Consider the following 55,079-nt stretch of genomic DNA (forward strand, 5'->3'; position numbering starts at 1 on the left):
GTGTATAAGAGACAGATGCTGGCCGACGACGACTGCACGGTGTTCATGTCGCTGGCCGGCGCGATGGTCCCGACCGGGATGCGCAAGGTCGTCTCCGACCTCATCCGCGACGGTTACGTGGACGCCCTCGTGACGACGGGCGCGAACCTCACCCACGACGCCATCGAGGCCATCGGCGGCAAGCACCATCACGGTGCTGAGCACCACGGCGAGAAGACCGAACGCGAGCACGACGAGACGCTCCGCGACGAGGAGGTCGACCGCATCTACAACGTCTACCTCCCGCAGGAACATTTCGCACTGTTCGAGTCGCACCTCCGAAGCGAGGTGTTCCCGGCGCTGGAGGAAGAGGGGACCGTCAGCATCGCGGACCTCTGCCGCGAACTCGGCCGCGCCAACAGCGAGGTCAACGACCGCGAGGGAATCGACGAGGACGCCGGCGTCGCCGCCGCGGCCTACGAGGCCGACGTGCCCATCTACTGCCCCGCGGTACAGGACTCCGTCCTCGGCCTGCAGGCGTGGATGTACTCGCAGACCTCGTCGTTCTCCCTGGACGCGCTGGCCGACATGACGCCGCTGACCGACCTCGCGTACGACGCCGACACGGCCGGCTGTCTCCTCGTCGGCGGCGGCGTCCCGAAGAACTTCACGCTCCAGACGATGCTCGTCACGCCCGGCGCGTACGACTACGGCGTCCAAATCACGATGGACCCGTCCGCGACCGGCGGTCTCTCGGGCGCGACGCTCGACGAGGCGCGCTCGTGGGGCAAACTGGAGAAGGACGCCCGCAACACGACGGTCCTCGGCGACGCGACCATCATGCTCCCGCTGCTCGTCGCCGCGGCGCGCGAGCGAATCGAGTAACGCGACGAGGCCCGCTGACGGCCGCGGCAGTCCGCACCACCGGCCGTCGCGTCACACCGCGTCAGGTGGGATACCTTTTTGCCCGGCGAGCACCCTTCCATGCCAACGAATGGCACGAGAGGGTGCACAGGGCGTTCGCGTCTGCCTCGACATCTGGCACCCGGACTGCTGGACGCTACAGGTGACGAGGGAGACGAGCGGCGGCTTGCTCGGCCACGGCGTCCACGAGATCGACGGCCTCGCCAACGGGCGTTTCACCGCCTACGCCGACACGGCCGAGGAGGTCGACGAACTGCTCGCGGCCATCCGCGCATCCCCGCTGACCGAGTCGGTGTGGGAGACCGACGAGCACGACGGCGACGTCGGGGTCCCGGGGAGCGCCGCCCGCGGCATCGTCGTTCGCTACGACCTCAAGAACTCAATCAACGACGCCCTCGTCTCCCGGGGGTTCATCCCCGACGAGCCGGTTCGGATGCAGGGCGGCCGCGAGCGCTGGACCGTGCTCGTCCACGAGACGCGACGGACCGTCCACGAGCGGTTAGCGGAGATTCGAGCGGAGCGAAACGCCGACATCGACGTGGAACTCGTCACCGCCCCCGAAGACGGCGGCGGCATATTCCGGACCGACGCGCTCTCCGAGCGTCAGCGCGAGGTGTACGAACTGGCCCGCCGCCGCGACTACTACACGTGGCCCCGCGAGGTGAGCGCCGCGTCGCTGGCGGCCGAATTGGACATCTCGAAGGCGACACTCCTCGAACACCTCCGGAAAGCCGAATCGAAACTGCTCGGCGACTACTGACTCCGTTCTTCGGGTTCTCGGGGTCGAAATCCGGCGGGTCGGCGCTCGGCCCACTCATGAGAGGGAGGGGTACTTTACCCGATACTCGAACCATGTGACAGTATGTCATCGGTAGACGTGAACGACGGGCGGAGCCTCTCGCGGGACATCGGACTGTTCGGCGCGGTGAGCACCGTGGTGGCAGGCACTCTCGGCGCGGGGCTGTTCGTCACCCTCGGCACGGCGAGTTCGACGACGGGGCCGAGCGTCATCCTCGTCGTCGTCCTCTCGGGGCTGCTCGCGATGAGTATCGCGCTCAACTACGGCTGGATGGCGACCATCTTCCCCGGCGCGGCGGGGTCGTACGCCTACGTCTCACGGACGTTCGACAGCCGTCTCCCCGGGTTCGTGGTGACGTGGTCGAAGTGGCTCGGCTACATGGCCGCCGACGCGGTCCTCGCCATCGGCTTCGGGAGCTACTTACAGGTGTTTTATCCCTCGGTCGACCCGACGCTGGCCGGATTCGGCCTGCTGACGGCTCTGTTTCTGGTCAACCTCGTCGGGTCAAAGAGTTACAGCGTCTCGCAGAACGCCATCTTCGGCTTCCTCATCCTGTCGATACTCGTGCTCGTCGGCCCCGGCCTGCTGAACGTCGACGCCGCGAACTACCAGCCGTTTTTCACCGGCGGCTTCGACGGCTTCGTCGCCGCCGCGGTCCCGCTGTTCTACGCCTACATCGGCATCGCCGTCGCCGGGCAGATGGGCGCGGAGGTGAAGAACCCCTCGCGGAACCTCCCGTTAGCGATGGCCGGCGGGACGGCCATCCTCATCTTCCTGTACGTGCTGACCGCCGCCGTCATCTACGGCGTCGTCGGCGACTACACGGTCCTCGCGAACTCGGCGCGTCCGCTGTCGACGGCCGCCGAAGTGTTCCTCGGCGACATCGGCACGGCCATCGTCGGCGTCGGCGGCCTGCTCGCGACGGCGTCGTCGGTCCACGCGGTCATGGCCGCGGGCATCAAGATGCCCTACTCGTGGGCGTGGGACGAGGTGTTCCCCAAGAAGTTCTCGGCGGTCTCCGACCGCTTCGGGACGCCCCACTGGTCGCTGTTGACGCTCTACGTCGTCGCCGCCGGGCTCACCTTCTGGAGCACCGGCCTCAGTCAGGCCATCGCTATCGCGACGTTCAGCTACCTCATCGCCTACGCCGCGGTGTCGATAACGGTGCTGTACGTGCTCTACAGCCGCACCGATCTCCGCGCGGAGGCGGGCTTTTCCCGCCCGTCGCTCCTCACGGTGACGGGACTCATCGGCTCGCTCGGCGCGGTCGGGCTCCTGACCGAGGCGTACAAGGGTTCGCTGTCGATTTACGTCCCGTGGGTCGCCGTCGGCCTCGTCGTCTTCGGCGTCTACTGGTACCGCGGCCAACAGAAGGACCACGACGTCGAGGCCATCCTCGGGACGCTCCCCGGCGTCCCCTCCGACGAGTACAACCCCTCGGTTCGCGGAGTGAGCGATGACTGACGACGCGACACCGCGCGGTGACCGCTCGGACGACTCCGACTTCGGCCTCGACTCAGCCCTCCGCGTCGACCCCGACGAGACCATCGACCTCTTGCAGGAACTCGTGCGGATTCCGAGTCCGTACTTCGAGGAGGCCGAGATAAGCGAGTTCGTCTACGGGTGGTTGGACGCCCGCGGGCACGACCCGGAGTACCACCACGTGAGCGAACCGGACATCACGGAGTACGAAGGCGACAACGTCGTCGCCCGACTGGCGGGGCCGGACCCGGACGCGCCGACGCTCCTGTTGAACGCCCACGTGGACACCGTGAAACTGGTCGAAGACTGGGACGAAGACCCGTGTTCGGGTCGCATCGAGGACGGCAAACTGTACGGGCAGGGCGCGTGCGACATGAAAGGCGGTCTCGCGGCCGTCATGACCGCCTTCGACACCCTCGCGGACTGCGACCTCGCCGGCGACGTGCTCCTCACGGCCGTCGTGGACGAGGAGGGGCCCTACGGACTCGGCACCGACCGGCTCATCCGAGACGGCGTCGTCGACGACTGCGACGCCGCAATCGTCACCGAACCCGGACCGATTCTCGCGCAGGAGGACGTCGAGAACCCGGCGCTCCTGCTCGGTGCGCGCGGCCGCTACTTCTACGACATCGAAGTGCGCGGGGAGGCGGCCCACGGGTCGAAGCCGGACACCGGCGTCAACGCGGTCGTCGAGGCCGGCAGGCTCGCGGCCGCGCTCGACGACCTCGACGTGGGCGACCACCCGAAACTCGGCTCGGGGTCGACCTGCCCGCTGAAAATCGAAGGCGGAAACCAGACGCTTTCTGTCCCCGAGCGCGCTCGCCTCATGGTCGACCGCCACGTCGTCGTCGGCGAGACCCTCGAAGACGCCCGCGCCGACGCCGAGCGCACCGTCGAGGAACTCGGGTTGGAGAGCGAGGTCGACGTCGGCTTCCGCGAAGCCCCCGACGAAGGCATCCGTTACGGCCCCTACGTGACTGACGAGGACCACCCGCTCGTGGGCGCGCTCGCGAACTCCACCCGCGCCGTCGCCGACACCGACCCCGCCTACGGCTACTTCTCCAGCGTCGGCGACTTCAACTACCTCGGCGACCGCGCCGCCCTCCCGACGGTCATCGTCGGTCCCGACGGCGAGAACATCCACGCCGCCGGTGAGTTCGTCTTCACCGACGACGTGGTCCAAGTGGCCGACATCGTCGCGGACGCCGCCGTTCGGTACCTCGGCTGACTCGGCGTTCGTGCCCGTTCCCGAGGCCGCGCGTTCTCAGCTCCGAGAATCGGGCGTAAACACCTAACAGCCCCGCCCGGTACCTCGGACGCAATGACAGCGCCCCCGCTCACGTCGGTCGTTTCGGACCGCACCGACGTCGAGCTCGCCGCCGTCTTCGAGCGCGTCTGGGAGGCGCGGGGCTACGAGACGCGCGTCCGGTTCCGCGGCCCGGACGTGCACGTCGAAGCCGCCGGGGAGACGCCCGAGGGCGCGACGCGCGAACTCCGAATCTGGATTACGACCACCGGAACCGTCACCGCGGACAAGACGAGTGCGTTCGTCCGACGGTGCGAGCGCGCCGGTATCGAACCCTACGTGGCGGCGGTCGGAGGCGGCCGCGTCGCCCCCGACGCCCACCGCCGCGGCCTCGTCGTTCTCGACGCGCCGGCGCTCGCCGTCGAAATCCGCGAGACCGGCGTCGAATCGTTCGTCCGCGACCTCGCTGCCCGAGAGGAACCGGCGGCGACGAACTGGCTGGGCGAGCGAATCGAAGGCCGCGGAGGCGATGGCGACGACGGCACAGAAGGCGAGCGTGACGAAGCCGAAGGCGACGAGGCCGACCGACTCACTCGACGCGAGGCGCTCAAAAAGGCCGGCACCTACGTCGCCGGCGGCCTCGTCACGTATCTCGCCGTCGAGCGCGTCTCGGATGTCGTCCAGCAGTCGCCGGAACTCCGCGCCGCGGTCGCCCGTCACGCGGTGTGGGTCGACGACCGCCTCCCCGACGTAGCGCTCCCGACCGTCGAGTGGTCACTCCCGACGCCGCAACCACTCTCCGAGGAATCGACGCTCCCGAATCGAACGACTGCGGTGGCGACGCCGACGAACGCGACGACGATTCCATACGGCGACCTCCGGACGAATCCCGAGTCGTACGCGGGAACGACCGTCACGTACACCGGTCGCGTCGAGGAGACGATGGAACGCGACGAGGTCCGACTGGCGCTCGTCGCCGTCGAGGACGACCGGGGGCGACTGAGCGGCGATGTGGTCGCCCGATGGCCGACCGGGCGCTTTTTCGGCGACGATATCGGCTTTCGACTGCTCGCCGACGAGCGCGTCCGACTCTGGGGCGTCGTCGCCGGCGAGGGCTCGATTTCGGGCGGCGTGCAGTACCCCCGCATCGACGTGTCCGTGTTGGAGAAGTCGTGAGCGAGTCGGTTGCGGGGCGAGCGAGACCGATGGTGATTACTCGGTCGCGAGGCGAGAGCGAGGTGGCCGATGACGACGGCACCGTTCCGAACCGAACTAGGCACTCGGTGATGCGGAGCCCTATGAGTGCCGAGGCCAGCTTTCTATCCATAGACTTTGGAAGAGAAGTAAACGAACGTCAGAGAATCACGTCTGCTACTCTCTGAGAGAGGAGGGTCGTATTCAAAAGGCGAATAGAGTGCGCTTTGAGGAGCCACATATGCCCCGTTACTTCTCGCGAGGTACCGACTCTATTAGTCGAAATGCAGGTTATACAGCGAGAATCGGTGACTTCCATTTCCTCGTTCTTGAATCGCCGGAGTAGAGGTTTATTTACCCACCTTGTCCAAGAAGGTCGTGAGTCCCGGATGGACGTGCTGGACAAACACTACGACAAGCGTTCCGGACAGGTGAACATGGAATAAGGCCGGACATACCTCGAAGATGACTAAGTCAAAAAACCGGCATCCAGGGAATCAACCGAATAACGAAGTCCGCAATCACGGTGAATAGTCCGAATGCCTCCAACACGAGAACTGCAGTTAGAACTGTTACTACAATTGTGAGCCAGTACACTCCGTTCTGAAGGTCAAGGCTTGACTGGGTGAGAGTCTTCATTTCCTCCTGAAGTTCGACGCTGGTTTCCGCAAGCTCATAGTTCATCTCGGATATTTGAAGGTCTAGTTGTTGATTTAACAAATCAATAGCAATACTATATCGGTCCTCGAACTGTCCATACTGTTTAATTACTGCTTCATTCATTTCGGCAGTGTCTTTCTTTATGTTTGGGAGGACACCCATTACCTCAGGATTGTATCCTGGATTTGGGAGACTCTGGTTCTGCTTGAGAGGGATGGGGAGTTCCTGTGAACTTCCAGTAAATTGGATGGTTCCGCCACCTGTTCCTGCATATGCCATTTGTGCTTCTTTTTGTCCCATTAGGAGAGATTCAGTAGCATCTGTTCTATCTAGAATATCGATATACTCATCATAGAACCCAGCCTGCGCCTCTTGTAAAATCTCGATATAGTCCTCTAAGTGATCTTCATCCACGCTTCTCGGCATTTTCCTAAGCCTTTGACTATATCCATGTATCTCATCAGGTTGTACCCTGAACCAATATAGGTAGTACAGATAGGGTAACAGTTGTATAATTTTTTCCGTTGAGGAGTAATTCAGAAGAGAGGGAAAAGGGTCTTCGAATTGTTCAGTTTCGGGGAAACGAAACGGAGCGGACTTATCCTCGTCATGGAACTCAACGATTGATAAACCAGAGTAACCAATCCAGTTTCCCATCCCGCTAGTTTTCGATTCTGCATTTAGCAAGGCAGACGACTCAGTGATATAGTCGAGAGACATGAGACCGTTTGGTGAAATCCGGAAACGAGAACAGAAGTCTTCGTCCCGAAATGTATTTGTGAGATCACTCAAGTCTTCTTTCGAAAGGTTCCCCTCGGGAATTGGAAAGGCCGATTGGAGATTCTCACAGAGAATCTGTGTAGAGGTGAATGTAAGGGGTGAATCCACTGAGAGAACACCTCTATTGTTTCTACCATACTCTGCAAGGATTCCAGGATAATCCGTCGAAAATGCTGACTCCCAAATTTCAGACACTTTGTTGTGTGCCTCGCTCAAATTTATTAGCGTATCAGAATCCTCATCCGGTAGTAAATCATCCCAAGATGTCTCTGGTATTTTCACCAGAAGTATACGCATTTCAGGAGCCTTTTCGGGGAATTCTAGCACAAAAACCTGGGAGTCACTGACGTTAGAATCGGAAATAGCACCCCAGTCCTGAAACCTGAGGGAACCCGTACCCATCGAGCTCATTAGCCCCCAACCAGGTTCGTGAGTAGCATTGGTTCGTTCCAGCAGAAACTCAGAGAGTTCTTGATAATCCGCTCTCTCAACAAAATCGACCCCCAATCCTTCTAGACCCTCTAAGTTCATTTGTTCTACCAAGTTCTATTCATCCATCTCTCATAAGATGTCTGGACTATGTTACTATTTTCTAATGAGTTGATTACAAGTCATAGATTAGTAGTTGGTCCAGTTCGCTCCTACTACAATCAAACGGGCTCGGAAGTCGTCAACGAAAGCCCGAACGAATCCTCTAGTTCCCGGTTCGACCATCACTTCGGCGTTGGCGTGAACCGTCTCGCCGTCCTCGTTCTCGTAGGTCGTAGCATGAGTACGGCCTCCTCAAGAAACTCCTGCGAGACGTTTCTGAGTGCCTCGCTCTCCGTATGGAGATTCCCGTTCGTATCTACTGTTCCGACAACCTCGCCCCGCTCGTGATTGATACTCTCGATCTTGAAGGTTGTCTAATCATCAGTTGCATCCACCAGCCCCTCCCCGACGGAAAATTGTCCTCTATCGTTTCATATAGGTCACACCCAGAGATTCCGTCGAGATGTGTGTTCGAGGGTGCTAATTGGGGAATATGTCGAACACAGAATCAACCTGCTTAGACGCTATTCTCTCTTGTTCTGGCCACTCAAAATATAGATGCAGTTGGCAGGTGTATGCTACAGCACGTCTGAAACCGAGTAGCTTTCAATATTATCTACCCCGTTTAGTGCTCGCGCTTCACCAATCATCGTTAGTCTATAACGACTCGATCAAATCCTATATACGCTGTTCAGAGGCCTTTGGAGAGCACATCGTTTACAGATTTATTTGCGAGAGAACGAGAGAACGAGTCTCTATCATGTTCTATCAAGTATTCCCAATTCTACAGCTTAGAGTGAATACGCTGATCCAAACGCTGATTCAACAAAATCTGTATTTATCGTCAGGAGTTTGCCTTGTACACAGTATTCACATTATTATATTATATATGGATGAAGTGGTCTGAAGGGTCTGACTTCGCCTCAGACTGTTTCAGTGACTCAAGAACTCTTTTCTCTGCTTACGGATCTCATCGTGGTTTCGAAATTTAGACAAAAACTCGTCGTCATCAATTAAATGCTCATCATGTTCATATATCCAGTAGTAATTATGTCCTTCTCGTTTCTGAGAGACATAACCCATCTTCTCAAGAGTCTTGAGGCTGTTATAGACCTGTGAAGCTCCGACCTGAACGTGACTCGAGTTGGTAACGTCTTTTCTTCGGGTTTTGCCGTCATGTTCAAACACAATTGACCGAACAATTGAGAACATAGTCTCTCGTGACACACCTCGCCGGTCGGACGTGTTCGGTTCAAATGGTGTTATGTCTTGCTCTACTTTTCCAAGCACTTTTTCAATGGTTAGTTGTCTGTAGTCCGGTCTACTTGCCCACTTTGGTGGGCTTAGATAATCCATCACATCTACTACATCCTGTTTGTCCCCAAATACCCAATAGAGAATGTATATCATCGAAGCCTCTGCCTGAGAGCGGTTATCGAAACGCCTGCATTCTCTTTCAGCAACTCCTGCCTCCCGAAGGAATGGTCTCGGGTCTAACTGTCCAGACTGGGCCCAAGCGGTAAATCCATCCATCTTTGCGTTAACGCTACGTGCCCATGCAAGGAGTCTCCGCTGCTCCCCAGTTATTTTGGAGCTACTTATCCTACCATTGTACGTGGTATTTTTCCGGGACGAGTAATTGTCAAAACCCTCTACGAGATTCACCAGTATGTCCGAATCTAGTTCAGCTATCGGGACATTGCTCGAAATTTTATACCTGCCTTCACCGACTTCAGAACAATCGTGTTCTGATTTGTCGCATGAGTTTAGAACTGAACCCGGACCAACAACATACTGGTTGTGGGCTCGGATCTCGATGATATCTGGAGCTGGGTTCCGTCTTCCAATTTCTTGTTTTAGATAATCCGGAGTTGACTCATCTACAAGATAATACAGATGTAAACCACCATGAGGGGTGGAGACAGTCAGTGTTCTAGGTAATTCTTTAACATAATCAGGGGTGGCGTTGTCCGCGTTATTGTAGGTATCTACGTCGATTACCAGGAGCCCCTTTCCACCTCGAACTGCGTACTGATTTTCAACTTCTTCGATTGGGAGCCAGTCATGGTCATCTTTGGGCTCTTTTTGTCCATTCAGTGGGAACGACCGGTTAGTCGTAAGTCCTGCACGAGTAAGTTTGCCTATCAGGTTTTCACGTTCTTGGTCTTGCTTGAACTTCATTTTCAGTCACGAATTCAGAATTCATTGCGTGACTGGCGAAAACCCTAGGCCTCTGGATATCGTGTTTTCACACGCTCATCCTCAACCAGTGAGCTTCTCGATGTGATGAATGCGGTGACGAGATCTACGAGTCTCGTTTTACACATTCATCATCGTCCAATCACGTTCTTCCGATGGTTCTCTCTGAATTCAAATCACATATGGTCCAGAGAGTGTTAAATTCTCCCCAAATTGTGTGTAATATACTCCAATATGTTACGAATGCACATCATGAACGGACCTATACGATATGATTTAAATCATATCTGATGTATTTTGGTGACGCCTCAGGGGCTTATACAACGACTATGAGTTCGTCACCCATGATGATATTGTCAATTTGAGATGCAAGAATACGGAAGTTAAGAAGTTCACCGACAAGTACCGTAGCTTCTTCTTTTGAACTGAGATCGTGAGTGGAGATAACGAATACAAGGTCATCAATCGGAATCGTTGTCCTATGCGGGATATCCTGAAAGCACCCGAAATTTGTGTTGTGACTTCGATTTGCTGCCTGTAAGAGTCTACGTTTGAATGGAATTTGCCCCCATACAGAATGAGTGATGGGCCGAGAATCAGTCATCTACTCCTCTGAATCCAATTGTATTTCGTCGTCTTCAACCTCACCAGTAAGATATCGTTCACCAAGTTGTGTGATCCGATAGTTCGTGGGGTCTACTCGCTGGAGAAGGCCAGCATCCATGAGCTTTCGACACCGTCGAGAAATATATTCAGAGGTATAGTCGATGTTGGCTGCAATCACCGACGCAGACGAGATTATGTCTTTCTCGTGTAGGAACTCCAAGATTCTCTCGTCTGCCTGTGTCATCCATTCGACTCGGGGTCGCATCAACGCCCGACAAGTCGTGTGATTGCCGTTTATGAAGTGGCGAATGCGTGGTTGTGGACCGTGACTATAGTGACTGAAACCACAATATTTTGTGGTTAGTCTGTGTCGAGTCGTCGTACAGCACAGAAATGACTCTGAACAAGAAAGAAATCGAGAAGCTAGCAAGGGAGTACCACAAGGTTGAGGGAGAGCACAATTACAAACTCGAAAACAGGTTACTCAGCTCTCTGCCATCGAAATTCGAGAACAGCAGTTGGGGAATGAACGACATGATGGACATTATGTCTTGGATGCGGCCAGCTTTGAAGAATCATTTCAGTCAGAATAGCCACTCTGATGTCCAGAACGCTGTTCGTCGTGCGACGAAGGCAACGGATGTCTCAGACAAAATTGAGGCACTCAACGAGATCTACGGTGTCAGAACGAAGGTTGCCTCGGCAATTCTGATGTACATGGATCCAGACGATTTCTCCGTCATGACGAATCCATCTCTGATCGGGCTTCGAGATAACGGCTACTCTGTTCCAGCACCTTCTGATAACCCTTCAGCTGACGAGTACGCGCAATATCTGGATGAGTGCCGTTCTATTGCGAGTCAAAACAATGTGAGTTTACGAACTCTCGATAGAGCGATGGTCGTGTCCAGTAGCGATTGAACTCTCGCACTAGATCGTCGGCTTAATGCAATGGAGATACTCTCTCCGCGCTTCGTCGCGGTCAACTCTTGTGTAGATATCCATCGTCTCTTGCTTCGAGTCTCCACGGATGTATTTCAGAATGTGTGGCTTCATTCCCTCATTGCGCATTAGAGTCGTGAAGACTGTCCGGTAGGTGTGTGGTGTGAACTTCTTATGGAATCGCGTCTCTCCTTCGTCCATGATGTCTACGGCGACAGCGGCCTTCTTAATCGACTCCTGTATTCGAGTTGGTCCAACGCGGTTGTGACGAACGCTCAGAAACAGATAATCCTCGTCAACAGGTGGACGGACGATTTCGTAACGTCGAATCGCCTTCGTCACCTCGTCATCAATCGGGACAACAGTCTGCTTGCCACCTTTGCGCTCTTGGAGTCGAATGAAGCCGTCTTCAAGCATTAAGTCGTCTCGCTTGATTTCCAGTGCTTCGCGTATTCGACATCCAGTCTTCAATAGAATCGTCGCAATCGCCTTGTCTCTGGGGTCTGTGATCTCGTGAATGATACGACATCCGTTTGACCAAGTCGCGCAGTCTGGCCGGTCTCTGTACAGCTGTGGGATTTCTTCGAGCACGACAGCCGCAGGATTACCAGTTACGTCCTCAAAACGAGGACGCTTCATCGTATAGCTGTAGAACGAACTCAGCGATTCCAAGTAACGACGTTTGGTGTTCTGCGATAGCTCACGTTGGTCTAACTGGAACAGATATTCCTCAATGTCGTGGACTGTGATCTCTGAGGGCTCCTTCTCAGGGAATGTATTATGGAAGAAGTTTTTCAGAGTCCTACTGTACTCATTTAGCGTACGAGGACTGCGCCCCATAGTCCGCTTTCGTTTGATGAAGTAGTTGACCGACTCGTGCTTGTTCTCGTAGATTATCTCACGAGACTCGCCAGTCATTGTTCGCCCTCCACATCAGAAACAAGACGCCAACCGTGACCGCTCTTGTATTCAGACTCGTTATTTGATGCAAGGTCGAACAACTCGTCTTCAACTATCTGTTGGACTCTGTCTCGAATAGCGTCAGAGTTCAGTGCCTCATCGATAATCGAATCGAGTGGTTGGAATCTGTCCGTGAGATGCTGTCCGACGTCTACTCTATCAACAACATCAACCTCAGATGTCGGAGACTTACGCGCTGCTTTGAGTTTCGTTTCCAGCTCCTCAATCTCATTGGATAACTCTTCGATGCGCTTGTCTTGCGGCTCTGACGCAGAGAGAAGGCCCTCGCGTTTTGCACGTGCTTCTTGAATTAGTTCGATGAGGTAGCGACTTCGGCTTCGGTAGCCCTTCTCGTCTGCTTCGTCCATCCACGTCTCCGCGCGTGTTCGCGAGGGGTAGATTGCGACGTAAGTTGTCTCTTCTTTTAGACCGACTTCACGTTCCCAAGTGCCTTGGTCTGGTTTTTGTCCCATACCAGACATAATGCATGGAACGTCCTAGGCGTATGGATAGAAACACTGGCCATATCAGGTGTTAAGATATAATTCGTGGCCAATGATTGATATAGTGTCAAGTAACTCTGTATTCATGAACTCCATGTCATATCTTGTAACTAACGTGACTGCTGATGATCCCGTTTGGGAGTATGATTTCCGTAGAGAAATAGCCGAAGTGAGTGGGAAATACAAGATAGCGACTCTCAAGCGAGAATTAAACAAATTGATGGACAAAGATCCAGACTCAAAGATCTCCACAAAAAGTATGAAATCTTTCTGTCCAGCCGTCAGTCCAGCAATTCCGGAGGCGTATGAAATACATGACACAAATAGACCCGCTGGAAAGAAGGCAGGAGAACTTCGCCGGTTCCTATCTGAGCAGATTGGCCGCCCTCAATATGAGAAGATCATCCGTGTCACGAAGCGAGACCTGGTAGAACTAGTCGTTGCTCTTCGTGCAGCCAAGGATAATATTGATCGACCAGTAACCGCTGTTCCAACAATACTACCTGAAGGCGCAGAGCAATTTATCCCTGATACTGCGCCCGCACGTGAGCAAGCAACACATCATCCAGAAGTGGACCCAGACAAGGTCATCAAGTTGGACAAAAGCTGGGAGACCCACCTCGAGTCTTCGATTTCCGATGATCCTTGGCACGTCTACGAGATTGATGTGACTCCACGAATTAAATCAGAGCCAGAAGATATCGAGCTTCTCCGACGCCACGCAAAAGCAATGGAACGTTACGGGATAGCCATCAACCAAGTTGAAGGCTCTGGTGAATCACTAGACGGCGTCGGTTTCGACCGTTAGAATTTGGAAGATGAAGCGGGAAACCGTCGATGCTCTATGTCGAAAATCTCCCGCTTCACGAAGAAGGCGGTCACGTTGGCTAAAAATGTTGTTGGTGACCGAGGCGAAGTCGCCGCCCCCGAAGGGGGTGGCGGCTTCGCCGACTACGCTCTCGTATCGCTGCACTGTCTGCGGATTTACCTCGATGAGTCGTACCGCAACGCACTGGATCTGCTGAGCGAAATGCCGCATATTCTCGCCGAGATCGGCCTCGAAGAGGGCGATCTCCCTGATCACTCGACGCTAGTTAAGGCGTTTGATAGGTTTCAGATGAAGGTCTGGCGAGTGCTGCTGCGCCTGTCGGCGCAGCTGCACGACCCCTCGGGTCACGCCGCCATCGATGCCACCTTTTTCGACCGCGAAAACGCTAGCAAGCACTACTGCCGCCGCACGAATTATCGCGTTCAGACACTCAAAGCGACGGCTCTCGTCGATACGCAAACCCAAGCTGTTCTCGACGTTCATTGTACGACCGAGAAGACCCACGACACACAACTCGGCTGGCAGGTCGCCTGCCGCAACGCAGGCGACCTGCACAGCCTCGCCGCCGACAAAGGCTACGACTTGATGCAGTTACGCGAAAAACTACGCGAGGAAGGCGTGAGACCGCTGATTAAACATCGTATCTTCCGGCCCATCGNATGTGTGAGACCGTCTTCTCGTCGATCAAGCGCACGCACGGCGACGCCGTGCGTGCGCGAACGTGGTACCGTGAATTTCGTGAACTCGTCTTGAAATGTGTCGTTCACAACATCAAGCGTGCCGCAACATAGCCAAATCAACCGCTGTATGGCGATTCACCAGAGCCAAGTTGAAGGAATCTACCGAGCGGCCTATCATCTCAATAATAACGACTCAGTCTACTACGTGGGAATCTCAAACGAGGTCAGCAGGAGGTTTGAACAACACGTAAAGGGTGCTGCTTGGAGTGGGAGCAAATTTCCGCATCTGTTTCATCCCACGAATGGCGTGATAGACATAACCGGAGCTGATTCAAAAAAAGCGGCAAAGACACTAGAAGAGCAGCGTGCATTAGAACTCAGTAAGACCGATTTCTCTTGGGCGTATTTTAACTGATCTTAGTCACCACAAACAATCTCAGATTCTCTGTGTGGTCTGATTTTTCTAAACTATTGAACCAAGATCGAACTACGGAGTTGAGTTCTGCAATAGCGACATGGATAGATTCGCTTAGGATGAGTGCCGAGGCCACTTTCTCACGCGAAGTCTCTCACCCCTCGGCCAGCGTCACGCGACCTAGTGAATTTGCCGCCCGAGCATATTAAACCCACTCTCGGTTCGAGTCGCGAGAGAACGGGGCGAGTAATACAACAAACTCAATCAAGAACACACAGAAAGAAACAATGGCATCAGTCGAGATACTAGCACTTGCGGCGAGCGTCCCGATAGTCGTCGCGTTCGTCCTCCTCGCCGGGCTTCGGTGGTCGGCGGCGCGGTCGATGGGCGTCGGCTGGGTACTGGCGACGGCGTTGGCGCTCACGGTCTGGCACATGGAGCCGACCGCGTGGGCGGGGGCCGCGATATACGGCGCGCTGGAGGGGCTCAACATCGTCCTCATCGTCTTCGGGGCGATTCTGCTCATGAACTATCTCGAGGTCAGCGGTTCCATCGAGACGATTCGGTGGTACTTCCGCCGACTGGAGCGCGACCGCCGCATCCAGTTGCTCCTCATCGGGCTCGGCTTCGAGACGATTATCGAGGGCGTCGCGGGGTTCGGGACGCCGGGAGCGCTGGCCGCGCCGCTTTTCATCGGGCTCGGCTTCCCGCCGCTGGCGGCGGCGGTCTTCGGCCTGTTTTTCAACGCGCCGAACCCGCAGTTCGGTGCCGCTGGGACGCCGATTATCGGCGGCGTCAGCCAAATCGAGTCGATTCTCCCGGCGGCGATGGCTGGGGGACCGTTCCGGCAGTTGGTCTCGGCATGGACCGGCGTCATGACCGGACTGACGTTCGCGTTCTGGGGCCTCCTCGGCGTGTTTCTGCTGGTCTACTGGTTCGGCGACGACGACGAGCGGTCGGTGCTGGGGGCCGCGCGTGCCGCCGCGCCCATCGCGCCGTTCGCGCTCGTCCTCGGGGCGTTGACCGGGGCGGTTCAGCTCGCGGTCGCGTGGTTCATCGGCCCGGCGCTCCCCGATATCGCCGCCGGCTTCGCCGTCCTCGCCGTCGGCGTCGTGATGGCCGACCGGGACGTGCTCGTCCCGTCCGAGCGGTGGACGTTCCCCGACCGCGAGGGCTGGCTCGACGAGTGGCTGGGCGGCCTCGACCCGTCCTCTCTCGACACCGACGAGCCGCGAAAGCGGATGCCGGTCTGGATGGCGTGGGCACCGTACGTCTCCGTCGCGCTCGTGCTGCTCGTCACGCGCTGGCCGACGTTCGACCTCGTGTCCGTCTTGCAGGGGTACACCGTCGGTCCCTACGAGATATTCGGGTACGAGACGATGTCGTGGTCGCTGGCGTATCTCTACCTGCCGGGGACGATGCCGTTTCTCCCCGTCGCTGTCCTGACCGGTGTGTTCTACCGGATGGACACCGGTGAGATGGCCGACGCGTGGACCGAATCCGGGAGACAGGTCGCGACGGCGGCGGTGACGCTCGTCGTCGCCGTCTCGCTCACGCAGGTCATGATTCAGTCGAGCATCAACCCCACCGACACCGTCGGGATGATGAACGTCCTCTCATTGGTGCTGGCCGAGGGTGCCGGGGCGGCGCTTCCCTTCGTCGCGCCGTGGATCGGCGCGCTCGGGACGTTCGTCACCGGGAGCAACACCACCTCGGACATCCTGTTCAACGCCCTGCAGTACAACGCGGCCGCCGACGTCGGACTCTCCCGCGCGCTCGTCGTCGCCATCCAGAACGTCGGCGGCGGCGTTGGGAACATGATTTCCGTCCTCAACATCGCCGCCATCTCCGGCGTCATCGGCATCGCGGGCCGCGAGGGCGACATCCTTCGGAAGGTGGTCGTGCCGACCGTCGTCTTCGCGCTGTTCGTCGGTGCCGTCGGGTCGCTTCTGGTCTACGTCGTCGCGCCCGGCGTGTTCTGAGCGACCGCCGGGGAACGCCGCCCTCGCAGAGAGCGAACCACTTTTGGGCCGATTCGTGAAACGGACCCCATGCAGCGACTCGAGGAGTCCCTACACGAAGCGCCCATCATCGACAAGGACGGCTACTCCTATCTCGTCCATCCCATCAGCAACGGCGTGCCGATGCTCGATCCGCAACTCCTGCGCGAGGTCGTCGTCGGCATCACCCGCGCGGCCGACCTCGACGTGGACAAAATCGTCGCGCCCGAGGCGATGGGCATCCACATCGCCACCGCGCTGTCCCTCCAGACGGACATCCCGCTCGTCGTCATCCGCAAACGCGAGTACGGCCTCGACGGGGAGGTCGCGCTCCACCAGACGACCGGCTACTCCGAGTCGGAGATGTTCATCAACGACATCGAAGATGGCGACCGCGTGCTCGTCGTGGACGACCTGCTTTCGACCGGCGGGACGCTCGCGGCCATCTGCGGCGCGCTCGACGACATCGGCGCGGACATCTCAGACATCGTCGTCGCCATCCGGAAGGTCGGTGAGACCGCGCTCGACGACACCGACTACGAGGCGACGAGCCTCGTTGACATCAGCGTCGACGAGGACGGCGTCGAGATTCACTGAGCGGAGCCAGTTGCGGTCGATGCGACGTCAGTTTCCCCCTCTCGCTCACCGAGTATGCACGCTCGTGTTCAATACGGTGTGTCAGAGGCAGTGAAATACGCTCGAACGCGAAACTATTATTGAATGGGGGTCGCTCGTGGCGAGTACAGATGGCAGACGACAGCGGTGAACTCGGCCTCGAATACGAAATCGACGACCGGCCGCCGTTGCTGGAGTCGATTCTCCTCGGGATACAGCACGTCTCGGTGATGATCGTCCCGGCGACCGCCGTGGCGTTCATCGTCGCGGGCGCGGTCGGCCTCGGCGTCGCCGACACGGCCTACGTGGTCCAGATGGTGCTCCTGTTTTCGGGGCTCGCGACCGTGGTACAGGCGTACGCCGTCGGGCCGGTCGGCTCGCGGCTCCCCATCGTGATGGGGACGAGCTTCACCTTCGTCGGCGCGGCGACGACTATCGGCGTCGATTACGGCCTGAGCGCGGTGTTCGGCGCGATTCTCGTCACCGGCTTCGTCGTCGAGGGACTCATCGGCTGGCAGTTCGACCGCATCAAACCCTTCTTCCCGCCGCTCGTGACCGGACTCGTCGTCGTCATCATCGGGCTCTACCTCGTCCCGGTCGGCATGGACTACGCCGCCGGCGGGGTCGGAGCCGCCGACTACGGCGCGGCCCACAACATCGGTCTCGCGGCGCTCGTCCTCGGCGTCGCCATCGCACTCAACCTCTTTACCGACGGCATCACGCGACTCCTGAGCACGCTCGTCGGCATCGCCGTCGGCTACGCCGTCGCCGTCCCGCTCGGCGTGGTCGACTTCTCGCCCATCGCCGACGCGGCGTGGTTCGCGATTCCCCGCCCCGGCGCGTTCGGCGTCAGCTTCGAACCGGTCCCCATCGTCACCTTCGCGTTCCTGTTTCTCGTCTCCGCGATGGAGACCGTCGGCGACATGTCCGGCATCACCGCCGCCGAGGGCCGCAACCCGACCGACGAGGAGTTCCGCGGCGGCCTGTTCACCGACGGCTTCATGAGCTCTATCGCGTCGGTGTTCGGCGCGTTCCCGGTCACCTCGTTCTCGCAGAACGTGGGCATCGTCAACTTCACCGGCGTGATGAGCCGGTACGTCGTCGGCATCGCGGGCGTCGTTCTCGCCGTCCTCGGCCTCAGCCCGAAGGTCGGCGCGGCTGTCGCGACCATCCCGAGCGCCGTCTTCGGTGGCGCGGTCCTGCTCATGGCCGGGATGGTCGCCGCCAGCGGCGTCCGTCTCGTCTTCCTCCACACGAATCTCGACCGGCGGAACATGGTCGTCGTCGCCACCTCTCTCGGCCTCGGTCTGGGCGTCGCCACGCGTCCCGACGCGCTCTCGGGACTCCCGCAGGCCGCCGCGACGTTCTTCAGTCAGCCGGTCATCGTGACCGCGCTGACGGCGCTCGTGCTCAACACGCTCGCGCCGGGCGACCAGAGCCCGCTTTTCGACGCGGCAGACGAGTCGGTCGCCGCGGACGGCCGCGCGTCAACCGACGACTGACACGCACCGGATAGCTGATAACCGGTTCCGGTTTCAGTGGTCGGTTTATATTTCGTGTCTCGCGACTGTCGGGAAACCGTCCGGATTACCGACGAATTGATTTCTGTTCGCCGCATCATCACTTCACGAGATGAGCGAGCAGCGGGTCACATTCAACGGGGATACGCGGGTACTGTACCGGCAGGCGGTCAGAACGCCCCTGCCGGACGAGGACGCCGAGCGACTGTTCCACGAGAACATGATGAACATCGCTGACGCCCAAGAGCGGAAGGCGGACATGCTCGCCGACCCCGACATTCCTCTGCTCGAAGCCTACGAGACGCAACTCGAAGGCATTGCCAAGAGCTACAAGCGGCGCTGTCACCACATCGCCGGCGACGACTACGAGGAGATAGCGATGGCGTACAACCGCGGGGAGCGAGACGACCGCGTCGGCGCGCTCACGGCCTACTACTTCGAGGGGCTCTGGCGGATGCAACAGCGAATCACCGTCACCGACATGCTGTTTTTCCCCATCATCCTGCGGTATCCCGACTGCTTTACGGTCAACATCCGCTTCGCCAGCGGCCACACGACCACGGAGTCCGTCCTCTACGAGTCGCCCGAACACTCCACCGAGGAGCTCGACGACGAGTAGGCAGAGCGCTACTACAACGAGAGCCTCTACTCGCAGAAGGAGGCCGCCGAGTACATCAGAGACACCGCACAGATAATTCGCGAGGAGTTCCCCAGCCCCGACGAGTCCACGTTCGAGGAGCGACAGTACGGCGGCATCACCTCCGCCGGCGGCCGCAAGGGACCGGTGTTCTCGTCGATGCTCAAACGGGTCGAACCGGACCCGAACCGGTTTTCCGAACCGGTCGACGAGCCGACGCTCGTCGAGGAGGGCGAGGAGGCGCGGCGCACCGAGCGTGAGCTACTCCCCGAGGGCGCTATCGTCCTCTGAGGCGGTCGCCGCCGAGTCGCCGCCGTCTGCCGCCCTGCGAGCAACGGTATAAGTATTTCACCGCCAAAGACGAGCCATGGACGATCACGCGCGGGGGTCGCGCCGCGAGACGCCGCGAGACGTGGTCAGATTCTATCTTCTCGACCACCGGACTGCGGTCGGCAAGACCATCGACATCGCGCTCCTCGCACTCAACCTGCTTTTCGTCGGGGTGTTCGTCGCCGAGACCTATCCGCTTTCGGCGTCGGTGCAGTCGATGCTCTGGTCCGTCGAGGTCGTCGTCTCCATCGTGTTCCTCGCGGAGTTCCTCCTCCGACTCTACGGCGCGCGGGACCGGACCGCCGAACTGTTCAACGTCTACTCGTTCGTCGACCTGCTGGCTATCTTACCGACGCTGGCGGTGCTCGCGCTCCCCGTTTCGTCGGTCGCCGCCAACATCGGCTTCCTGCGAGTGATTCGCGTAGTCCGCGTCTTTCGGTTCTACCGGTTCACGCGCGACGAGGAGTTCTTCTTCGGCACCGTCTCCGTCGGGACGCTCCGCGTGATTAAACTGCTGTTGACGGTACTCACCATCTTCTTCGTCGCCGCGGGGATGTTCTACTCGTTCGAACACCGGGCGAATCCCAACGTCGGGACGTTCGGCGACGCGTTCTACTTCATCGTCGTCACGCTCTCGACGGTCGGTTTCGGCGACATCGTCCCGGTGACCGAGGCGGGGCGGTGGGTGACGGTCGCCGCTATCCTCGCGGGCATCATCCTCATCCCGTGGCAGGCGAGCAAGATTGTCAAGGAATGGGGCCACCGCAACAAGGTCTCCGTCACCTGCCAGAACTGCGGACTCGCATACCACGACGCCGACGCCTCTCACTGCAAGTCCTGTGGCCACGTCATCTATCAGGAGTACGACTCGCGGGAGTGAGAACGCACGCGGCCGCGACGCGGTCACAACCGCGGGTCGAACCGCCGCCGCTGTTCGAACATTAATATTTATTATAGATTGGTCTGTACTGCCGGGTACAACAATGTCGGTCGTACGCGTACTTCGCTAACTCTTCTCGTCGCCGCATAGCCGTCCGACCGACCCGAACCATCCAAAATCGTGAGCACAAACGCCACCCCGACCTACGAACCGACCCTGCGAACAGACCGCGAGCCGACCGCCGAGACCGACGCCAGCGCAGACGCCGACCCCACCGACCCCGCGTCAGGCGTCGCCCGGTGTCAGCGCCAGTTCGAATCGACGCGCACCGAGCGCATCCACAACCTCGTCGACCGCGAGAACCGGTCGATGCCCCGGATGAACCGGGAGTCCGCATCCGACTGAGGTGCGTCGGCGGCGCATCCGTGACCGTTCCCGTCTACGTTCACTTGCGGAGACACGTCGCTTGAAGTGAGTGGCCGACCGACGGGTGAGCGATGCGATTGGCACGGATTCGAACCGACGACGGAGTGGTGTCGGGCCGGTACGACGACGGCGTCGTAACGGCCGACGGCGAGGAGTACGAAGTCGGCGTCGACGCCGAGTTGCTCGCGCCCTGCGAGCCGACCGCGCTCTACTGCGTGGGTCGGAACTACGCGGCGACGGTCGACCAGATGGACTACGATATTCCCGACCAGCCGGACTGGTTCATCAAGCCGCCGGTGTCGGTGCTCGACCCCGGTGCGGACATCGAGTACCCCGACTGGACCGACGAACTGACCTACGCCGGCGAACTGGCGGCCGTCATCGACCGCGAATGTTCGGACGTGGCCGAGGAAGACGTGTCCGATGTGGTCCGGGGCTACACGATTCTCAACGACCTCGACGCGCTCGACCAACCCGGCCGGACCGCCCGGAAGGCCTTCGACGGCTCCGGGCCGCTCGGCCCGTGGATAGAGACCGACGTGGAGCCCGCGAACATCGACATGACGACCCACGTCGGCGGCGAACTCCGGCAGGAAGCGAACACCGAGCGGATGCTCTTTTCGCCCGCCGAGGTCGTCTCGTTCCTCTCGGAGCGCTACACCTTCCGGCCGGGCGACGTGATTTCGTTCGGCAGCCCGGCGAACCCCGGACTGGTCGAGCCCGGCGACGACGTGGAAATCTGGTACGAAGGCGTCGGAACGCTCACGAACAGCGTCGTCGACGGCGAGTAAGGAGGCGCGCGGCGAGACGACGAGGTGTGAGCGGACGACCGACGGTCGTCAGACAGCCCGGCTCAGTTCAGCGCCTCGACCTCGTCCGTGAGGTCGGCCGGCTCGTCCACGGGACCGTTGACGAACAGACCGTGAGCCATCACGACGGCCGCGAGGGCGCTGAAGCCGACGAGCGTCGTCTGCGGCTCCATCGGGGTGAGTCGACCGGCGGCGACGCCGGCGACGAGGCTCCCGAGGATGCCGAGGAGTACGAGGTCGTAGTACTGCCACGTGTAGCCCATGGAGAGGCGTTGGAGAGCCAGCGGCGAAGGCGTGGCGCTCGGTTCCGCCGTCGAGGACGGTGAAACGAACGCCGACGCGTCGGTGCCGCGGGGAGGACGGTCACGGAACGGCTATACGTCGCCAGACACTCGAACCCCTATGGAGTATCAGACTGCGCTCGACCGAGCGCTCAACGTCCTACCGGAACGAAACGTCGAACAGGAACGCCTCACAGTGCCGGACCCGTCCGGCGAGACCGACGGCGCGTTCACCCGCCTCACCAATCTCGGGGAGATCGCGGACGCGCTCTCGCGGACGCCCGCGCACCTCCACAGCGCCATCCAGCGCACGCTCGGGACGAGCGGCCAGCTGGAGGGCGACCGCGCCCGCTACAGCGGGTCGTTCTCCATCAACGACTTCGAGGAGGCCATCGACGGCTACGTCGAGGAGTACGTCATCTGCTCGGAGTGTGGCCTGCCGGACACCCGCCTCGTCACCGAGGACGGCGTCGACATGCTCCGCTGTGAGGCCTGTGGTGCGTTCCGGCCGGTCCAGAAGCGCTCCAGCGTGAGCAACAAGCGCCAGCGCGAGGCCGTCGAAGAGGGTCGCACCTACGAGGTCGAAATCACCGGGACCGGCCGCAAGGGCGACGGCGTCGCCCAGCGCGGGAAGTACACCATCTTCGTGCCCGGCGCGCAGGAAGGACAGACCGTCCGCGTCTACATCAAGAACACGAGCGGGTCGCTCGCGTTCGCGCGACTCGCCTGAGCCGGACGCACGCGTCCCACCGACGCGGCGGAACACGAGTCGCTCGGCGACCGAATTCCGCGCACAGTCTCATATTCTCTCGCCGCGGTCGCTTCTTTCGCGGGCCGGTTCACCGACGTCGGTGACGCCCGCGAGACGCAGTTATTTGTCTTCGTCTGGCTCACCGGTCTCACCGGTCTCACCGGCCTCACCGTCGCACCGACCGCGAAGGCCGAACAGCGCGACGAGGAGGAACACCGCTCCCTCGACGCGCGCCGCCGTCACCACCCACGGCTTCGCCGTCATCTCGCCGCCGTCCTCGTAAGCGAGGCGCGTCATCACGGCGACCAGTTTGTCCGGAACGAGCAGTTCAACCAGACCGAACGCCGCCAACAGAGCTCGGAGCATATCCACATATCGGGGCGGAATCGGTGAAAAGGCGACGCTCGTTCCTACGACGCGGGAGCGATGGCCTCCCCCGTTCTCGGCTTGCCGCCGCGACGACCGACGGACTCACTCGCCCGACTCGAACCCCGCGACGAACGCGTCGGTCGCGTCCCGCCACGCGGCCGCGAGGTCGTCGGAAAGCGGGTCTGCATCCCACGAGTCCACCGCGTCGTGGTCGTCCAGCCACGACACCACCCCGCGGGCACCGTCCTCGAACGCGACCGTGTAGCGGAACCCGAGGTCGGCTCTCGCCCGGCTGTTGTCGAAGACGGTGCTGTACCGGAAGTGGTCCCGGAGCATCCGTGTCCGGTCGGGCGCGACCGCGCGGAGCACCTCGGTCGGGACGTGGACGAGGTCGGGTTCAGGCGCGTCGAGCGCGGCCGCGACGCGCTCGTGGTACTGGTTCCACGTCATCGTCTCCTCGCTCGTGACGTTGTAGGCGCGGCCGCCGACTCCCGGACGCTCGACCGCGCCGACGAACGCCCGCGCCACGTCGTCGCGGTGACACGGCCCCCACAGCGAGGTGCCGTCGCCGTGGACGACGATGGGCTTGCCCTCGCGGATTCGATCGATGTACGACGAGTTCGTGCCGAGGGTGTGGACGAGCGTGCCGCCCTCGCCGTAGGTGTTCCACGGGCGGAGGACGATCACCTCGAACTCGTCGGGGTCGTGGGCGTCGAAGAACGCGTCTTCGGCGGCGATTTTTCCCGCCGCGTAGTCGCTGACCGGCGGGTTCCGCGGGCTCGATTCGGTGACGGGATTCATCGGCGGCGGCCGGTGGTACACGTCGATGGTGCTGCAGAAGACGTAGCGGTCGACGACGGTTCGGCAGATTTCGACCGCCTCGCGGGCGGTCTCGGCGTCGAAACACGCCATGTCGACGACGACCTCGGGGCTCGCGTCCCGAATCGCGCCGCGGAGTACCGACGGGTCGTCGCGGTCGCCGGCGACCCGTTCGACGCCCGACGGGAGGTCGTCGTCGGTCTCGCCCCGCTGGAGACTGGTCACGTCGTGGCCGGCGGCGACGAGCCGCCGAACGATTCCCGTGCCGAGCAGTCCGGTCCCGCCGATGACGAACACGTCCATGCGTCGTGAGCCGCGGCGAGCGGCCATAAACCCCCGACAGCGGAGCGACAACACTCATCCTGTCTCAAAGCCAATAATTGATTATGAAAGTATATCTCACGGACGGGACGAGCTTCGAGTGCGGCGGCTACAAGGCCCTCGACTCCGGCGGGGTCGTCCTCACCGCCGACAAGAAGCGAAAACAGGTCGTCGGCTACGTGCCGGCGGACGCGCTGGTGTACGTCCTCCCCGACGACGTGGAGCCGGGCGACTCGCTCGCCGAAGGTGGCGTCGGAGACCCAGACGCCGACACCGACGACGCGGACGACGCGTCCGGAGACGACGAGGGTGAAGGGGAAGCCGATTCCGACGGGGACGGACACGACACCGGAGACAGCGAGACGGCCGACCGCGACGACGACGCTGACCCGACCATCACCGAAGCTGGCGTCGACCCGGACGTCGCGGGCGTGACCGCCGCCGACGGGAAGAACGAACACACCCACGAAGACCTCGCGGCGCGCATCGACGAGGTCGAAGGCCGAGTAGACGGCCTCGACGGTCGCGTGGACGCGATGACCGAACAGTTGGCGACGGTCGTCTCGGCGGGTGGCGTCGATGCCGAGGCGGCCGCCGAAGCGGAGCGACACCCCGAGGACCCGCGGAACATCCGCGGTATCGGCGAGGCGTACGCGGCCCGGCTCCGGGCGGCGGGCATCGACACCGTGTCGGCGCTCCGTGGGGCGTCGGACGAGGAACTCGCCGCCGCCGCGGACGTGTCGGCCCGACGGGTCACCGACTGGAAGCGACGGGCCGAGCGGTACGCCGAGCGACTGGCGTCGGAACGCGACGCCGGGCCTGAGAGTGACGCGCGCACCGAAAACGAAACCGACGCCGACGACGCGACCGGTGACGAGTAGCCGCCCGTACCGCTTCCGTTTCCGGAATCGCGTCTCCTCGCGAGGTCGGTCCCGCGTCCCTCGTCCCGCGTAGTTCCCATCGCGCGGGAACTGGCGAAGAGGGTGATACTGTCCCCGCCTAACTCCCAGTTGATGTACGACACAATCCTCGTGCCGATAGACGGGAGCGACTCGATGCAGCCGGTCGTCGAAGACGCCGCGGAACTCGCCGCAGAGCGCGACGCCGCCGTCTCCCTGCTCTACGTCGTCGACGAACGCGCCTTCCTGACGCTCGCCGACGAGCGCGTCGACGAGGTGTACGAGGAACTCAGGTCGCAGGGCGAAGCCGCGCTCGCCGAGGCCGCCGAGACGATGGCCGAGTACGGCGTCGACGCCGCCACGGAACTCCGCCGCGGCGATCCGGCCGAGGAGATTCTCGCGTTCGCCGAGGAGACAGACGCGGCGCTCATCTCGATGGGCACCCACGCGCGCTTCGAGGACAACATCCTCGGAAGCGTCTCGCGGTCGGTCGTCGTCCAGTCGAAAATTCCCGTGCTGGCCACCCCCATCGAGCGACGATAACCCGCCCGCGCCGGGCGAGCGAGTGCGTCGCAACCGCAAATCGGGTTCCGAGGTCCCGTGTCTCGCGTCTGTTCCCGATTCTCGCCGGGGCCAGCCAGTCCGCGATTCTCGTCGCGCGTCCGACCCGGACCCGGACTCCTCGACTCAGAGTCGCAGGAGCAACAGGAGGACGCCGAAGAACGTCGAGGCGGCGCTGATGAGAAGCAGGCCGCCGCTGAGGACGAGCGTGCCGCCGTCGAACGCCGGGGCCGTTCCGCCGGCGGCGACGTTCATCACCGACATGCCCGCCGAGAGGTCGGCGACGGGGGCGAGGACGGCGATACAGAACGTTACGAGGCCGGCGACGACGAGGGCGTAGGGCGTGAACGGGGGAGTCCGCCGAGTCGGGTGGCGGCGGACCGGGTAGCTGCGAGACATACCTCTCGTACGTCGCCATGCTAATTTGGTACGTGTCGGCTACTCACGGGAAACGAGCGTTAGACCCGGCCTACCGCCGTGATACCGCGATTCTCGACGTGGCGCGCGCACCGTCGGGTCGCCCCCGACGGTCGGGCGGTTTTGGGCCTAGGTCGGGCCTAACGCCGAGCGAATGCACCGCGAAGTCGTGGTCGTGGTCGTGTTCGGGTTCGGAACCGGCTCTTTTGTCCCCGGGCGACGAGGAAAACAGAGAACAGGCCCCGACAGCCGCACATCGGCGGTCGGCGTGAGGGCGGCGGCGAGTGCGTCGGTCCGGCCTCCGAACTCCGGGTCCTACTCTTCGTCCGCCTCGAAATCGAGCGCGACCGAGTTGATACAGAAGCGCTTGCCGGTCGGCTCCGGGCCGTCGTCGAAGACGTGGCCGAGGTGGCCGTCGCAGGTCGAGCAGACGACCTCGGTGCGGTCCATGCCGTGGCTCAGGTCGCGTCGAAGCTCGATGTTCGAGTCCTCGGCGGCGTAGAAGCTCGGCCACCCGCAGTTGGAGTCGTACTTCGTCTCCGAGCCGAACAGCTCGGTCCCACAGCCGGCACACCGGTAGACGCCGTCGTCGCTCCGGTCGACGTGTTCGCCGGAAAACCGCGGCTCGGTCCCCTGTTCGCGGAGGACGCGGTAGGCGTCCTCCGAGAGTCGCTCGCGCCACTCTGACTCCGAGAGGCTGAATTCGCTATCGCTCATACGTCGAAAGAGGGTTCGGACGCCCAAAGGCTCGTCGGCTACTCGCGTCGGAGCTCGGCCGGCTACCCGCGTCGGAGGAACTCCGGCAGCCGAATCCGAGAGAAGTCGTCGCCGCCGCCGTCGAGGACGGACGCTCGGCCGACGGCTTTGGGAATGCCCTGTTTGTCCGTCGGCTTCTGCATCGTCACGTCGGCGCGCCCCGCCGTGGAGGGCGATGTCTCCTCGTCGACGAGCGCCTCCCACACGTCCTGTTTCGAGTCGTACTCCGACTCGTTTCGGGCGACCCGCTGTTTCCCCTCCTCAAAGGCGAGTTGGAGGACGCTCCGGCCGTAGGCCGTGCCGGCCTGCCGGCGGATGCGCTCGAACTCGCCGCGGTTCGGGTGGCCGAGCGCGCTGGAGACGCCGAGGGCGTACATCCGGCGGATGGCCTCCTCGTCCGAAATCGTCCGCCAGTCCGTTCCGAAGACCCGTTCGTACATTGTTGTGGTTACCTCAGAGGTCGACCTTCGACCGGGGGTCGACGACCAGTCCGTTGTCGGTGAAGTCGAGCGACCGGATGTCGCAGTCGATGTTCGTCCCGCGCATCTTGATGACCTGAATGCCGCGTGTCATGCCAGTCGCCTCCAGATAGTTGTGGAAGAACACCACGCCGTGGGCGAGGAAGTGCTCGTCGGAGTACGACGAGGGGTCGGTCATCTCGGAGATGAGAAGCGTCGTGGCGTCGCCCTGCTTGAGTGCCGTCAGAAACCGCGTCATCTCCTCGGAGCCGTTGGCGAAGAACAGCCGGAGCAACATCGTCGAGTCGATGACGAGGCGGTCGACCTGTCGGGAGTTGACGAACGCGACGATTTTGTCGGTGAGGCTCTGGACGCTCGACGACCCCCCGGTCTGGGAGAACTGGTTGAGGATGTGTTTCCCCTTCGGGCTCACGAGGTTGATAAAGCGAAAGCCCTCGGAACTGGCGAGCGTCTCGAAGCCGAAGTCGAAACTCGACATGTCGTTTATCAGCTCGTCTTCGGTCTCGTGCATAGTGATGTACATGCACTTCTCGCCGTTGCGTAGCCCCTCGGCCATGAACTGCGCCGTGAACGTCGTCTTCCCGCTCCCCGGCGGTCCGCTCAGTACGTACAGTCGGCGCGGGAGGAAACCACCCTGGATGAGCTCGTCGAACCCGCTTACCCCACTCGGAATCCGCATGGTCGGACACTCGCCCGTCTTATTATAATCGTTCCGGGACTAGTATCGAAATTGAGACTTCGAGACGGCGCCGAGCGGACGATTCATCACTCAGGAAACAGTTCGACTTCAGATTTGATACCATCGATGGCCGTCACGTCGCCCGCGTCGAGTTCCAGCGAGACGGCGTCGAGGTTCGCCCGGAGGTGGCGCTCGCTCGACGCCTTCGGAATGGGACACAGCCCCTTTTCGGCCACCCACGCGAGGCTCACCGCCTCGGGCGTCGCGTCGTGTTTCTCCGCGACCGCGACGACTTCGTCCACGCCGCGGACGCGGCCTCCCGAAAGCGGCGAGTACGCGACCACGTCGTAACCGCGTTCCTCGGCGTGGTCGAGGAGTTCGGGGCGCTGAAACAGCGGATGATACTCCGTCTGATGGGCGACGAGCGGTGCGTCGAGCAGGGCGAGCGCCTCGTCTAGCTCGGCGACGGTGAAGTTGCTCACGCCGACCCCGCGGACGAGGCCGTCGTCGACGAGTTCGTCGAAGGCGGAAAGCGTCGCCTCGGCGTCGTAGGTGTCGACGGGGCGGTGGACGTACAGGAGGTCGACGTAGTCGACGCCGAGTCGGTCGAGGCTCTCGCGGGTCGTCCGGCGAACGTCGGCGGGCGCGAGGCTGTCCGCCCAGACCTTGGTGGCGAGCGTCACGTCCTCGCGGGGCACGTCGGCGGCCGCGAGCGCGTCGCCGACGACCGTCTCGTTGCCGTAAATCTGTGCGGTGTCGACGTGGCGATAACCCAACTCCAGCGCCGTCGTCACGGCGGCGGCCTCGTCGGGCGTGTCGAGGCCCATCGTCCCGAGACCGATGCGGGGGAGCGACCGGGTCATCGAGACGATTCACCGCCTTCGCGGCCGCCGTCGGCCGCGGGACCCGTTCCGTCCGGTGCGCGCGACGCGCCCGCCCCGCCGTGGACGACGGGCACGCCGTCGAGTTCGAGCAGGTCGTCGAGGCCGGCGATTTCGTGGGTCGGGTCGGGCGTCGGCGTGTGGTCGGCGCGGTGGCCCCGGCGGATGAACGCGGAGTCGACGCCCGCGGCCTCGGCGGCGGCGATGTCGCTGTCGCTGTCGCCGACGAACAGCGGCGAGTCGACGCCGAGGTCGGCCATGGCGCGTTCGAGGTAGTAGGGTTCGGGCTTCTTGCGGTGGAGACTCGTCATCGAGGGCTCGCGGCCGTAAGCGGTGCCGAACAGGTCCGCGGCGTCGAGGTGGTCGACGACGAAGTCGATGGTGGCCTGCTGGTTGCTGGAGACGATGCCCATCGGCGCGTCGATGCGGCGGAGCGCGTCGAAGTCGTCGTAGGGAACTTTCCGGCCGTCGGCGATGGCCCGCCGTTGGGCGGCCGACTGGAGTTCGTCGCGGACGCGAAACAGCGTCTCGGGGTCGAGGTCGTAGGGCTCGGCGGCGGCGCGCACGTCCTCGGGAGAGACGTGGATGACCACCTGCTCGACGTGGTCCGGGTCGGGGTCGGAAACGCCGAGTTCGGCGAAGGCGTCCCACGTCGCGTCGCGGAGGGGCGAGAGTTCGACGAGCGTTGTCAACACGCCGTCGTGGTCGAAGATGACCGAGTCGTACATACCCGGACTCCGGCGGCGCGACGTGAATCGTTTTCGCCTCCGGCCGCGGCCGCGAGCGCGAACACGGTCCCCAATCCCGCCGCGTTGCGAGTCTTTTAGCGCCTCGAAGCCGCAGGTCTATCCGATGCTGGCTGGACTCACACGCGGGGTGGCGAGATGACTCGCGACGTGTGCATCGTCGGAGCCGGGGCCGCTGGGGCTGGCGCGGCCTACGCGCTCCGCGAGGCGAACGCGAACGTCACGATTCTCGAGAAGAGCCGCGGGGTGTGCGGTCGCGCCGCGACGCGCCGCCGACACGGCTGTCGGTACGACCACGGCGCGAACTACGTGAAAGACTACGACCGCCGAACGGCGCAGCTCGTCCGCGGACTGGGCGCGGACGGGCTGGTCAACATCGACGAACCGGTCTGGACGTTCGACGGCGACGGCGTCATCTCGGAGGGTGACGCCCGCGACCAGCACAAGTGGACGTGGACCGAGGGCATCACCCAACTGGCGAAACGCCTGCTCGCGGAGACGGAGGCGACCGTCGAGCGAGAGACGCGCGTCGCCGCCATCGACCACAACCCCGACAGCGGCTACTGGTCCGTCGTCGACGAATCGGGGACGCGCCACGGCCCGTTCGACTCGGTGCTTCTGACACCGCCGGCCCCCCAGACGGCCGCGATTCTGACCGAGATGGGCTGGGGCGACCAGTGCATGGTCGCGCTCCGCGAGGCCATCGGGAGCGTCGAGTACCGAACGGTTCGGACCGTCGTCCTCCACTACCCCTTCGAGCGCGAGGAGCCGTGGTACGCGCTCGTCAACCCCGACAAGACCCACCCGGTCGGCTGGGTCGCCCGCGAGGAGTGCAAGGAGGGCCACGTCCCCGACGGCGAGAGCCTGCTCGTCGTCCAACCGAGCCCCGAGTGGTCCGAGGCGCACTACGACGATCCCCTCGACGACGCGGCCGACGAGGTCGCCGCGATGGTCGCCGAACTCCTCGACGACGAGCGCCTGCGCGACCCCGACTGGGTGGACGACCAGGGCTGGCGGTACGCCCTCCCCGACGGCGTCGCCGACCGCGAGATACTCCGCCGCGGGGAGTCTCACGGCCTCTACTTCGCTGGCGACTGGACGGTCGGCGAGGGCCGAGTCCACGCCGCCCTCTGGAGCGGCGTCGACGCGGGCGAGCGAATCGCCGAGCAGTAGTCGAAAAGAGCCGACGGCGACGACGTCAGAGGTCGACGCGACGACCCCGACGCGGCCTCAGATGTCGACGTCTTCGCCGTACACCGACTCGCCGCGCTGGAGTCGCGCGGCGATGCTGAACGTCTGTTCTCGCTCCCGGCGCGTCGGCGAGTGCGCCGCGAGGTAGCGCGCGACGCCGACGAGGAGCGTCCGGGCCTCCTCGGGCGGCCGCGTCGCCGCCTGCTCGAACCCGGCTTCGAGCGCTTGGTAGGTGTGGAAGCCGGCGTCCTCGCGGAGCAGCGCGCCCCCGAGTTCGCGGCGGAGCCTCGCCGGGTCGCCGCCGCCGTCGAGGAACCCCGCGGCCGCCCGTCCGGCGTCGTTCACCCGCCCCTCGGCGTCGAAGGCCGCGGACAGCGTTTCGAGTGCTTCCGCGGGGTCGGCGTCGGGGGTCGGGTCAGGAAGCGGGGCCGGGGGCGTGTTCAGGAACCGGTCGAGGTAGACGTTGACGGCGGCGTCGAACGCGCCGCGGTAGAGTTCTCTCGCGCCCGTCCGCTCGGCGAGCCGGTGGACCGCGTTGGCGTAGGTGAACGTGTGGTGGACCGTGTTCCAGTCGCCGAACTCGTTGGTGGTCGAGAACCGCGCGACCCGCGTGCCGGCGGCGAAGGCGACGACAGCGGCGAGCTGGGCGGGCGTCGCGCCGCCTCGAATCGCCTCGGTCAGCGCGTCGACGACGGCGTGCGGGTCGTCGCCGAGGAGGGTGTCGAGCAGGCCGTCCGGTCGGGACCACGTCTCGCCCGCGCCGGCGTCGACGTGGTCGTCGAGGTCGGCGAACACGTCGTCGAGCGTTCCCGCGAGGTCGATTGGGCGACGCCACTCGGCGGACTCCTCGGCGCGGTCGGCGCGGGCGAGTCCGCGAACGAGGCTCGGGAGGACCTCGTCGGCGCGGTCCCAGCCGACGTGGTCGAGCGCCTCGCAGGCCTTGTTGACGAAGTCGAGGACGTGCCCCGTGTCGAGGTAGCGGTGGTCGGTGGCCGCGGCGGCGACCATGCCGGCGAGTTCGGCGTCGTCGCGGCCGGCCGCAATTGCGGTCCGGAGGACGCGCTCCGCCCCGTCGGGGTCGCGGACCTCGACGTTCTCGCGGAACCACGACCGCAGGCGGTCGAAATCGGTGTCGGTCGCGCCGAGGGCGTCCTGTTCGAACTGCGGCGGTTCGCCGGAGGCGTCGCCCGCGACGTGGACGAGTCCCTGATAGAGCGCGCGCTTTCGGTCGTCGGGGTCGAGGTCGGGGAGGACGTTCGCCATCGCGGTCAGGATAGTGAGACCCGACCCCCAACCGTCGCGCCGGTAGCGACAGCCGAACCGGACGCCGGTCGAAAGCGGCTCCGTCGGCTCGACGCCGGCGTCGAGGAGGCCGATGACGGACTTCGCGACGACCAGTCGGAGGTTCTGTTCGAGGCCGTCTTCCAGCCGATTCGACCAGCGGACCGCCGGCGGTTCGTCCGGGTCGGGGTTCGGGTCGACGTAGACCGTCCCGTCGCGCACCTCCACGGGGTAGGTCCGCACGTCGTCGGCCCACGGGTCGAAGGTGTCGCCGCAGGAGAGTTCGAACCGGGCGTGGTGCCAGTGACAGGTCAGTACGCCCTCGTCCACGGAGCCGCGAGCGAGCGGGAAACCCATGTGCGGGCAAGCATTGTCGACGGCTCTGACGGACCCCTCGTGGTCGAAGAGGGCGATAGAGCGTCCGTCCAGCGCGACCAGTTCGCGGCCGGACTCGCGGAGGTCCGCGAGGTCGACGGCGGGGTGAAAGCGGTCTTCGGATGCCATGTGCACACGTTCGACACGATAATTCCTAAAGATTCGCTGAAGCGAATTTACGTCGGCGACGTGATGTGTTCTCGAAGAGTCTGTGTCTGCGCGGTCCTCACGCCCTGTTTCGGGTGAATCCGGGGTTCAACGACCGATGAATCCCGTGCTGCGAGCTAGCACGATTCGGGCGTGTCTTTTTCCTCGCCGAGACCTAACGAGGAGTCGTGTCCGCGCTGACCGTCCGCATCGACCCCCACGTGCACTCGGAAGGCTCGTACGACGCGCACGACCCGGTGGAGCTCATCTTGGAGCAGGCCGCCGAAATCGGGTTGGACGCCGTCGTCGTCACCGACCACGACGTCATCGACGAGTCGCTCCGAGCGGCGCAACTCGCGCCGATGTACGGCCTCGTCGGCATCCCCGGCGTGGAAGTCTCGACGGCCGACGGCCACCTCCTCGCGCTCGGCGTGGAGGAGCTTCCGCCGCGGCGTCGCCCGCTGGACGAGACGGCCCGCTGGGTGCGCGAGCGCGGCGGCGTCGCCATCGTCCCGCACCCCTTCCAGCGGAGCCGACACGGCATCGGTCGCCGTCGGCTCGGCCGGTATCACGACGCCGCGGGCGGCGACGCCTTCGACGCCATCGAGACGTACAACTCGTGGCTCTTCACGGGCTACAAGAACCGCCGCGCCCGTCGGTTCGCCGCGAAGCGCCAGTACCCCGGCGTCGCCGGGAGCGACGCCCACAAGGTCGGGTACGTCGGCCGCGCCTACACGGAAATCGACATCCCCGACGTGTCGCGCGCCTCTCTCACCGCCGACGACATCTTGGACGCCGTCCGCAACGGCTCGACCGAGGTGCAGGGCCGGCGGACGCCGATTCCGACGAGCACGAAACACTACGCCGGCGCGGCCGGCCGGAAGTCCGCGTACTACGCCAAACGCGGGGCGCTCGGGAGCGCACTCCTCGCCAAGAAGGGCGCGTTCAAGTCCGGCTACTACGCGAAACTCGGCGCGCTCAAGAGCGGGTCGCTGGCGAAGACCGGCGTCGCGCAGGCCGTGCGGATGCTCTACCGGATGTCGCCGTTCTCGCGGTAGCGGGCAGTAACGCGGACGCCGGCGCGAGCGTCGAACAAACGAGTGCTGTTCTGTCCTCAGTCGTCAGAGCCCACGAGTTCCTCGTACTGCGCGCCGGTCTGTTTCAGTTTCGCCGTCGAGTAGAGTCGCTCGTGGTCGAACGGCAGGNAGTCGTCAGAGCCCACGAGTTCCTCGTACTGCGCGCCGGTCTGTTTCAGTTTCGCCGTCGAGTAGAGTCGCTCGTGGTCGAACGGCAGGTGGTCGTCGGCCAGTTCGTCTATCTTCTCGTCGACGGCGTCGGCGTCCCGGCCGTGAATCATGGTAAAGAGGTTGTACTCCCAGCCCTGTCCGGGGCGGCGCGGGCGGTGGTAACAGAGCGTGACGTACGGGAGGCTCCCGACGGCCTCGCCGCGGGCGTCGAGTTCCTCGTCGGGGACGTTCCAGACGACCATGCAGTTGTTCCGAAAGCCCGTGACGATGTGGTTGACGACGCAGCCGATGCGCTTGATACAGCCGTCGGCGAGCAGGCGCTCGACGGCGACGAGCACGTCGTCGACCTCGGTGTCGAGGGCGTCTGCCACGTCGCGGTAGGGCGTCTTCGACAGCGGGAAGCCGCCCTGAATCTCCACGAGCAGGCGGGCTTCGAGAGACGAGAGGTCGCCGGTGGCGTCCTCGGAGATGCGGGTGGCGCTCACGTCGGTCTCCCCGAGGCTCTCGCGGGCGAAGCGGTCGTCGTTGACGATGGGGAACTCGAGGTCGATGTAGTAGTCGGTGAGCATCGGGAGGTTCAGCACCTCACAGCCGGTTCGCTCCTCGATTTCGTCGAGGATGCGGTCGCGCGTCTCGCGGGAACCGGCGGTGACGACGAACCACATGTTCCACTCGTGGGCGCGGCGGTAGTTGTGGTTGACTTGGCGGTAGCCGTTGATGAGTTCGGCAATCTCCTCGAAGCGCTCCTCGGGGGCCGAGACGGCCGCGAGCGTCGAACTGCCGATGACGGGCGGATTGAGAACCGGGCCGAACCGCCGGAAGATGCCGTCTTCGCGGAGCCGACGGACGCGGTCGAGGGCGTCGTCCTCGTCGATGCCTAACTCCGCGGCGACGACGCGAAACGGCCGCTGTTCGACCGGGAAGCCGCTTTGGTATTCGTCGATAAGCGCCGCATCGACCTCGTCGATGCCGTCCCGCCAATCGTCCGACAACGCGCTCATTACCCGGCGTTAGGAGTCGGGAAGCCTATCGCTTTCGGACGGCGTCGTCGGTCCCGGCCAGCGGGACCGAACGGGACGTTTTTTGACCGCTCGGCCGAACACAGAGGCATGGCAGTAGTCGAAAGCGAGTTCGGGGAATGGCCGCTGAAGCGTCTGATGACGGAAGTCGTCGGCACGGGCACGAAGTCCGCCGAGGACATGACCCGCGAGCAGGCGTCCGAGGCGATGCGCCGCATCCTCGCCGGCGAACCGGACCACACGACGCTCGGCGCGTTCTGGCTCGCCAACCGCTGGAAGCACAACAACGCGGAGGAACTCGCCGCCTACGCCGACGTGATGGCCGAACACGTCGAGTACGCCGAGCCCGAGGTCGACCCCGTCGACTGCGGCGCGAACTACGACGGCAAGGGCAAGACCGCCATCCTCGGCGTCGCCGCCGGCGTCGTCGCCGCCGCGGCCGGCACGCCCGTCGTCGTCCACTCCGGTGACCGCGTCCCGACCCAGAAGCAGGACGCCTACAAGCACGTCCTCGACGAACTCGGCGTCCGCACGGAACTCGACCCCGACGAGTCCGCCGACATGGTCGACGACACCGGCTTCGGCTTCTACTACCAGCCGCGGTTTAACCCCGCCATCCACGCCCTCTGGGAGCGCCGCGACAACATGGGCGTCCGGACGTTCGTCAACACCATCGAGACCATCGCCAACCCCGCGAACGCCTCGGTTCACCTCGGCTCGTTCTACCACCTCGCGTTCGCCAAGAAGATGGTCGACACCTTCGAGGCGAGCGAGCACCACGACCTCGACCGCGTGCTCATGTTCCAGGGCATGGAGGGCTACGACGACATCCGCCCCGGCTACACGAAGGTCGCCGAGTGGACCGCCGGCGACGACGGCGAGGCCACCTTCGACGACTTCGACATCGAGACCGCCGAGTACGGCATGGACTTCGAGTACGACGACCTCGGCGTCGACGAGGACGACGTGGCCGGCGACTCCGCCGAAATCACCGAAGCCGTGCTCGCCGGCGAGCGCGAGGACCGCTTCGCCGACGCCGTCGCCCTCAACGCGGCGCTCCGCATCTACGCCCGCGAGGACGCGGAAACCATCGACGAGGGACTCGAGATGGCCCGCGAGACCATCGCCTCCGGCGACGCGGAAGCCGTGCTCGAAGACCTGCGCGAGTTCTGAAGTCGCAGTCGCAGCCGACTCGAACGCTTGCCCTTCAACACGCCGGCCCCACCGGCTCGCCGCCCGCGTATTGGACCGACTCCACGTCCACGACGTAGACTGATTCTGACGACCCGTCGGCGTGCAACCGGTCGGTGCTGTACCAGTACGGGTGCGAGACGCGAACCGTCCAGCCGTCGAGGCTCCGAGCGACGACCGACGCCGATTCGCCGCTGACGGTCGCCGACGTGCCGTACGTCGTGACGCACTCGCTGGCCGCCAGTTCGGTCTGGAGGCGCGTTTCTTCCGCCGCTATCGCCCGCCGCTGGGCCTCTCTGTCGAAGACGAAGACGGTGCCCGCGGCGACGACGAGGAAAATCAAAAGAAGCGAGAACGCGGCGCGGCGGTCCATACGCACCCGACCGCCGGCGCGAATAAGTGTTTTCTTCCCCTAGATGTCGAGGTCGCCACTCTCGTCGGCCTCGTCGAAGGGGTCGCCGCCCTCGGCGTCGCTCTCGCCGTCGTCCAGCGGGAGCGCGATGCCGACGAGCGTCTCGCCGGCGGTGACGGTCGCCTCGCGGGCGATGGAGTAGACGAGGCCCGCGCGCTCGGCTTCGACCTCTTGGAGCACCTCGTAGGTGGTCGGGTCGTACACCCACCCGAGGTGGTCGCCGGGGCGGACCTCGCGGGCGAGTTCCACGTCCTCGCGGGCGACGAACAGGCCCGAGGCGGCGGCCTGCACGCGGCCGAGGTGGTTGCGATAGGTGCGGCCGTCCCACGGTTCGACCGCGCCCGAGAGGATACCCATGTCGCGGCAGACGTTGAGGACGCCCTCGACGCCGGCGACGATGGCCGGCTCGACGAGCTGTTTGTTGTGGGCGAGTTCCGGGGTGATAGAGGGGATTCCCGCGTTCGTGGCCGCGACGCGGAGTTTGCCGTCGAAGCTCCGTTCGGTCCACTCGTCGTCGGCCTCGTCGCCCGCGGCCTCCGCGAGGAGGATGTCGACGCCGAACGCCCGCGCGAGGTCGCGGGAGGCCTCGTCGCCCCGGAGGTAGACCGTGTGGGTGAGCATGTCCGGGCTCCCGGTGTGAAGGTCGACGATGGCGTCGGCCTCGCCGATGTACTCCCAGAGCTTCGCGGCCATGCGCTGGTGGAGCGACCCGTCGGCGTCGCCCGGCCAGACGCGGTTCATGTTGGAGTTGACGGAGTCGAGCTCCTCGGGCGTGACGTAAGAGACGCGGTCGAACGTCAGCGGGTCGGCGACGGGGACGGCGACGACGCGCCCCGAAAGCTCCGCGCGTTCGAGGCGGCCGTGCAGTCGGCGGAGCACTTCGGTGCCGTTGATTTCGCGCCCGTGCTGGGCGGCCTGCACGTAGAGCGTCGGGCCGTCTGACCCGTCGGCTGGTTCGTAGGTGTGAACCGTCGTCTGTACCGGGACGCCGGAGGGGAGGCGAGTGAGCGTCACGGTCTCCGCGGTATGCATATCCGACGCATCGCGGTGGGGTGTCTTGTAGTTAGGGGAGCGAGAAAAGCGGGCGGTGCGAGGCGATGCCGGGCGTCAGTTCCGGTCGTCCGAGGTGTCGATGCCGAACGGCAGATACAGCGGACACGTCCGGCGAAACCCGGTCACGAGCAGGATGACGCCGACGGCCGCGACGAACACGGCCCCGAGCGCCGCGGGCACCGAGCCGAACCCGAGCGAGAACAGCCCCGCGTAGCTTCCGACGCCGCCGACGACGAGGAGCGCGCCGAGCGCGAGGCGAACAGTCCGGTCGAGCGTGCCGACGTTTCGTACCATACAGTAGTGCTTATAATTTACAATACATCAATCTAGCGCAGATTCCCGACTGACGGGGCGTATCGAAAGAAGGTGGTCGCTCCGGGCGATTCAGTCGTCAGCGGGCGTTCCACCCGACGGTTCGCTCGCGGTTCGGGAGAAGTAGCTCGCGAGGAGCGGGCCGGTGATGTTGTGCCAGACGCTGAACAGCGCGGGCGGGAGGGCGGCGGCGGGCGAGAAGAACGACAGCGCGAGGGCCGCGGCGAGCCCGCTGTTCTGGAGGCCGACTTCGAACGTCGTCGTCCGGACGCGGTCCTCGGACATGCCGGCGAGGCGGCCGGTGCCGTAGCCGGTTCCGAGGCCGATGGCGTTGTGGAGGACGACGGCCCCGATGGCGGCCGCACCCGCGCCGAGGATGGTGTCGACGTTGAGGCCGACGACGGCCGCGACGATGGCGACGATGCTCAGGACCGAGACGAGCGGGAACACGTCGAGGCCGACTTCGGCGACCTCGGGCGCGTTGCGGTCGAGCACGAGGCGGAGCGCGAAGCCGAGGACGACCGGGATGAAGACGATTTGCAGGATGTTGACGAACAGGTCCATGAAGCCGACCTGGAGCTGTTCGCCGGCGAGCGCGACGACCCACGCGGGCATGACCAGCGGCGCGGCCAGCGTGGTGACGGTCGTGATGGCGACCGAGAGCGCCACGTCCCCCTTGCCGAGGTAGGCCATGACGTTCGAGGCGGTGCCGCCGGGGGCCGCGCCGACGAGGATGACGCCGACCGCGAGCTCCGGCGGGAGCGAGAGAACCACCGTGAGCGCGTAGGCGGCGGTCGGCATGATGAGCCACTGGGCGAGCGCGCCGATGGCCACGTCTCGCGGGTGCTCCGCGAGTCGACGGAAGTCAACGGGCTGGAGTGTCAGCCCCATCCCGAGCATGATGAGCCCGAGCAGCGGCGAAATGTAGGGCGCAATCCACGTGAACAGGTCCGGTTGGACCAACGCGGCGGCCGACGCGAGGAGCACGAGGCCGACGAAGTAGGTATTCGCGAGTTCCGACAGGCGTTCGAGGGTCGACCGAGCGTTCATTCGGAGTGTCCTCCGTCAACATGTGATGTCATCTCACGCCACTCGGTCGCGGGGGAGAAAAACGTCTGTCGGTGTGACAGTCCGCGGTGCCGACCGGAAGACGCGGGCCGAACGGAGTCGTGTCAGCGCCGCGGCCGACCCCGAGGCGGCACGGTTTTCACTCGCCCGCCCGACGGGTCGAGTATGAGCGACAACCCAACGGCCACGCTCCACACGAACAAGGGCGACATCACGGTCGAACTCTTCGAGGACAAGGTCCCGAACACGGTCGAGAACTTCGTCGGCCTCGCGACGGGCGAGAAGACGTGGGTCCACCCCGAGACGGACGAGACGATGGAGGGCGAACCCCTCTACGAGGACATCCTCTTTCACCGCATCATCTCGAACTTCATGATTCAGGGCGGCGACCCGACGGGAACCGGCCGCGGCGGCCCCGGCTACACCTTCGACGACGAGTTCCATTCGGACCTCAGCCACGACGGCCCCGGCGTGCTCTCGATGGCGAACCGCGGCCCCAACACGAACGGCTCGCAGTTCTTCATCACGCTCGACGCCCAGCCCCACCTCGACGGCAAGCACGCCGTCTTCGGAAAAGTCACCGACGGCATGGACGTCGTCGAAGACATCGGCTCGGTCCCGACCGACCGCAACGACAAGCCGGTGTCCGATGTGGTCCTCGAATCGGTCGACGTCGAGCAGTAAGCGCCGCGAACACCGAGACGCGACCGAGACGCGACCGAGCGCGACGGACGCTACCCGCTCGCGTTCGCTGGGACGACGGTCCGACCGCCGTTCGAACCGTCGGCGCGGTCGAGCCACGCCGGTCGCGTCACCGTCGTCTCGCCGACCGCGTCGTACGCGAACCAGACCTCGACGCCGAGGCCGTCGCGGGTCTCGTAGGTGACGCGCATCGAGCGGACGAACCCGCTTTCTTCGACGATCGCTTCGACCCGATAGCCGCGCGACCGCGGGAAGTCGGTGTCGCGGCCCTCGATTCGGTACAGCGGGGTCCCGTCTTCGACAGTCGCGTTCGTCACACTCTCTACGCGCGTCACCGTCGTCTCGTCCGCCGAGAGGTACCACTCGAGGTAGCGGGCGGCGCGCGAGGCCTGTCGCCCCGGACCGTCGCGCACGTCGGGGTCGAGGACGCGGGCGGCGACGCCGTCCGGCTCGGCGGGGCGGCGGGCGTAGCGCGTGGTCCCGTCGGCGTACGCGTCCTCCGAGGCGGTCGGGCGCGGGAACGCCCTGAGTCGCCCGGCGCGCTGGACCTCAGAAACGTAGACGTGCGGGGCCTCGACGTGAACGACCTCCACCTCGCGGCCCGTCTCGTCGCCGGCGATGGACTCGCGGTATCGGAGGGTCCACCGGTACGACCGGTTCGCCGCGGCCCTTCGGTGGGCCGCCGCGAGGAGCGTCGCGTTCTCGACGCCCGCGGTGGTCACGCCGGGGGCGACTGTCCGCGGTTCGGGCGTCGGCGTCGGCTCGGACGTCGTCGCTGCCAGCGTCGGAACCGACGGCTGTTGGCCGCCGAGCGCCTCGCCGAGCACCGGTACGCCGCCCGGCCCGGCGGTCACGGCGACCGCAGCGAGAAGGAGCGCGACGAAGAGAAGCGGCACGACCGGGAGCGACGAGAGCGCGGGAGGAAGCAGGGACGCGAATGGCCCGGTCCGCGCGCCGCCTGCGCCCTCGGTGCCCCCTGCACCCCCGCCCCCACCGTCGGCCGGCAGGTCGGCGAGGCGGACGCCGAAATGGTCGGCGACGACTTCGTCGCCGCGGCCGCCGAGGAGGCCGTATCGGACGAGTTCGTAGAGGTCGTCGACCGAGAGGACGCGGGCGTCGTCAGGGGCCACGCGTCGGGTCCGCTCGGGGTCGCCGAGCGCGACGACGACTGTCGCCTCGTCCGGGACCGGCGGCGACAAGAGACGTCGAGACCGAGCGGCGACCGCGATTCGGTCGATTCGGTCGCCGCGGCGGGCGACGACGAGGCGGTCTTCGACGGTCGTCTCCCACCCGCGGGCGGTCCAGAGGTCGGCGAGAAATCGGCGGCGGTCGCTGGGACTGGCGGCGCGAATCAGGTCGCCGAAGCGCGAGCGACGGGACTGCCGCATCGTCCGATAGTAGGGCTCGATAGCGAAAGAATCACCGGGCGCACACCGAGATTCGGTTTGGTTTCTCCCGCCGCGCGACCGACAGCGCAAAGACCACCGCGCCGCAAGGGCCGACGATGAGCGAGGAGTCCGAGCGTCCGAAGCCGAGCGACTTCGGAACCGACGAGAACGCCCCGCCGGTCGACGAAAAGCCCTACAAGATAATCTTCGAGGCGAACAAGTGCTTCGGGGCCGGTCGGTGCGCGGAGGTCGCCGACAACTGGGAGATGGACCTCGAAACCGGCCTCGCCCGCGCTAAATCGTACTTCGTCGGTGAGGACGAACTCGACGAGAACATCGAGGCGGCGGAGGTCTGCCCGGCGAAGAAGGGCCGCGGCGTCATCCACGTCATCGACCGCCGAACAGACGAGGAGCTATCGCCGAACCCCCACGGCGACGGAACCCTCTCGGTCGACTGGTAAAGCGAAAGCACTTTTCACCCCCTCGGAGAACGGGAGAGTGCGCGGGGGTGGCTGAGCTAGGCCAAAAGCGGCGGACTTAAGATCCGCTCCCGTAGGGGTTCGCGAGTTCAAATCTCGTCCCCCGCACTTGTACCGAGGAACTACGTGACGAGTGTCAAGTGCGGGGGACGAGATTTGAACCCGACGAGTCGCAGCACCCGAGCGACAGCGAGGGAGACCGTCTCGGCACGGTTCACAATCTCGTCCCCCGCACTCGCTTCTGCGAACGATAGTGGGCGGAGCGATGCGTCCAGCCGTCTCGCACTACTTCTCGACGAGACACCACGGACCCGGTCGCACAAACAGCAAAAAATCTGCGTCGGTGATGGCTCCCGCCGGCGCGTTCACGCCGGTAGTTCGACGCCGAGTTGCGAGAACACGCGTCGCCATGCTCGCGGCGTCTTTCACTTCGACGATGGTTCCTTCGTCGATGCGGCGGTAGCTGAACCCGTCGACGGCGATCTGCGAGCCCGTCGGTTCGATGCCGCGGAACGTCCCGAGATGCGTGCCGCGGAGGGTCCACCAGACTATCACGGCGTCGCCCTCGGCGACCATCGCGTTGATTTCGGTCGTCGCGTCCGGGAACGCGCCGTCCCACTCGCCGTGCAGTTCCTTGCTATCTTCGCGCGTGACGAGCGCCTCGTCGGACCCGCTTCGCGTCGTGGCGATGCAGACGGTGTCGGCGTACAGTTCGTCGAGCGCGTCGAGTTCGTCGCGGTTCCACGCCCGGTCGAACTCGGTTCGAATCAGGGTGCGGTTCTCCTCTGTGGCCGTTCGTGTCGACATGCGTACCCACCCGGCGTCACCACGGCGACCCGCCCGACCGCGCGCCGACGCCGTCGTGAGGTACGACCCGCGAGGACATAGCGTAGTGCTACCAGATAGCACCCAGTAGAGGATATGAGTGACGTGCGGATTGGCGGGCGAGTCGGTGGGCAAACGCCACAACCGCCGACCACGTTATGTCGGTTCCCCGCCAACGTGTAGGAATGGCTTCGACGCGTAGACACCGCTACTCGGATGGACAGGGGTTCGGCGACCCCTACGAAGGGTTCGACCTCGACCCGCCGACGTACCGGGTGAACGGACGACTCGTCGACCCGGCGGACGACCACGTCCTCGCCGAGTTCGTGGACGAGGACGGAATCGACCCCGAGGCGGTCGACGCGGCGGCGCTCGTCGAGGTCGGACTGGCTTACGCCGCCATCGAGGAGTACGAACAGGCAGTCGACAGTTTCAGTCGGGCGGTCGCCTACGCCGACGAGGACTCGCCGACGGCGTGCGAGGCGTGGGTGAACAAGGGTGTCGCCCACGCGCAACTCGGCGAGTATGACGAGGCAATCGGCGCGTACCGCGAGGCGCTCCGCATCGACGACGACGGCGAACACGCCGCGGCCGCGGAGACGAACCTCGCGTACGCGCTGTGGGAACTCGGCGACTCGTCGGGGCCGCTCGACCGCGCCGAGCGCGCCGTCGAACTCGACCCGCGACTCCCGCAGGCGTGGTACAACCGCGGCTTCTTCCTCGCCGAACGCGGCCTCCACGAGGAAGCCCTCCGCTGTTTCGACACCGCCATCTCACTCGGACTGCGCGATAGCTCGGTCCGGGGCGAGCGCGACCGGTCCCTGGCGTTCCTCGAAGCGGACCTCGTCGAGGGCGAGACCGAGGCCGAACCCGAAGCGCGGGAGGAATCGGAACCGGACCGGGCCCGTGACGTGGAACCCGGAGCCCACGAAGTCGCCGACGCGGACGGGTCCGACGACCCGGCCGTCAGTGAGCGAGGCGAGTAGGGCCGCACCCACAAACATTTTGACAGTTCGGCTAATGACATGTAATTAGACCGTGTCACCCGGACTCCTCGTCACGCGATTCGACGCCACGCTCCTCGGGATGGCCGTCTTCATCCTCGTCGGGGCCGTCGTCGGCGTCGTGTCCGCCCTGCCGACGCCGCTCGCCGCGGGCGGTGGCGCAACCGGAGCCGCCGCCCTCGCGCTCGGCGTCACCGTGAGCGAACTGTAGTCGATTCTCGGAACTCGTAATTCCGTGAGGCTCAGAGACCCCGCTTCTCCCGCCAATATCATTCCTGATATCTAGCGGGACAACGCTTTACGTCGCTCTCTTGCTACCAAGTGGCATGAAGCTCGCCACGCTGGTTCCGGCGGTGCTCAGGCGGAGCTACCTCCGGAAGTTTCTGTTCGTTATTCTCCTCGTGGCCGCGGTGATGGGCGGGTTCGGCCTGTACGTCTCAGACATGGTCGGGACCGAGGTCAGAGCCGACACCCACAGCGACTTGGAGATGGTCGCCGCGCTGGAGGCCGAGGGACTGTCGAGTTGGATGGACGGCTACGCACGGACCACCCGGATGCTCTCGGAGTACGAGACCGTCCAGACGGGCGACCCCGACACCATCGACGAGACGCTCGAACGCGAGAAGGACACGCTCCCCGACGAGGTGATGGCCATCCACTACGTGAAGCCGTCGAACCGCGACATCGTCCGCAGCACGAACGGCGTGATAGAGGCCAAGTCGGTCTCCGACCTCGGCCTGTCGTGGACGACCGGGTCGCTGACGATGTACGACCCCGACGCGGTCGCCGTCTCCGAGGTCTACCGCTACGCCGGGAGCGAGCGCCTCGCCTTCCTCAGTCCCGTGGAGGGTCGAGACGGAGCGGTGATGGTCGTCGTCGACGCGACGAAACACGCCGAACTGCTGAGCGAATCGGTCGAGGGGTCGCAGACTCGCGTGGTGACTGAGGGTGGTGTCATCGCCTTCGACAAGTACGGCAAAAACGTCCTCACGACGTACCGTGAGGGCGCGGCGACGCCGGCGCTCGACGCCGCACTCGGCGGCGAGACCGGCGTCATCGAGCGCGAGGGCGAAGGCGACGCGGGCGACGAAGTCGTCGCCTACGCGCCCGTCTCGGGAACGAACTGGGCGGTTCTCGTGGAAGCGCCGCAGCGTAACGCCTACGCGGTCGCGCAGGTTGTCGAGCGCGACGTCGCCGTCCTCATCGGCGTGGGCCTCGCCGGCCTCGCGCTGGTCGGCGTCGTCATCGGTCGCAACACGGTGCTGTCGCTCCGGCGACTGCGGACCAAGGCGGCGGCGCTCGCCGGCGGCGACCTCGACGTGGACCTCGAAACCCGCAGAGTCGACGAGTTCGGGGCGCTGACGAACGCGTTCGCCGAGATGCGCGACGGCCTGCGCGAGCGCATCGAAGCGGCCGAAGACGCCCGACGCGACCTCGCTAGTGCCGCCGACGACTACCGCGAGACGATGGACGCCGCGGCGACGGGCGACCTGACGGTGCGCACGTCGGTCGAACCGGACGACGAGGCGATGGCGGCTGTCGGCGACGGCATCGACGCGATGCTCGCCGACCTCGAATCGACCATCGGACAGGTCGCGTCGTTCGCGGCGACGGTCGACGCGGCGGGCGAGCGCGTCACCGCCGGCACCGAGGAGGTCAGCGCCGCCTCCGAACGCGTCGAACTGGCGACCGCCGACATCTCCGACGGCGCGGCCGAGCAGGCGTCGCTCCTCTCGGAGGTCTCTTCAGAGATGCAGGACCTCTCCGCGACGGTCGAGGAGGTCGCCGCCTCCGCCGACGAACTCGCTGACCTCGCGGGTGACGCCGCGGACCGCGGCGAGGCCGGCCGAGACGCGAGCGCTGCCGTCCACGACGAGATGGCGAACATCGACGCACGCGTCGCGGCCGCGGCCGAGGGCGTCGAAGCCCTCCGCGACGAGGTGGCTGACATCGGCGAGGTGGTCGACCTCATCGAGGACATCGCCGACCAGACGAACCTGCTCGCGCTCAACGCCTCTATCGAGGCCGCCCGCGCCGGCGAGGCGGGCGCTGGCTTCGCGGTCGTCGCGGACAGCGTGAAATCGCTCGCGGGCGAGACCGCCGACGCGACGACCGAAATCGCGTCGTCAATCGAGTCAGTCGAAGAGACCGCCGACGAGACGGTCGATGCGGTCAAGGCCGCCCGAGAGCGCGTCTCGCAGGGCTCCGAGACGGTCGAAACCGGCGTCACCGCCATCGACGAGGCGGTCGACCGACTGGCGGAAGTCGACCACGGCGTCGCCGCCATCGACGAGGCGACCGCCTCGCAGGCGTCGGCCGCGCAGTCGGTCGCGCGCCTCGCGGACGAGGCCGCCGAAATCGCCGACGAGACGCGAACCGAGGCGGCCGACGTGGCCGGCGCGGCCCACGAGCAGAACGACGCGATGGTCACCGTCGCCGGGAAGATGCAGGAGCTTTCGTCGACGACCGACGAACTGCGGGCGCTCGCGGACCGGTTCGAAGTACGCGAAAAAGCGGAGCGAGACGGCGACGTCGACGCGGTAGAATCCGGAGTCGAGGCCGATGCGACCGCGGCGGTGGACGAGACGAACTCCGAGCCGATTTCGGCACCGACGATGTCCGATCTCGCGACCGACGGCTCGGGCGGAGACGAGTCGGACGGAGGCGGAACCGTGTCCGGAGACGGAACCGAGTCGAGAGAACGCAAACCTACCCGCGACGGACCGGACGAGAACTGACGCGGCCGCGTCGCTGGCGGGTTTTTACTGGGGAGGATATCACTCGATTCAGTTGTTCGATTCGAGCGCGCGAACGCGAGCCGTCGACTCTTCGATGTGAGTTTCGTGAGAAAGGGATAGGCAGCCGCACGGGAGCGGCCCGCGCGGCAAATGCCGCCCTAGATTGGTCCCCGCTGACGCTTCGGCCCTCCAAAGCGAAGCGTCACCTGAATGGAGTGCGGCGAGATACTTAAACGTGCCGCCATTCGCCCAAATCCGGCGCAGGCGGGCGATTCGAGGGCGCTCGCGACGCAACGGGCTTTTCTCCTGTCGGGACCTTCGTCCGGGCATGAGCGAAGACGACATCCCCGGTCGGGTCCGCCGCGCGTTCGGCGACCACGGGTCGTTCGAGCGGGTCGACGACCGCACCTTCGAGTCCGTGACGACGCCGTTCGACGGCACCGTCAGCGTCGCGGCGCGGGACAACGGCCACGTCGAGTTCGGCGTGGAGGTCCGCGTCCCGATGCTCTCGGCGGTCGCCGACGACGTGGCACCCATCGTCGAAGACGGCTGGTACGACACCTTCGAACTCCGCCTCGAAGACGTGAACGGCGTCGTCGCCGGCGACCACGGCCTCGACCCCGACGTGACGCGGGCGGGCGACGAAGCGGTCGTCCGGGCGAGTTTCGCCGACGTCAACGAGCGCCGCGGCGTCGACGACGCCGGCGCGGTCATCGACTACGTCGAGGGCACGTTCGTCGAGGGCATCATCCCGGGCTACGACTACGAGGAACCGGTGACGAGCCTCATCCAGAACGCGCGAGACGCCGCCGGCGCGGGCTTCTGAAAACAGGCAACGAACGCGTCGGCTCGGTTCGAGCACGGGTCGGCGAACCCGCGCGGTCGCTTCCGACTCAGTCCATCGCGATGTACGTCTGGGTGTCCTCGATGCCCGGAACCGACTGGATGCCGCCGGCGATGTCCTTCACGTCGGCGGGGGTGTCCACCTCGACTTTCACGATGAAGTCCACGTCGCCGGCGACGATGTGGGCGCTGACGATGCCGTCCGAGACGGCCAACAGCTCCTGTTTCAGCTGGTCGATACCGTCGGAGACGGGCGCGGCCTTGACCATGATGTACGCGTAGACCATCGTCACGCACCTCCCGCCGTGGTGACGACCTCGTCGCCGACGAGCAGTTGTCGCACGTCGTTGAGCACGTCGAAGTCCGCGAGGACGGCCACGCGGTCACCCGTCTCCAGCGAGTCGTCGGAAAGCGGGATGCCCATCGGACCGTCTTTCTTCCCGAACGCGAGGACGCGGGCGTTCGCCGGGAGCGCAACCTCCTCGATACTGTAGCCGTTCATCGGCGACGCCTCCGTCACCGTCACGAGGATAACCTGCAGGTGTTGGGCGATGTCCGCGATGGCGCGGATGGACCCGCCGAGAAGCGCGTTCTTCGCGCCGATAGCGCCGAGGCGCTCGGGGTAGACGATTTCGTCCACTTCCTTCGCGTACTTCTGGTACACCTCCTCGCGGTAGTCCTCGTCGACCCGGAGCACCGTCCGACAGCCGAAGTGCTTGCCGATCATGCACGCCGCGAAGTTCACGTTGAGGTCGGCGGTGAGCGCGCCGAGGGCGTCGGCCGCCTCGATACCGGCGTCGACGAGCACCTCCTCGCGGGAGCCGTCGCCTTCGACCACCTCGAAGTCTGCTTCGCGGGCCCGCTTGACCCGGTCGCGGTCCAACTCCACCAGGACGATGTCGTGACCCTCCTCGCGGAGGACGCGAGCGGTGCGCAGCCCAACCCGTCCAGCACCAATGATAACGAACCGCATGATAAGACGGTATGTCGGCGGAGGCAAATAACCTTCCCCCGATTCGACCGAAGGGGCCGCGCTCGGTCGAAGCAAGGCTTTTGACGACCGTGGTAGAATATCTCACGCATGGTTCACGCGTTCATCATGGTGAAGACCGGAGCCGGCGAGTCGGAACAGCTTCTCGGTCCCATCCGCGACTTCGAGACGGTGACGGAGGCGCACATCGTCGCGGGCGCGTACGACATCATCGCCGAGGTCGACACCGACGCGGTCTACGAGGTGCTGAAGACGGCGTCGAGCCGCGTCCAGAGCTTAGAGGGCGTCGCCGACACGAAGACGTACATCTCGCTGGACGACTGAGGGACCGCGCGCTCAGCGCTCGATGTCGAACGGTCCGTTGCGCTCGACGAACGCGACGTGTTCCTCGCGCTGGCGGGCGAGCTCCGGCGGCAGTTCCTCGTAGACGTTGTCGAACAGCTCGTCGGTCCCCGGTTCGGGCGTTGCCTCGGCGCGCTCGACGGCCTCGCGCAGCTCCTCGTCGGCGTCGTCACGCATGGCGTCGAGCGCCGCGTCGTCGACGACCTCCTGCTCGCGGCAGAACGACTCGAAGCGGTCGAGGGGGTCGCGCGTCCGCCACTCGGGGAGCCCCGGGTCGTCGTCGCGGTAGCGCGAGGGGTCGTCGGCGGTCGTGTGCGGCCCCTGTCGGTAGGTGAGGCTCTCGATGAGCACCGGTTCGCCGGCGCGGGCCTTCTCGAAGCCGCGCTCGACGGCCTCCCTGACCGCCAGCGGGTCGTTGCCGTCGACCTGCATGCCGTCCATCCCGTAGGCGTCGGCCTTCACCGCGATTGACTCGCTCGCTGTCTGGCGCTCGCGGGGGAGCGAAATCGCCCAGCCGTTGTTCTCGCAGAAGAAGACGACCGGCGCGTCGAAGACGCCGGCGAAGTTCAGCCCCTCGTGGAAGTCGCCCTCGGAGGTCGCGCCGTCGCCGAAGCAGACCAGCGCCCCGTAGTCGTCGCCGCGGTAGTTCGCGGCCATGCCGACGCCGGCGGCGTGGGGAATCTGGCTCCCGATGGGGACCGCCTGCGGGAACACGGGCACGTCGTGGTCCGAGTCGTACTCGGCGTGGCCGCGCCGAAAGAGGAGGATGTCGCTCGGCGGCACGCCGCGGGCGAGTTGGAGGGCGTTCGACCGGTAGGTGGGCAGCAACACGTCGTCGTCGCGCATGGCGTGGGCGGCCCCGATTTGAGAGGCCTCCTGTCCGCAGAACGGCGGGTAGCCGCTCATCCACCCGCGTCGCTGGAGGGCGAGTGCACGCTCGTCGAACCGTCGCGCTCGAATCATGTCGCGGAGGGCGGCGCGGGCGTCGTCTGCGGTGAAGCCCGTGTCGTCCAGCCCGCGCTCTGCGATGAGTCGGTGCATGGCGGTGAGTCACGGTCCTTCGTGATAAACATCACCCGTCCGCGGGGCGGCCGCGGCGGGCGGTTCGACCGACGGCGGCGCGGGACGAGCGGGCCACCGAGAGCGACAGGCCAAAGACCACCGCCTCCGTAGGTCGGCTATGGTCTCGGTGGTCAACCTCGTGCTCATGGGCGCGGTCATCGCCCTCCACACGCTCATCGCGGCGGTCATGACCCGCTTTTTCCGCCTTCGACTGAAGACGCAGTGGGGCTACATCCTGTACGCACTGTTTCTCATCCCGCTCGTGCTGTTCGTCTCGACGCTGGTGTTCTCCGGCGTGTTCGGCATCGGCGTTGACCTCGGCAGCCCCACGGCCGCGCTCGGCGTGATGATAGGGATGCCACTCGCGCTCGGGTTCACCATCGACACGCTCTACGTCCCGCCGCCGGAGGAGTACGAGAACCTCCCGAACTCGCGGTGAGGCGTGAGCCGGTCGGTGACTAGTTTAGTTCTCCGCGAGAATCTCTTCGAGCGCCGCCTCGACGGCGTCGAGCACGTCCTCGGGCGACTGCGTCGCGTCGACGCGGACGAACCGCTCCGGTTCGGCCTCGATGAGTCGCTCGTAGTTGGCGCGCACGTCCGCGAGGTACGCCGCCTGTTCGAACTTGTTCGTCGCGCCGCTGCGCGCGGCGGCCGTCTCGGGGTCCACGTCGAGGTAGATGGTCTTGTCCGGCGGCCGAGTGAACGCCGTGTGGATACCCCTGATGTACTCCATCGGGCGGCGGAGGTCGCTGTCGCGGAGCGAGGCGGCCTGATAGGCGTACCGCGAGTCGGAGTAGCGGTCGGAGATGACGAGGTCGCCGTCGGCGAGGGCCGGACGGACGACCCGCGAGAGGTGGTCCGCGTGGTCGGCGGTAAAGAGGAACAGCGTGGCGAGCGGGTCGGCGTCGTCGTCGGCGATAGCGCGGTTGACGGCCTCTCCGTACCACGAGTCCGACGTGGGCTCGCGCGTGAAGACGGCGTCGGGGTACGCGTCGTGGAGCGCCTCCCAGACGGTCGTCTTCCCGCTCCCGTCGAGCCCTTCGAGCGTGACGAGCATACCCTACCAACTCGGCGCTCCGGAAAAAGCGCGCCGAAGCGAGCCGCCGCAATGATAATGTCAACGCAAGCCGATACGTGAGACAGTGACGGCCACCCGAGAGTGGTGGAACGACCTCCTACCGAGGGAAAAACCGTACAGCGTCGTCCGCTTCGACGAGAGCGTCCCCCCGACTGACACGTCGTTCGCGACGAAACAGTCCGAGGTCGACCACCCGAGCGACGCGCCCGACGAGTGTCCCGAGGCGACCGCGGAGATAGTCGTCTACGACCGAATCGGTCGGATGGTAAAGCGCACCGACGGCTCGGTCGCGCCTTCGGTTCTCTTCTGAGCGGGTCCGCGTGGAAACCGTCGCCGCGGGTCGGAGAGTCGAACACACCCGTTCGAGGAGCGTCGTTCCCATCGGAGCGTTCCCCGGCGAAATCGACCTCTATCCCCCGTTAGCTTTACCCTCATTCCGCCGAATATTACGCCATGAAAGTCCTTGTCGTCGGCGGAAGCGGATTCATCGGGAGCCATCTCTGCCGCGAACTGCAGTCGCGGGGACACAGCGTGACCGCGATGTCGCGGAGTCCGAACAGCGAGGACCTCCCCGACGGCGTCGAGAAGGCGATGGGGGACGTAACGGACTACGACTCCATCGCGGGCGCGTTCGAGGGGAAAGACGCTGTCGTGAACCTCGTCGCGCTCTCGCCGCTGTTCGAGCCGAAGGGCGGCAACCGGATGCACGACATCGTCCACTGGCAGGGGACCGAAAACGTCGTGAAGGCCGCGGAGGCCAACGACGTGCCCCGACTCGTCCAGATGAGCGCGCTCGGGGCCGACACCGACGGCGACACCGCCTACATCCGCTCGAAGGGGAAAGCCGAGCAGGCGCTTAAGTCGTCGAGCCTCGACTGGGTCATCTTCCGGCCGTCGGTCGTCTTCGGCGACGGCGGCGAGTTCGTCTCCTTCACGAAGCGGCTCAAGGGGATGTTCGCCCCCGGCGTCCCGCTGTACCCGCTTCCGGGCAACGGGAAGACGCGCTTCCAGCCCATCTGGGTCGGCGATCTCGTCCCGATGCTCGCGGACGGCGTCGAGGACGACGACCACGTCGGCGAGACCTACCGCATCGGCGGCCCCGAAAAGCTCACGCTCCGGGAAATCACGGAGATGGTGTACGACGCCGAGAACAAGTCTATCNTGATCTCGTCCCGATGCTCGCGGACGGCGTCGAGGACGACGACCACGTCGGCGAGACCTACCGCATCGGCGGCCCCGAAAAGCTCACGCTCCGGGAAATCACGGAGATGGTGTACGACGCCGAGAACAAGTCTATCACCATCGTCCCGCTGCCGATGAGTCTCGCGGGCGTCGGCCTGACCGTCCTCGGAGCGGTCCCCGGCTTCCCGATGGGGAAAGACCAGTACCGCTCGCTCCAGTTCGACAACACGACCGACCAGAACGACGTGGGCGTCTTCGGCATCGACACCTCGTCGATGAAGACACTCGGCGCGTACCTCGCCGATCGAAACTGACGGTCGTCCGACGTTTGGCGGGAGTTAATCGGTTGTGAACTCCGGCTCATTTCGCCGGTATTAGCCGTTCTTACGGGATAATGTCCGATTAACACCGGTTTCGTGTCGCCGTTTTTCGCAGATAATCTGACGATTGATATACACTTCCCCATCACAACGCTTATGTCTGCGTTCGTACTGCAATTCACGCAATGGCGAGGGGACCGAACCTATGAAGCTCGCAATGATCGGATTCGGGCAAGCCGGGGGAAAAGTAGTCGACAAGTTCGTCGAGTACGACCGGGAACGCAACGCCGGAATCGTCCGCGCTGCGGTCGCGGTGAACTCCGCGAAAGCTGACTTGCTCGGACTGAAGAACATACCGAAGGACCAGCGCGTCCTCATCGGCCAGTCCCGCGTGAAGGGACATGGCGTCGGTGCGGACAACGAACTCGGTGCCGAAATCGCCGAGGAGGACATCGACGAGGTACAGGGTGCCATCGACAGCATCCCTGTCCACGAAGTCGACGCCTTCCTCGTCGTGTCCGGGCTCGGTGGCGGCACCGGCTCCGGCGGCGCGCCGGTCCTCGCGAAACACCTCAAGCGCATCTACACCGAACCCGTCTACGGTATCGGCATCCTGCCGGGGTCCGACGAGGGTGGCATCTACACGCTCAACGCCGCGCGCTCCTTCCAGACGTTCGTCCGCGAGGTCGACAACCTCCTCGTGTTCGACAACGACGCCTGGCGGAAGACCGGCGAGTCGGTACAGGGGGGATACGACGAGATCAACGAGGAGATCGTCAACCGATTCGGCGTGCTCTTCGGCGCCGGCGAAGTCCAGGACGGACAGGAGGTCGCGGAGTCCGTCGTCGACTCGTCGGAGATTATCAACACGCTCGCCGGCGGCGGCGTCTCGACCGTCGGCTACGCCTCCGAGGGCGTCGAACCGCGGAAGAACAAGGGCGGCGGCCTCCTGTCCCGGCTGACGGGCGGCGACGAGCCCGACGACAACCTCGACACCGCGCACACGACCAACCGAATCACGAGCCTCGTTCGCAAGGCCGCGCTCGGTCGACTCACGCTCCCGTGTGAGATCGAAGGCGCGGAGCGCGCGCTGCTCGTACTCGCTGGTCCGCCGGAGCATCTGAACCGGAAAGGCATAGAGCGCGGGCGGAAATGGATCGAGGAGCAGACCGGTTCCATGGAAGTTCGCGGCGGCGACTACCCGATTCCGGGCGCGGGGAAGGTGGCGAGTGTCATCCTCCTGTCGGGCGTGACGAACGTCCCGCGCATCAAGGAACTGCAGCAGGTCGCCATCGAAGCGCAGGATAACATCGAAGAGATCCGCCAAGAGAGCGATTCGAATCTGGAGAACCTCATAAACGATGACGAAGACGAACTGGAGTCGCTTTTCTAAGCTGGCGCTCGCGCTCGTCGTGCTCCTGTCGGCCCTCGCGGGCCCGGTGGGGGCGGTGAGCGTCGCGTCCGAGAACGTTCCCAACGAGGCGCAGGTCGGTTCACAGGTGACCGCGACGGCCACCCTCGATGAACTGTACAGGAATCCGCAACTCGAATCGTGGACGCTCGCGGGCGAGACCGACCTGGAAGACGTGACGTGGACCGTCACGTACTACGACCAGACGGGTGCGAAAGTCGACCAGCAGTCCTTCGACGGGCAGAACTTCAGCGGCGCGCAAGTCGCCGCTGGCGACGGCACGAGCGAAGTGGAAATCTCCGTGACGGGGACCGTCCCCGAGGTCGAGGCGTACTCCTACGACCCCGCGCAGACGTTCACGCTTATCTCGCTCGACCAGACCCGCGAAGGTGGCTCCAGTAACGATATCGACACGTGGACCGCCCACCACTACACCGAAGACAGCGCCGCCGCGCGCGCCGAACTCGACAGCGCGCAGGCCGCGATTCAGAGTGCGAGTGGGGCCAACACGCAACAAGCCCAGCAGACGTTCAACAACGCTGTCGAAGCGTTCAACGGCGAAGAGTTCAACCTCGCGACGAACCTCGCCAACGAAGCCGAGACCAGCGCGAACCAGGCACAGCAGTCGAGTCAGACGACCCAACTGCTCATCTACGCCGCGGGCGGCCTGCTCGTCGTCGCGCTCATCGCCGGTGGGTTCCTCTACTGGCGGTCCCAGCAGACGACCTACGACAAACTGGGCTGATTCTCAGTGCGAGTCGTCGTTCCCTTCGGGGGACGAACGCCGAAGACCCGACTCGCCCCGTTTTTCGACGCCGACGAGCGACGCGAGTTCGCCGTCGCGATGCTCCGGGACGTGCTCGACGCCGTTCGCGCGGCCGACGGCGACCCGACAGTCGTCGCTGACGCGCCCGTTTCGGTCGATGCGCCTGTCACCGTGGACGACCGACCGCTCACCGAGGTCGTCGGCGACGAACTCGGCGGCGACGACCCGGTCGCGGTCGTCATGGCCGACCTCGCGCTCGCGACGCCTACGGCGCTCGCGCGGCTGTTCGAGACCGACGCCGACGTGGTCGCCGCGCCCGGCCTCGGCGGCGGCACGAACGCGCTCGTCGTCCGCCATTCCGACTTCTCCGTCGACTACCACGGCGCGTCCATCCTCGACCACCGGCGAATCGCCCGCGACGCCGGCTGTTCGTTCGCGGAGGTGGATTCGATGCGACTCGCCGTCGACGTGGACGAGCCGACCGACCTCGTCGAAGTGCTCGTCCACGGCGAGGGCCGCGTCCGCGAGTGGCTGGTCGACGCCGGCGTCCGCCTCGAAGGCGGGTCGGGCAGAGTCGAGGCCGTCCGCGAGCGCCGATAAGACCTTAACGGTCCACGATAAACATTGACTGGCGCGGTTGTCCGTCTGCCCGGCGGGAACTGAGGCAACGTGCGCCGCGCGCTTCCGCGTCGCGAAGACGACGTGGGAGTCGAAGTGGAGTCCGAACGTCGCGACGACGACGCGAGT

At 64.4% G+C, this 55,079-nt stretch carries 59 protein-coding genes, 1 tRNA gene and 3 pseudogenes; 37 read left to right on the plus strand and 26 right to left on the minus strand.

The genetic code is table 11. The annotated features are described in order from the left end of the window. The 5 genes from C457_RS14540 to C457_RS14560 form a co-directional block, all read left to right on the plus strand. The coding region (locus C457_RS14540; RefSeq protein ID WP_049913614.1) for a deoxyhypusine synthase at positions 1-864 on the plus strand (864 nt) is incomplete at its 5' end. 109 nt (positions 865-973) lie between these two features. Next, positions 974-1,663: a helix-turn-helix domain-containing protein gene (locus C457_RS14545; RefSeq protein ID WP_008095784.1), complete on the plus strand. Its 690-nt coding sequence runs from the start codon at positions 974-976 to the stop codon at positions 1,661-1,663. Positions 1,664-1,765: 102 nt separating this feature from the next. Continuing rightward, entirely contained in the window at positions 1,766-3,166 is a 1,401-nt protein-coding gene (locus tag C457_RS14550; protein WP_008095785.1) for an APC family permease, read from the plus strand. Beyond that, positions 3,159-4,412: a M20 family metallopeptidase gene (locus tag C457_RS14555; RefSeq protein WP_008095788.1), complete on the plus strand. Its 1,254-nt coding sequence runs from the start codon at positions 3,159-3,161 to the stop codon at positions 4,410-4,412. Before C457_RS14550 ends, C457_RS14555 begins: the two co-directional genes overlap by 8 nt. 93 nt (positions 4,413-4,505) lie before the next feature. After that, positions 4,506-5,606 carry a hypothetical protein gene (locus C457_RS14560; protein ID WP_008095789.1) on the plus strand — a complete coding sequence of 367 codons (1,101 nt, stop codon included), beginning with the start codon at positions 4,506-4,508 and terminating at the stop codon, positions 5,604-5,606. Between the two features lie 492 nt (positions 5,607-6,098). Here the strand turns inward: C457_RS14560 and C457_RS20175 are convergent, their stop codons facing one another. From C457_RS20175 to C457_RS19765, 3 genes are all read right to left on the minus strand, one after another. Beyond that, positions 6,099-7,595: a hypothetical protein gene (locus tag C457_RS20175; RefSeq protein WP_152420026.1), complete on the minus strand. Its 1,497-nt coding sequence runs from the start codon at positions 7,593-7,595 to the stop codon at positions 6,099-6,101. 933 nt (positions 7,596-8,528) lie between these two features. Next, complete coding sequence (locus tag C457_RS19760; protein WP_083864301.1) at positions 8,529-9,776, minus strand: bifunctional DNA primase/polymerase; 1,248 nt, start codon at positions 9,774-9,776, stop codon at positions 8,529-8,531. A gap of 622 nt (positions 9,777-10,398) precedes the next feature. After that, entirely contained in the window at positions 10,399-10,644 is a 246-nt protein-coding gene (locus C457_RS19765) for a MarR family transcriptional regulator (RefSeq protein WP_008095791.1), read from the minus strand. Between the two features lie 149 nt (positions 10,645-10,793). Between C457_RS19765 and C457_RS20180 the strand changes: the two genes are divergently transcribed. Then, positions 10,794-11,321, plus strand: coding sequence for a hypothetical protein (locus C457_RS20180; RefSeq protein ID WP_008095792.1), 528 nt, complete (start codon positions 10,794-10,796; stop codon positions 11,319-11,321). Positions 11,322-11,330: 9 nt separating this feature from the next. Here C457_RS20180 and C457_RS14570 read toward each other — a convergent pair whose 3' ends face one another. Both C457_RS14570 and C457_RS14575 read right to left on the minus strand, forming a co-directional pair. Further along, complete coding sequence (locus C457_RS14570) at positions 11,331-12,260, minus strand: tyrosine-type recombinase/integrase (protein WP_008095793.1); 930 nt, start codon at positions 12,258-12,260, stop codon at positions 11,331-11,333. Then, positions 12,257-12,670: a hypothetical protein gene (locus C457_RS14575; protein WP_008095794.1), complete on the minus strand. Its 414-nt coding sequence runs from the start codon at positions 12,668-12,670 to the stop codon at positions 12,257-12,259. The genes C457_RS14570 and C457_RS14575 overlap by 4 nt, the downstream gene beginning before the upstream one ends. Before the next feature lie 220 nt (positions 12,671-12,890). Between C457_RS14575 and C457_RS20185 the strand changes: the two genes are divergently transcribed. From C457_RS20185 to C457_RS14615, 10 genes and pseudogenes are all read left to right on the plus strand, one after another. Further along, positions 12,891-13,613, plus strand: a complete 723-nt coding sequence (locus tag C457_RS20185; RefSeq protein ID WP_152420027.1) for a hypothetical protein — start codon at positions 12,891-12,893, stop codon at positions 13,611-13,613. 36 nt (positions 13,614-13,649) lie between these two features. Continuing rightward, positions 13,650-14,425 (plus strand): annotated as a pseudogene (locus tag C457_RS14580) (IS5 family transposase). Between the two features lie 16 nt (positions 14,426-14,441). Further along, positions 14,442-14,729 (plus strand): GIY-YIG nuclease family protein, encoded by a 288-nt coding sequence (locus C457_RS19770; protein WP_083864303.1) that lies wholly within the window; start codon positions 14,442-14,444, stop codon positions 14,727-14,729. Between the two features lie 287 nt (positions 14,730-15,016). Beyond that, positions 15,017-16,711 (plus strand): L-lactate permease, encoded by a 1,695-nt coding sequence (locus tag C457_RS14585; protein WP_008095797.1) that lies wholly within the window; start codon positions 15,017-15,019, stop codon positions 16,709-16,711. 69 nt (positions 16,712-16,780) lie between these two features. After that, complete coding sequence (gene hpt / locus C457_RS14590; protein ID WP_008095802.1) at positions 16,781-17,326, plus strand: hypoxanthine/guanine phosphoribosyltransferase; 546 nt, start codon at positions 16,781-16,783, stop codon at positions 17,324-17,326. A 149-nt stretch (positions 17,327-17,475) separates the two neighbouring features. After that, entirely contained in the window at positions 17,476-18,846 is a 1,371-nt protein-coding gene (locus C457_RS14595; RefSeq protein WP_008095805.1) for a uracil-xanthine permease family protein, read from the plus strand. A gap of 130 nt (positions 18,847-18,976) precedes the next feature. Then, positions 18,977-19,792 (plus strand): annotated as a pseudogene (locus C457_RS14600) (hypothetical protein). Between the two features lie 76 nt (positions 19,793-19,868). Continuing rightward, a complete protein-coding gene (locus C457_RS14605; protein WP_008095807.1) occupies positions 19,869-20,711 on the plus strand; it encodes a potassium channel family protein in 843 nt (280 codons plus the stop codon). Positions 20,712-20,891: 180 nt separating this feature from the next. Next, positions 20,892-21,116: a hypothetical protein gene (locus tag C457_RS14610; protein WP_008095809.1), complete on the plus strand. Its 225-nt coding sequence runs from the start codon at positions 20,892-20,894 to the stop codon at positions 21,114-21,116. A 92-nt stretch (positions 21,117-21,208) separates the two neighbouring features. Further along, positions 21,209-21,928 carry a fumarylacetoacetate hydrolase family protein gene (locus tag C457_RS14615; RefSeq protein ID WP_008095811.1) on the plus strand — a complete coding sequence of 240 codons (720 nt, stop codon included), beginning with the start codon at positions 21,209-21,211 and terminating at the stop codon, positions 21,926-21,928. 62 nt (positions 21,929-21,990) lie between these two features. Here C457_RS14615 and C457_RS14620 read toward each other — a convergent pair whose 3' ends face one another. Further along, on the minus strand, positions 21,991-22,209 hold the full coding sequence (locus C457_RS14620) for a hypothetical protein (protein WP_008095813.1): 219 nt from the start codon (positions 22,207-22,209) through the stop codon (positions 21,991-21,993). A gap of 139 nt (positions 22,210-22,348) precedes the next feature. On the opposite strand from C457_RS14620, the gene C457_RS14625 reads away from it, so the two are divergent. Continuing rightward, positions 22,349-22,957, plus strand: a complete 609-nt coding sequence (locus C457_RS14625; protein WP_004062666.1) for a translation initiation factor IF-2 subunit beta — start codon at positions 22,349-22,351, stop codon at positions 22,955-22,957. A 141-nt stretch (positions 22,958-23,098) separates the two neighbouring features. On the opposite strand, the gene C457_RS14630 is transcribed toward C457_RS14625, so the two are convergent. Continuing rightward, on the minus strand, positions 23,099-23,344 hold the full coding sequence (locus C457_RS14630; RefSeq protein WP_008095817.1) for a hypothetical protein: 246 nt from the start codon (positions 23,342-23,344) through the stop codon (positions 23,099-23,101). A gap of 105 nt (positions 23,345-23,449) precedes the next feature. Continuing rightward, positions 23,450-24,469: an NAD-dependent epimerase/dehydratase family protein gene (locus C457_RS14635; RefSeq protein WP_008095818.1), complete on the minus strand. Its 1,020-nt coding sequence runs from the start codon at positions 24,467-24,469 to the stop codon at positions 23,450-23,452. 83 nt (positions 24,470-24,552) lie between these two features. Here C457_RS14635 and C457_RS14640 point away from each other — a divergent pair, with 83 nt between their 5' ends. Together C457_RS14640 and C457_RS14645 are read left to right on the plus strand one after the other, a co-directional pair. Next, entirely contained in the window at positions 24,553-25,368 is an 816-nt protein-coding gene (locus tag C457_RS14640) for a helix-hairpin-helix domain-containing protein (protein ID WP_008095819.1), read from the plus strand. A gap of 132 nt (positions 25,369-25,500) precedes the next feature. Beyond that, positions 25,501-25,929, plus strand: a complete 429-nt coding sequence (locus C457_RS14645) for a universal stress protein (protein WP_008095820.1) — start codon at positions 25,501-25,503, stop codon at positions 25,927-25,929. A 144-nt stretch (positions 25,930-26,073) separates the two neighbouring features. Here C457_RS14645 and C457_RS14650 read toward each other — a convergent pair whose 3' ends face one another. The 6 genes from C457_RS14650 to C457_RS14675 all read right to left on the minus strand — a co-directional run bounded on the left by C457_RS14650 (position 26,074) and on the right by C457_RS14675 (position 29,887). Beyond that, positions 26,074-26,346 (minus strand): hypothetical protein, encoded by a 273-nt coding sequence (locus C457_RS14650; protein WP_008095821.1) that lies wholly within the window; start codon positions 26,344-26,346, stop codon positions 26,074-26,076. 333 nt (positions 26,347-26,679) lie between these two features. Then, the gene (gene msrB, locus C457_RS14655; RefSeq protein WP_008095822.1) at positions 26,680-27,081 is read right to left on the minus strand and encodes a peptide-methionine (R)-S-oxide reductase MsrB; all 402 of its coding nucleotides are present in this window, start codon (positions 27,079-27,081) and stop codon (positions 26,680-26,682) included. Positions 27,082-27,143: 62 nt separating this feature from the next. Beyond that, positions 27,144-27,560: a hypothetical protein gene (locus C457_RS14660; RefSeq protein WP_004975580.1), complete on the minus strand. Its 417-nt coding sequence runs from the start codon at positions 27,558-27,560 to the stop codon at positions 27,144-27,146. A 13-nt stretch (positions 27,561-27,573) separates the two neighbouring features. After that, a complete protein-coding gene (locus tag C457_RS14665; protein ID WP_004975581.1) occupies positions 27,574-28,278 on the minus strand; it encodes an RAD55 family ATPase in 705 nt (234 codons plus the stop codon). Positions 28,279-28,364: 86 nt separating this feature from the next. Next, on the minus strand, positions 28,365-29,141 hold the full coding sequence (locus C457_RS14670; RefSeq protein ID WP_008095825.1) for an aldo/keto reductase: 777 nt from the start codon (positions 29,139-29,141) through the stop codon (positions 28,365-28,367). Next, entirely contained in the window at positions 29,138-29,887 is a 750-nt protein-coding gene (locus C457_RS14675) for an HAD family hydrolase (RefSeq protein WP_008095828.1), read from the minus strand. The genes C457_RS14670 and C457_RS14675 overlap by 4 nt, the downstream gene beginning before the upstream one ends. Positions 29,888-30,043: 156 nt before the next feature. Between C457_RS14675 and C457_RS14680 the strand changes: the two genes are divergently transcribed. Beyond that, positions 30,044-31,078, plus strand: coding sequence for an NAD(P)/FAD-dependent oxidoreductase (locus tag C457_RS14680; RefSeq protein WP_008095829.1), 1,035 nt, complete (start codon positions 30,044-30,046; stop codon positions 31,076-31,078). Positions 31,079-31,135: 57 nt separating this feature from the next. Here the strand turns inward: C457_RS14680 and C457_RS14685 are convergent, their stop codons facing one another. Beyond that, positions 31,136-32,881, minus strand: coding sequence for a Rieske (2Fe-2S) protein (locus C457_RS14685; RefSeq protein WP_008095831.1), 1,746 nt, complete (start codon positions 32,879-32,881; stop codon positions 31,136-31,138). A 206-nt stretch (positions 32,882-33,087) separates the two neighbouring features. On the opposite strand from C457_RS14685, the gene C457_RS14690 reads away from it, so the two are divergent. Then, positions 33,088-33,957, plus strand: a complete 870-nt coding sequence (locus C457_RS14690) for a CehA/McbA family metallohydrolase (RefSeq protein ID WP_008095833.1) — start codon at positions 33,088-33,090, stop codon at positions 33,955-33,957. 56 nt (positions 33,958-34,013) lie between these two features. Here the strand turns inward: C457_RS14690 and ahbB are convergent, their stop codons facing one another. Further along, on the minus strand, positions 34,014-35,147 hold the full coding sequence (ahbB, locus tag C457_RS14695) for a siroheme decarboxylase subunit beta (RefSeq protein WP_008095835.1): 1,134 nt from the start codon (positions 35,145-35,147) through the stop codon (positions 34,014-34,016). Between the two features lie 108 nt (positions 35,148-35,255). Between ahbB and C457_RS14700 the strand changes: the two genes are divergently transcribed. Next, entirely contained in the window at positions 35,256-36,338 is a 1,083-nt protein-coding gene (locus tag C457_RS14700) for an anthranilate phosphoribosyltransferase (RefSeq protein WP_008095836.1), read from the plus strand. Positions 36,339-36,372: 34 nt separating this feature from the next. Here the strand turns inward: C457_RS14700 and C457_RS14705 are convergent, their stop codons facing one another. The 4 genes from C457_RS14705 to C457_RS14720 form a co-directional block, all read right to left on the minus strand. Continuing rightward, on the minus strand, positions 36,373-36,729 hold the full coding sequence (locus tag C457_RS14705) for a hypothetical protein (RefSeq protein ID WP_008095837.1): 357 nt from the start codon (positions 36,727-36,729) through the stop codon (positions 36,373-36,375). A gap of 39 nt (positions 36,730-36,768) precedes the next feature. Continuing rightward, positions 36,769-37,800 carry a succinylglutamate desuccinylase/aspartoacylase family protein gene (locus tag C457_RS14710; RefSeq protein ID WP_008095838.1) on the minus strand — a complete coding sequence of 344 codons (1,032 nt, stop codon included), beginning with the start codon at positions 37,798-37,800 and terminating at the stop codon, positions 36,769-36,771. 75 nt (positions 37,801-37,875) lie between these two features. Next, positions 37,876-38,115 carry a YgaP family membrane protein gene (locus C457_RS14715; RefSeq protein WP_008095839.1) on the minus strand — a complete coding sequence of 80 codons (240 nt, stop codon included), beginning with the start codon at positions 38,113-38,115 and terminating at the stop codon, positions 37,876-37,878. Positions 38,116-38,205: 90 nt separating this feature from the next. After that, complete coding sequence (locus C457_RS14720) at positions 38,206-39,183, minus strand: bile acid:sodium symporter family protein (RefSeq protein ID WP_008095840.1); 978 nt, start codon at positions 39,181-39,183, stop codon at positions 38,206-38,208. A gap of 183 nt (positions 39,184-39,366) precedes the next feature. Between C457_RS14720 and C457_RS14725 the strand changes: the two genes are divergently transcribed. Further along, complete coding sequence (locus tag C457_RS14725; RefSeq protein WP_004975597.1) at positions 39,367-39,885, plus strand: peptidylprolyl isomerase; 519 nt, start codon at positions 39,367-39,369, stop codon at positions 39,883-39,885. A 50-nt stretch (positions 39,886-39,935) separates the two neighbouring features. Here the strand turns inward: C457_RS14725 and C457_RS14730 are convergent, their stop codons facing one another. After that, positions 39,936-41,291 carry a hypothetical protein gene (locus C457_RS14730; protein ID WP_008095841.1) on the minus strand — a complete coding sequence of 452 codons (1,356 nt, stop codon included), beginning with the start codon at positions 41,289-41,291 and terminating at the stop codon, positions 39,936-39,938. A 116-nt stretch (positions 41,292-41,407) separates the two neighbouring features. Between C457_RS14730 and C457_RS14735 the strand changes: the two genes are divergently transcribed. Both C457_RS14735 and C457_RS14740 read left to right on the plus strand, forming a co-directional pair. Beyond that, positions 41,408-41,752: a ferredoxin gene (locus tag C457_RS14735; protein WP_008095842.1), complete on the plus strand. Its 345-nt coding sequence runs from the start codon at positions 41,408-41,410 to the stop codon at positions 41,750-41,752. A gap of 41 nt (positions 41,753-41,793) precedes the next feature. Beyond that, positions 41,794-41,878, plus strand: a tRNA-Leu gene (locus C457_RS14740). A 177-nt stretch (positions 41,879-42,055) separates the two neighbouring features. Here C457_RS14740 and C457_RS14745 read toward each other — a convergent pair. Then, positions 42,056-42,577 carry an ester cyclase gene (locus C457_RS14745; protein WP_008095843.1) on the minus strand — a complete coding sequence of 174 codons (522 nt, stop codon included), beginning with the start codon at positions 42,575-42,577 and terminating at the stop codon, positions 42,056-42,058. Between the two features lie 203 nt (positions 42,578-42,780). Between C457_RS14745 and C457_RS14750 the strand changes: the two genes are divergently transcribed. The 4 genes from C457_RS14750 to C457_RS14760 all read left to right on the plus strand — a co-directional run bounded on the left by C457_RS14750 (position 42,781) and on the right by C457_RS14760 (position 47,163). Beyond that, a complete protein-coding gene (locus C457_RS14750) occupies positions 42,781-43,581 on the plus strand; it encodes a tetratricopeptide repeat protein (RefSeq protein ID WP_008095846.1) in 801 nt (266 codons plus the stop codon). Between the two features lie 52 nt (positions 43,582-43,633). Then, entirely contained in the window at positions 43,634-43,810 is a 177-nt protein-coding gene (locus C457_RS20675) for a hypothetical protein (protein WP_008095848.1), read from the plus strand. A 115-nt stretch (positions 43,811-43,925) separates the two neighbouring features. Continuing rightward, positions 43,926-46,337 (plus strand): methyl-accepting chemotaxis protein, encoded by a 2,412-nt coding sequence (locus C457_RS14755; protein ID WP_008095849.1) that lies wholly within the window; start codon positions 43,926-43,928, stop codon positions 46,335-46,337. Positions 46,338-46,665: 328 nt separating this feature from the next. Continuing rightward, the gene (locus C457_RS14760; protein ID WP_008095852.1) at positions 46,666-47,163 is read left to right on the plus strand and encodes a DUF5813 family protein; all 498 of its coding nucleotides are present in this window, start codon (positions 46,666-46,668) and stop codon (positions 47,161-47,163) included. Between the two features lie 67 nt (positions 47,164-47,230). Here the strand turns inward: C457_RS14760 and C457_RS14765 are convergent, their stop codons facing one another. Next, positions 47,231-47,467, minus strand: a complete 237-nt coding sequence (locus C457_RS14765) for an Lrp/AsnC ligand binding domain-containing protein (RefSeq protein ID WP_004975606.1) — start codon at positions 47,465-47,467, stop codon at positions 47,231-47,233. A 2-nt stretch (positions 47,468-47,469) separates the two neighbouring features. Further along, positions 47,470-48,153, minus strand: coding sequence for a potassium channel family protein (locus tag C457_RS14770; RefSeq protein ID WP_008095855.1), 684 nt, complete (start codon positions 48,151-48,153; stop codon positions 47,470-47,472). 108 nt (positions 48,154-48,261) lie between these two features. Here C457_RS14770 and C457_RS14775 point away from each other — a divergent pair, with 108 nt between their 5' ends. Then, a complete protein-coding gene (locus C457_RS14775) occupies positions 48,262-48,495 on the plus strand; it encodes an Lrp/AsnC ligand binding domain-containing protein (protein ID WP_004975609.1) in 234 nt (77 codons plus the stop codon). A gap of 12 nt (positions 48,496-48,507) precedes the next feature. Here C457_RS14775 and C457_RS14780 read toward each other — a convergent pair whose 3' ends face one another. Continuing rightward, positions 48,508-49,554, minus strand: coding sequence for a thiamine pyrophosphate-dependent dehydrogenase E1 component subunit alpha (locus tag C457_RS14780; protein WP_008095859.1), 1,047 nt, complete (start codon positions 49,552-49,554; stop codon positions 48,508-48,510). A gap of 139 nt (positions 49,555-49,693) precedes the next feature. On the opposite strand from C457_RS14780, the gene C457_RS14785 reads away from it, so the two are divergent. After that, positions 49,694-50,014: a hypothetical protein gene (locus tag C457_RS14785; protein WP_008095861.1), complete on the plus strand. Its 321-nt coding sequence runs from the start codon at positions 49,694-49,696 to the stop codon at positions 50,012-50,014. A 24-nt stretch (positions 50,015-50,038) separates the two neighbouring features. Here C457_RS14785 and tmk read toward each other — a convergent pair whose 3' ends face one another. After that, a complete protein-coding gene (tmk, locus tag C457_RS14790) occupies positions 50,039-50,632 on the minus strand; it encodes a dTMP kinase (RefSeq protein ID WP_008095862.1) in 594 nt (197 codons plus the stop codon). An 85-nt stretch (positions 50,633-50,717) separates the two neighbouring features. Here tmk and C457_RS14795 point away from each other — a divergent pair, with 85 nt between their 5' ends. The 6 genes and pseudogenes from C457_RS14795 to cofC all read left to right on the plus strand — a co-directional run bounded on the left by C457_RS14795 (position 50,718) and on the right by cofC (position 54,932). Continuing rightward, complete coding sequence (locus tag C457_RS14795) at positions 50,718-50,963, plus strand: hypothetical protein (RefSeq protein ID WP_008095863.1); 246 nt, start codon at positions 50,718-50,720, stop codon at positions 50,961-50,963. Between the two features lie 143 nt (positions 50,964-51,106). Further along, positions 51,107-51,973: a complex I NDUFA9 subunit family protein gene (locus C457_RS14800; RefSeq protein ID WP_239640759.1), complete on the plus strand. Its 867-nt coding sequence runs from the start codon at positions 51,107-51,109 to the stop codon at positions 51,971-51,973. Continuing rightward, a pseudogene (locus tag C457_RS14805) lies at positions 51,922-52,149 on the plus strand (complex I NDUFA9 subunit family protein); the annotation flags it as partial. The gene C457_RS14800 and the pseudogene C457_RS14805, both read left to right, overlap by 52 nt. 211 nt (positions 52,150-52,360) lie before the next feature. Further along, positions 52,361-53,548, plus strand: coding sequence for a tubulin/FtsZ family protein (locus tag C457_RS14810; protein ID WP_004975628.1), 1,188 nt, complete (start codon positions 52,361-52,363; stop codon positions 53,546-53,548). Beyond that, a complete protein-coding gene (locus tag C457_RS14815; protein WP_008095864.1) occupies positions 53,517-54,311 on the plus strand; it encodes a hypothetical protein in 795 nt (264 codons plus the stop codon). Before C457_RS14810 ends, C457_RS14815 begins: the two co-directional genes overlap by 32 nt. A 6-nt stretch (positions 54,312-54,317) precedes the next feature. After that, positions 54,318-54,932 (plus strand): 2-phospho-L-lactate guanylyltransferase, encoded by a 615-nt coding sequence (cofC, locus tag C457_RS14820; protein ID WP_008095865.1) that lies wholly within the window; start codon positions 54,318-54,320, stop codon positions 54,930-54,932. The last annotated feature ends 147 nt before the right edge of the window (positions 54,933-55,079 follow it).

Source organism: Haloferax prahovense DSM 18310, assembly GCF_000336815.1.
GTDB classification, from domain to species: domain Archaea; phylum Halobacteriota; class Halobacteria; order Halobacteriales; family Haloferacaceae; genus Haloferax; species Haloferax prahovense.

What these genes read in the sequence shown, in the direction of transcription:
- C457_RS14545 (WP_008095784.1), top strand. Translation starts at nt 974, where the DNA reads ATGGCACGAGAGGGTGCACAGGGCGTTCGCGTCTGCCTCGACATCTGG.
- C457_RS14550 (WP_008095785.1), top strand. Translation starts at nt 1,766, where the DNA reads ATGTCATCGGTAGACGTGAACGACGGGCGGAGCCTCTCGCGGGACATC.
- C457_RS14555 (WP_008095788.1), top strand. Translation starts at nt 3,159, where the DNA reads ATGACTGACGACGCGACACCGCGCGGTGACCGCTCGGACGACTCCGAC.
- C457_RS14560 (WP_008095789.1), top strand. Translation starts at nt 4,506, where the DNA reads ATGACAGCGCCCCCGCTCACGTCGGTCGTTTCGGACCGCACCGACGTC.
- C457_RS20175 (WP_152420026.1), bottom strand. Translation starts at nt 7,595, where the DNA reads ATGAACTTAGAGGGTCTAGAAGGATTGGGGGTCGATTTTGTTGAGAGA.
- C457_RS19760 (WP_083864301.1), bottom strand. Translation starts at nt 9,776, where the DNA reads ATGAAGTTCAAGCAAGACCAAGAACGTGAAAACCTGATAGGCAAACTT.
- C457_RS19765 (WP_008095791.1), bottom strand. Translation starts at nt 10,644, where the DNA reads ATGACACAGGCAGACGAGAGAATCTTGGAGTTCCTACACGAGAAAGAC.
- C457_RS20180 (WP_008095792.1), top strand. Translation starts at nt 10,794, where the DNA reads ATGACTCTGAACAAGAAAGAAATCGAGAAGCTAGCAAGGGAGTACCAC.
- C457_RS14570 (WP_008095793.1), bottom strand. Translation starts at nt 12,260, where the DNA reads ATGACTGGCGAGTCTCGTGAGATAATCTACGAGAACAAGCACGAGTCG.
- C457_RS14575 (WP_008095794.1), bottom strand. Translation starts at nt 12,670, where the DNA reads ATGGACGAAGCAGACGAGAAGGGCTACCGAAGCCGAAGTCGCTACCTC.
- C457_RS20185 (WP_152420027.1), top strand. Translation starts at nt 12,891, where the DNA reads ATGAACTCCATGTCATATCTTGTAACTAACGTGACTGCTGATGATCCC.
- C457_RS19770 (WP_083864303.1), top strand. Translation starts at nt 14,442, where the DNA reads ATGGCGATTCACCAGAGCCAAGTTGAAGGAATCTACCGAGCGGCCTAT.
- C457_RS14585 (WP_008095797.1), top strand. Translation starts at nt 15,017, where the DNA reads ATGGCATCAGTCGAGATACTAGCACTTGCGGCGAGCGTCCCGATAGTC.
- hpt (WP_008095802.1), top strand. Translation starts at nt 16,781, where the DNA reads ATGCAGCGACTCGAGGAGTCCCTACACGAAGCGCCCATCATCGACAAG.
- C457_RS14595 (WP_008095805.1), top strand. Translation starts at nt 17,476, where the DNA reads ATGGCAGACGACAGCGGTGAACTCGGCCTCGAATACGAAATCGACGAC.
- C457_RS14605 (WP_008095807.1), top strand. Translation starts at nt 19,869, where the DNA reads ATGGACGATCACGCGCGGGGGTCGCGCCGCGAGACGCCGCGAGACGTG.
- C457_RS14615 (WP_008095811.1), top strand. Translation starts at nt 21,209, where the DNA reads ATGCGATTGGCACGGATTCGAACCGACGACGGAGTGGTGTCGGGCCGG.
- C457_RS14620 (WP_008095813.1), bottom strand. Translation starts at nt 22,209, where the DNA reads ATGGGCTACACGTGGCAGTACTACGACCTCGTACTCCTCGGCATCCTC.
- C457_RS14625 (WP_004062666.1), top strand. Translation starts at nt 22,349, where the DNA reads ATGGAGTATCAGACTGCGCTCGACCGAGCGCTCAACGTCCTACCGGAA.
- C457_RS14630 (WP_008095817.1), bottom strand. Translation starts at nt 23,344, where the DNA reads ATGCTCCGAGCTCTGTTGGCGGCGTTCGGTCTGGTTGAACTGCTCGTT.
- C457_RS14635 (WP_008095818.1), bottom strand. Translation starts at nt 24,469, where the DNA reads ATGGACGTGTTCGTCATCGGCGGGACCGGACTGCTCGGCACGGGAATC.
- C457_RS14640 (WP_008095819.1), top strand. Translation starts at nt 24,553, where the DNA reads ATGAAAGTATATCTCACGGACGGGACGAGCTTCGAGTGCGGCGGCTAC.
- C457_RS14645 (WP_008095820.1), top strand. Translation starts at nt 25,501, where the DNA reads ATGTACGACACAATCCTCGTGCCGATAGACGGGAGCGACTCGATGCAG.
- C457_RS14650 (WP_008095821.1), bottom strand. Translation starts at nt 26,346, where the DNA reads ATGTCTCGCAGCTACCCGGTCCGCCGCCACCCGACTCGGCGGACTCCC.
- msrB (WP_008095822.1), bottom strand. Translation starts at nt 27,081, where the DNA reads ATGAGCGATAGCGAATTCAGCCTCTCGGAGTCAGAGTGGCGCGAGCGA.
- C457_RS14660 (WP_004975580.1), bottom strand. Translation starts at nt 27,560, where the DNA reads ATGTACGAACGGGTCTTCGGAACGGACTGGCGGACGATTTCGGACGAG.
- C457_RS14665 (WP_004975581.1), bottom strand. Translation starts at nt 28,278, where the DNA reads ATGCGGATTCCGAGTGGGGTAAGCGGGTTCGACGAGCTCATCCAGGGT.
- C457_RS14670 (WP_008095825.1), bottom strand. Translation starts at nt 29,141, where the DNA reads ATGACCCGGTCGCTCCCCCGCATCGGTCTCGGGACGATGGGCCTCGAC.
- C457_RS14675 (WP_008095828.1), bottom strand. Translation starts at nt 29,887, where the DNA reads ATGTACGACTCGGTCATCTTCGACCACGACGGCGTGTTGACAACGCTC.
- C457_RS14680 (WP_008095829.1), top strand. Translation starts at nt 30,044, where the DNA reads ATGACTCGCGACGTGTGCATCGTCGGAGCCGGGGCCGCTGGGGCTGGC.
- C457_RS14685 (WP_008095831.1), bottom strand. Translation starts at nt 32,881, where the DNA reads ATGGCATCCGAAGACCGCTTTCACCCCGCCGTCGACCTCGCGGACCTC.
- C457_RS14700 (WP_008095836.1), top strand. Translation starts at nt 35,256, where the DNA reads ATGGCAGTAGTCGAAAGCGAGTTCGGGGAATGGCCGCTGAAGCGTCTG.
- C457_RS14705 (WP_008095837.1), bottom strand. Translation starts at nt 36,729, where the DNA reads ATGGACCGCCGCGCCGCGTTCTCGCTTCTTTTGATTTTCCTCGTCGTC.
- C457_RS14710 (WP_008095838.1), bottom strand. Translation starts at nt 37,800, where the DNA reads ATGCATACCGCGGAGACCGTGACGCTCACTCGCCTCCCCTCCGGCGTC.
- C457_RS14715 (WP_008095839.1), bottom strand. Translation starts at nt 38,115, where the DNA reads ATGGTACGAAACGTCGGCACGCTCGACCGGACTGTTCGCCTCGCGCTC.
- C457_RS14720 (WP_008095840.1), bottom strand. Translation starts at nt 39,183, where the DNA reads ATGAACGCTCGGTCGACCCTCGAACGCCTGTCGGAACTCGCGAATACC.
- C457_RS14725 (WP_004975597.1), top strand. Translation starts at nt 39,367, where the DNA reads ATGAGCGACAACCCAACGGCCACGCTCCACACGAACAAGGGCGACATC.
- C457_RS14730 (WP_008095841.1), bottom strand. Translation starts at nt 41,291, where the DNA reads ATGCGGCAGTCCCGTCGCTCGCGCTTCGGCGACCTGATTCGCGCCGCC.
- C457_RS14735 (WP_008095842.1), top strand. Translation starts at nt 41,408, where the DNA reads ATGAGCGAGGAGTCCGAGCGTCCGAAGCCGAGCGACTTCGGAACCGAC.
- C457_RS14745 (WP_008095843.1), bottom strand. Translation starts at nt 42,577, where the DNA reads ATGTCGACACGAACGGCCACAGAGGAGAACCGCACCCTGATTCGAACC.
- C457_RS14750 (WP_008095846.1), top strand. Translation starts at nt 42,781, where the DNA reads ATGGCTTCGACGCGTAGACACCGCTACTCGGATGGACAGGGGTTCGGC.
- C457_RS14755 (WP_008095849.1), top strand. Translation starts at nt 43,926, where the DNA reads ATGAAGCTCGCCACGCTGGTTCCGGCGGTGCTCAGGCGGAGCTACCTC.
- C457_RS14760 (WP_008095852.1), top strand. Translation starts at nt 46,666, where the DNA reads ATGAGCGAAGACGACATCCCCGGTCGGGTCCGCCGCGCGTTCGGCGAC.
- C457_RS14765 (WP_004975606.1), bottom strand. Translation starts at nt 47,467, where the DNA reads ATGGTCTACGCGTACATCATGGTCAAGGCCGCGCCCGTCTCCGACGGT.
- C457_RS14770 (WP_008095855.1), bottom strand. Translation starts at nt 48,153, where the DNA reads ATGCGGTTCGTTATCATTGGTGCTGGACGGGTTGGGCTGCGCACCGCT.
- C457_RS14775 (WP_004975609.1), top strand. Translation starts at nt 48,262, where the DNA reads ATGGTTCACGCGTTCATCATGGTGAAGACCGGAGCCGGCGAGTCGGAA.
- C457_RS14780 (WP_008095859.1), bottom strand. Translation starts at nt 49,554, where the DNA reads ATGCACCGACTCATCGCAGAGCGCGGGCTGGACGACACGGGCTTCACC.
- C457_RS14785 (WP_008095861.1), top strand. Translation starts at nt 49,694, where the DNA reads ATGGTCTCGGTGGTCAACCTCGTGCTCATGGGCGCGGTCATCGCCCTC.
- tmk (WP_008095862.1), bottom strand. Translation starts at nt 50,632, where the DNA reads ATGCTCGTCACGCTCGAAGGGCTCGACGGGAGCGGGAAGACGACCGTC.
- C457_RS14810 (WP_004975628.1), top strand. Translation starts at nt 52,361, where the DNA reads ATGAAGCTCGCAATGATCGGATTCGGGCAAGCCGGGGGAAAAGTAGTC.
- C457_RS14815 (WP_008095864.1), top strand. Translation starts at nt 53,517, where the DNA reads ATGACGAAGACGAACTGGAGTCGCTTTTCTAAGCTGGCGCTCGCGCTC.